Raw genomic sequence first — 56,560 nt, 5'->3', positions numbered from 1 at the left:
AGGAGGTGGCGCGGGCCGTCGGCGAGGACGGGCGCGCCGTCGACGTCCTGGTCCTCAACGCCGGGCGGGACGTGGAGGCGACGCCGATCGTCGACACCACGCCGGAGATGTTCGACTTCGTCAGCGACCTCAACTTCCGCGGGACCTTCCTGGCCGCGCGGAGCCTCGTGCCGGCGATGGCGGACGGCGGGCGCATCGTCCTCGTCTCCTCGATCGCCGGGCACAACGGCGGGCCCGGGCACTCCGTCTACAACGCGACCAAGGCGGCCGTGCGCTCGCTCGCGCGGACGCTGACGGCCGAGCTCGCCGAGCGGCGGATCCGCGCCAACGCGGTGAGCCCGGGCCCGATCGCCACGGCCGGCTTCGACCGGTTCACCGGCGGCTCGGCCGCCGTCGAGCAGGCGGTCGCCGCGCAGATCCCGGTGGGCCGCATCGGCCGCCCGGAGGAGGTCGCCTCGGCGGTGCTCTTCCTCGCGAGCGCGGAGTCGAGCTTCATCGCCGGCGCCGAGCTGGTCGTCGACGGCGGGATGACGCAGGCGTGAGCGGGACGACGACGCGGCCGCCCCCGCGGCACGCACGACGACGGCACGACGGCACGATCGACGCACGACCCCGTATTCAGAGAGAGAAGGTCCGACATGACTGAGCCGATGACGTTCGCGGTGGTGGGGACCGGCTGGCGCTCCGAGTTCTACCTCCGCCTGGCCCGCACGGCCCCCGAGCGGCTGCGGGCGGTCGCCGTGGTGGCGAACTCCGCCGCGGCCGAGGAGCGGATGGCGGCGCGCGGGGACGTCCCCGTCGTCCGGACGCTGGAGGAGGCGCTCGCGCACCGGCCCGACTTCGTGATCGCCGCCGTGTCCTGGCCGTCGATGCCGGGGGTCACGATCCGGCTCGCCGAGCTGGGCGTCCCGGTGCTCGCCGAGACCCCGCCCGCGCCGACCGCCGACGGACTGCGCGAGTTGTGGAGCACCCTCGGCTCCTCGGCCCGGGTGCAGGTGGCGGAGCAGTACATGCTGATGCCGGGGCACGCGGCGCGCCAGGCGGTCGTCCGCAGTGGCGCGATCGGGCAGGCCACGGCCGTCCAGATCGCCTCGACGCACCTGTACCACGCGACCAGCCTGATCCGCGGCTTCCTCGACGCGGGGATGGCCGAGGCGGTCGTCAGCGCCCGCTCCTTCACCGCGCCCCAGGCCGATCCGCTGACCTTCGACGGCTGGCGCGAGGACGCCTCGCCCGAGCCGCGGACGACGACGATCGGCACGCTCGACTTCGGCGACGGCCGGATGGGCCTCTACGACTTCGTCGACAACCAGTGGTGGAACCCGCTGCTCAGTCGGCGGATCGTCATCCGCGGCTCGCTCGGCGAGATCGCGGACGACACGGTCACCCACCTCACCGAGGAGGGCGTGATCGTCTCGCCGATCTCGTACCGCCGCACCGGCATCGACATGAACCTCGAGGGCAACGAGGTGGTCACCGCCTCCTTCGAGGGCCGGATCGTGTGGCGCAACGAGTGGGTCGGCACGCGGCTGTCCGAGGACGACCTCGCCGTCGCCGACCTCCTCGAGGCGACCGGGCGCTGGGCGCGCGACGCCGGCCCCGCGCCCTATCCGCTGGCGGACGCCTGCCAGGACCATCTCCTCGGTCTCGCGATCGAGGAGTCCGTGAGAACCAGCGCCGATGTGCGCGTGAGCAAGGAAGCGTGGGCCTGATGCCTCTCGTCACCATCGAAGTCGCCGACACCGTCCCCGAGGAGACCCGGTTCGCCTACGCGGAGGCCGTCAACGCGGGCCTCGTCGAGGGCCTGGGCATGGATGCTGAGGACCGCTTCCAGGTCATCCATCCGCTGCCCGCGAGCCACCTCGTCGCCGACCCGCACTACCTCGGCGGCGACCGGAGGGACGTGGTCTACGTGCGCGTCCTGATGGTCCGCATGTACGACCGCGAGACCAAGGCGGCCATGTTCGAGGCCGTCGCCCGGCGGCTCGAGGCCGAGGGCGTCCGCCCGGACGACGTGTTCATCGCGATCACCGAGAACACGCTGGACGACTGGTACCCCGGCGCGAGGGGCGAGCGTGGCTGACCTCGGCGCGCGCACCCTCACGACCGACGTCCTCGTCGTCGACGAGCAGGGCCGGCCGGTCGCCGGCGTGCCGGTGACGACGACCCAGCTGCGGCACGCCTTCGGCTTCGGCAGCATCGGCTTCGACTTCCTCGACTGGCTGGGCGGTCCGCCGCTCTCCACCGGCGGCGACGCCTCGGAGTTCTTCGGCGGTCGCGTCGAGTCCGACCCGCAGCAGCTGGCGGACGCCTGGCTCGGGGTCTTCGACACCGTGACGCTCCCCTTCTACTGGCGGGCCTTCGAGCCCGAGCGCGGCCGCCCGGAGACGGAGCGGCTGCGCCGGACCGCGGAGTGGTTCGCCGCCCGCGGGGTCCGGGTGAAGGGCCACCCGCTGGTCTGGCACACGCTCGCGCCCGAGTGGCTGCTGCCGCTCGAGGACACCGAGGTGGAGGAGGTGCTGCGCGCGCGGGTCCGCCGCGAGGTGGCCGACTTCGCCGGTGTCGTCGACGTGTGGGACGCGATCAACGAGACGGTCATCCTGCCGCGCTTCACGGCGGAGCCGAACGCGATCACCCGGCTGGCGCAGCGCCTGGGCCGGGTCGGCATGATCCGGCTGGCGTTCGAGGAGGCCCGCTCGGTCGGCTCGGGCGGGCGGTTCGTGCTCAACGACTTCGATCTGTCGAGCGAGTACGAGCACGTGATCGAGGAGTGCCTCGAGGCGGGGATCGCGATCGACGCGATCGGCCTGCAGACGCACATGCACCAGGGCTACCGCGGCGAGGACCGGATCGCGGAGGTGATCGAGCGGTTCTCCCGCTTCGGGCTGCCGCTGCAGATGACCGAGACGACCCTGCTCTCGGGCGATCTGATGCCGCCGGAGATCGGCGACCTGAACGACTACGTCGTCGACTCGTGGCCGAGCACCGAGGAGGGCGAGGCGCGGCAGGCCGACGAGCTCGTGCGGCACTACCGGAGCGTGCTGGCGCAGCCCGCGGTCGAGTCGCTGACCTACTGGGGGCTGACCGACGACGGCGCGTGGCTCGGGGCGCCCTCGGGGCTGCTCCGCCGCGACGGCAGCCGGAAGCCCGGCTACGACGCGCTGCAGGACCTGATCCGCCGCGAGTGGTGGCACGCGGAGACGACCGCGACGACCGGGGCGGAGGGGTGCGTGCCGCTGCGGGGCTTCGCCGGGCTCTACCGGGTGACGGCCGGCGGCGCGTCGGTCGAGGTCGAGGTGGGGTCGGAGAGCGGCCCGATCACCGTGACGGTGCCGCGATGAGCAGCGAGGCCGAGGAGGAGCGCGTCCAGGCGGCGGCCGGCACGCGGCTCGTCGAGCTGCGCGTCGCGGCGGCGGCGGCCGCGGCTCCGGCCGTGCTCGCGTCGACGCGGGAGGAGCGGGCGGGCTGGCTCCGCCGGATCGCCGACCGGCTCGACGAGGCCCGCGACGAGCTGGTCGAGGTGGCCGAGGGCGAGACGCACCTCGGCGCCGAGCGGCTGCGCGGCGAGGTGGCGCGGACGACCGGCCAGCTGCGGCTCTTCGCCGACGTCCTGGAGGAGGGCTCGTACCTGGAGGCGTCGATCGACGTCGCCGGGACGATCGGCGGCGACGGCTCGCAGGAGATCCGCCGCTTCCTCCGCCCGCTCGGGCCGGTCGCGGTCTTCTCCGCCTCGAACTTCCCGTTCGCGTTCTCGGTGGCCGGCGGTGACACCGCGTCGGCGCTGGCGGCGGGCTGCCCGGTGCTCGTGAAGGCACACCCCGGGCATCCGGAGCTGTCGCGGCGGACCGCGGCCGTGGTCGACCGCGCGCTCGAGGAGGCCGGCGCTCCGCGCGGTGCCTTCGACCTCGTGGAGGGGCGCGCGGCGGGGCTCGTCCTCGTGACGGCGCCGGAGGTGCGCGCGGTGGCGTTCACCGGCTCGCTGCCGGGTGCCACGGCGCTGATGGACGCGATGTCCGAGCGCGCGGAGCCGATCCCGTTCTTCGGCGAGCTCGGGAGCCTGAACCCCGTGGTGATCACGCCGGGTGCGGCCGAGGAGCGCGGCGCGGAGCTCGCGGCCGAGCTGGTCGCGTCCTTCACGCTGGGCGGCGGGCAGTTCTGCACCAAGCCGGGGCTCGTCTTCGCGCCGTCCGCACCGGATCTCGATACGCCCTCTGCGAGGGCTACTCGATCAGCATGGACGGAGCGCGACGGCGCCAGTGCGAGCCGGCAGGCAGAGGAGGGCGGCGACGCCCCGTCATGCTGGTCGAGCAGCGCGCAGCGCGTATCGAGACCCACGCTCCGCCAGGCCGTGGCCGAGCGGGTCGAGGCCCTGACGGGGCCGACCCTGCTCACCGAGCGGATCGCCGACTCCTTCACCGCCGCCGCCGGCCGGCTGGAGTCGGCGGCCGGCGTCCGGACTCTGGCGCGCGGCACCGACGCCGACGGCCCCGCCCCGCGGATCCTGACGACCACGATCGCCGACTTCGTCCGCCACCGCGACGTCCTCCTCGAGGAGTGCTTCGGCCCGCTGACGCTGCTGGTCGAGTACGACGCGCCGGAGGAGGTGCTCGCCGCCCTCGCCCACCTGGACGGATCGCTGACCGCGACCGTGCACAGCGCGGCCGGCGAGGACGTCGGCGCCCTCGTCGGCGTGCTGGCCGAGCGCTCCGGCCGCGTCGTCTTCGGCGGCTGGCCCACCGGCGTCAGCGTCACCTGGGGCCAGCACCACGGCGGGCCGTGGCCGGCCACGACCTCGCAGCACACCTCGGTCGGCGCGACCGCGATCCGGCGCTTCCTCCGGCCGATCGCCTACCAGGGCGCGCCCGCCTCCGCGCTCCCCGTCGACCTCACCGACGCGGGCCTGGCCCGCCTCCCTCACCGCCGCGACGGCAGAACGGTGCTCCGATGACCGACGAGAACCCCGGCCCGCCCACCGGGATGGGCCCCGTGATCCGCACCGGCCGCGCTGTCCGCAGCGCCCAGTGGTACGGCGGCGACGACCGCAACACCTACCTGCACCGGGCCTGGATGCGCCGCGGCACCCCCGACCACGCCTTCGACGGCCGGCCGCAGATCGCGATCGCCAACACCGCCTCCGACCTCTCCCCCTGCAACTCGCACCTGGACGAGGTCGCGCAGAGCGTGAAGAACGGCGTCTACGAGGCGGGCGGGATCCCCTACAACCTGCCGGTGATCTCGCTCGGCGAGACGACCGTCCGCACCACGGCGATGCTCTGGCGGAACATGGTCGCGATGGCGGCGGAGGAGCTGTTCCGCGCCAATCCGGTCGACGGCCTGGTGCTGCTCGGCGGCTGCGACAAGACGATCCCGGCGCTGCTGATGGCCGCCGCGAGCGTCGGCATCCCGGCGATCGTGGTGCCCGGCGGCCCGATGCTCAACGGGACCTTCCGCGGCAGCACGCTCGGCTGCGGCACCGACGTCTGGCGCCTGAGCGAGGAGGTGCGCGCGGGCGAGCTCGACAGCGACTACTTCGTGCAGTCCGAGTCGTCGATGATCCGCAGCCGCGGGCACTGCAACACGATGGGCACCGCGTCCTCGATGGCCTGCGTCGCCGAGGCGCTCGGCATGACGCTGCCCGGCGTCGCGGGCGTCCCCGCCTCGGACAGCCGGCTGCTGCAGTTCGCGCACGCGACCGGCAACCGGATCGTCGCGATGGTGGAGGAGGAGCTCGCGCCGGCCGAGGTGATGACGAAGGCCGCGTTCCACAACGCGATCGTGGCGCTCGCCGCGATCGGCGGCTCGACGAACGCCGTGGTGCACCTGCTGGCGATCGCCGGCCGTCTCGGCGTCGAGCTCGACCTGGACGATTTCGACCGCATCGGCGCCGACGTCCCGCTGCTGGTGAATCTGCAGCCGGCCGGCGCGCACCTGATGGAGGACCTCTTCCGCGCGGGCGGGTTCCTCGCGGTGATGAACGAGGTGCGGCCGCTGCTCGACCCGACGGCGGTGACGGTGCTCGGCCGGCCGTTCGTCGACGAGCTGCCGGGGCACGAGGTCTGGGACCGCGACGTCATCCGCACGGCCGAGGCGCCGCTGCTGCCCGCCGCCGGCATCGCCGTGCTCCGCGGGAACCTCTCGCCGACCGGCGCGATCATCAAGCCGGCCGCGGCGACGGCGGCGCTGCTGCACCACCGCGGTCCGGCCGTCGTCTTCGACTCGGTCGAGGACATGCACGCCCGGATCGACTCGCCCGAGCTGGACGTCACCGCGGACTCGGTCCTGGTGCTGCGCGGCTGCGGCCCGCGCGGCTATCCGGGGATGCCCGAGGTCGCGAACATGCCGCTGCCCAAGCGCCTGCTCGACGCGGGCGTGCGCGACATGGTCCGCATCTGCGACGGGCGGATGAGCGGCACGGCCTACGGCACGATCGTGCTGCACGTCACGCCGGAGTCGGCGGTCGGCGGCACCCTCGGGCTGGTGCAGGACGGCGACCTGATCGAGCTCGACGTCGCGTCGCGGGCGCTGACGCTGCTGGTGTCCGACGAGGACCTGGCGGCGCGCCGGCCGTCCGCCGCGACCGAGGCCGCCTACGCGGCGCCGGTGCGCGGCTGGGAGCGGCTGTACGTCGAGCACGTCGAGCAGGCGGAGCGGGGCGCGGACCTGGACTTCCTGACCGGCGCGACCGGGCCCGGCGTGATGCGGGAGTCGCATTGAGGGCGGGGCGGCTGCTGCGGGGGAGTGCTCGCGCGAGGGTGCGCCGGGACGGGACCGCGCGACCCGGGGCGACACGACGCGGGACGGCACGACGCGGGACGACACGACGCGGGACGGCACGCCGCGGGATCGCGCGACGCGGGACCCCACCATGCGGGACGACACGACAGAGGACGACGATGACCGGCACGACGACGACCGGCACGACAGGAGGAGCGCGATGAGCACGCGGATGCGCGCGGCGGTGCTGCGGGAGTTCGGCGCGCCGCTGGCCGTCGAGGAGATCGACGTCGCCGACCCCGGCCGCGGCGAGCTGCTGGTCGAGATCGAGGCGGCGGGCGTCTGCCACTCCGATCTGCACTACCTGCGCGGCGACCTGCGCTGCCCGCTGCCGGTGGTGCCCGGGCACGAGGGCGCCGGGCGGATCGTCGCCCTCGGCCCGGACCTGCGCGAGGGCTTCGCGGTGGGCGACCGGGTCGCGCTGCTCTGGCGGCCGAACTGCGGTCGCTGCGCGCAGTGCGTCGCGGGCCGTCCGATCATGTGCGAGTTCGGACCCGTGCAGGCCGCGTCCGGCGGGCTGCTCGACGGCACGAGCCGCCTCAGCGCCGGCGGCGAGACCGTGCACCACCTGCTCGGGGTGTCCTGCTTCGCGGAGCGGGTCGTCGTGCCCGAGCGCAGCGTGGCGCGGGTGCCCGACGACGTGCCCGCCGAGATCGCGGCGATCGCCGGCTGCGCGGTCATCACGGGGGTCGGCGCGGTGCTCAACGTGATCGGCGCGTGCCTCGGCGACGCGGTCGTGGTGATCGGGGCCGGCGGGGTCGGCCTGTCCGCGGTGATGGGGGCGCGGGCGGCGGGGGCGACCACCGTCGTCGCGGTCGACGTGGACGCGGACCGGCTCGCGCTGGCGACCCGGCTCGGTGCGACGCACGTGATCGACGGGTCGGCGTCGGGCGGCGGCGGCGACTCCCGCGACACGGTCGAGCAGCTGCTGGCCCTCGTCCCCGGCGGGGTGCCCTGGGTGGTCGAGGCGGTGGGCCGACCCGAGACGCTCGCGTCCGCCGTCGCGATGCTGCGCCCGGGAGGGGCGGCCGTCGCGGTCGGCCTCGCCCGGGTGGGGCAGCGCTTCGACATCGCCGTGAACGACCTGGTGCAGAAGCAGAAGCGCGTGGTCGGCTCGCTCTACGGGTCCTCGATCCCGCAGCTGGATCTGCCGCGGATCTTCGACCTGTACCGCAGCGGCGCCCTGCCGCTCGACGAGCTGATCGGCGAGCGGTTCGCCCTCGACGACATCGGCGCCGCCTTCGAGGCGCTCGAGCACGGGAGCGTCGGACGCTCGATCGTCGTGCCCGGACAGGAGGGCGGGCGATGAGCGGGTACGCCCGGTATCCGAGCCTCGACGGCCGGACCGTGATCGTGACCGGCGGAGCGTCGGGGCTCGGCGCGGAGTTCGTGCGGCAGTTCGCGGCGCAGGGCTCGCGGGTCGGCGTCCTCGACATCGACGCGGAGCAGGGCGGGGCGCTCGCCCGCGAGCTCGGCGGGGCCGTCCGCTTCGCCGCGTGCGACGTGCGCGATGTCGCGGCCCTCGAGGCGGCCATCGAGGGGCTGACCGCCGAGCTCGGCCCCGCGCACGTCCTGGTGAACAACGCGGCGAACGACGCCCGCCACACCGTCGAGGACCTCGATCCGGAGTACTGGGACGACCGCATGGCCGTGAATCTGCGCCACCAGTTCTTCGCCGCGCGCCTCGTGTCGCGGGGGATGCTGAGCGCGGGCGCGGGCTCGATCATCAACCTCGGCTCGATCAGCGCGCACATCGACCTCGTCGAGCTGGTCGGCTACATCACCGCGAAGGCCGCGATCGAGGGCATGACCCGGGCCCTGGCCCGCGAGCTCGGCGCGGGCGGAGTGCGGGTCAACTGCGTCATCCCCGGCTGGATCATGACCGAGCGCCAGCTGCAGCAGGTCGTCACCCCCGAGGCGGAGCAGCAGATCGACCGCAGCCAGTGCCTCCCCGGCCGCCTCGTCCCCGCCGACGTCGCCCGCCTGGTCCTCTGGCTCGCCGCCGACGACTCCGCCATGTGCACCGCCCAGAACTGGATCGTCGACGGCGGCTGGCTCTGACGCGCGCCGGTCGATCGGTCGCGGAGCGGCGTATCGAGACCGGGCGTGTGCACCGGGTGGATCTCGATACGCGCCCTGCGGGCGCTACTCGATCAGCATGCTCTTCATGCTGGTCGAGTAGCGGCGCAGCCGCGTATCGAGACCCGGCGTGTTCAGACGACGGGCGTCGATGCGCCCCGCATCAGACGCCCCGCGGCGTCTTGTCGCGCAGCGACCACACCGTCGCGCTCGCGACGAGGAGCAGGAGGGCCCCGCCGCCGAGGGCGAGCGCACTCAGCGGAACGCCGAGGTCGCCGACGGCCCGCGGCTGGAACCCGCCGTGGAAGACGAGCCACGGCGCAGCGATGCTCGGGACGAGGTTCCGCGGGTCGCCCGGCCCCAGGATCGGCAGCAGGTAGTACCCCAGCGCGAAGACGGTGAGCGAGAACGCGCGCTCCCGTGTCAGCGTCGCGACGAGGAAGCCCAGCGCAGCGAACGCGACCCCGACCAGCACGAAGGCGGCCGCCACTGCGCCGATCGCCGCGGGATCCGTGGACGGCGGCGGCGACGATCCGTCGACGGGGAACGGTCTCAGCTGCGCGGTGACGAGTCCGGCGACGGCCGCCGTCAGCACGAGCGCCGCGCCGGAGGCCAGGACGGCTGCGACGAGGAGCGCCGCTTTCGCCGCGACGAAGGTGCGCGCTCGGCGGACCTGCGGCCATCGCACGATGATCGATCCGCCGCGGAGATCCGTGGTCGCCGCGAAGAGCCCCGTCGCATAGCCGAGGAGCGGGGTCACGAGGAACACCGCGAGGCTCAGCCCCGTGCCGACCGCACCGAGCGGAGTCAGCGCCGCCGAGGCCGCCGTCGCCGCCTCGAAGTCGTAGCGCAGCGGATTGTCGATCTCCGTCCGCCCGTCCTCGTCAGTGGTCACGCTCACGGGCTCCGCCAGTGCCTCCTCGACGGAGTGCCCGGCCGAGCGGTACTCCGCGGCGGTCCTCTCGAACAGCGCCGCCGTCGACCGCGCGTTGCCGACGTCGGTCACCGCGCTCCAGACCGCGAAGACCGCGCCGGCGAGCAGGAGGACGACGAGGAGCCGCGAGGCGACCGCACCGCGCAGCTCCCTCCGGACCTCGCCGCACAGGGACCTCATCGCTCCTCCGCCCGACGCAGGCCTGGGTGGGCCTCGGTGACGTCGACGAGCCTCCCGTCGACGAGCTCGGCGATCCGGGAGGGGAGGCCCTCGAACACGGAGACCTCGTGACCGGTGGCGACCACGATGCGACCGTCTGCGCAGGCGCGCCGCAGCCCGGCCCGCATCTGCTCTCGGCCGACGACGTCGAGGCCGTTCGCGAACTCGTCGAGCAGCAGGACGGGGGCGTCCCCGGCGAGGGCGATCGCGAGCATGACCGTCTTCCGCTGGCCGGTGGACAGCCGTCCGGCTGCCGTGCGGAGGATCGCGGGGCGGGACGAGCTCCTGCACCGGAGGGCGACGGTGCCCCCTCGAGTCGTCGAGCTGATAGTCCACGTTCGCCTTCACCGACCAGCGCGGATGCAGGCTCGAGCGATCGAGCACCCCCGCGACATCGGCCCGCGGCCGCCGCGCTCCGCCGCCGACCTCGACCCTGACGGAGCCGCGGTGCCGCGTCAGCCCCAGCAGGCACCGGAGCAGCGTCGTCTTGCCCGCGCCGTTGGCCCCCCGCAGCAGCAGGAAGTCCCCGGGCACCAGGTGCAGATCGATCGCCCGCAGCACTGCGCGCGGCCCGCCTCCCGTGGCGAGCCCCTCCACGTGCAGCCCCTCGCCCGTCGTCGTCACCCGGTCTCCTCGTCGTCCCGTGCAGCGAGGTCCGTCGCCGGGTCACCGCGCCCGGCGGCCTCCTGCGTATGGGCAGACAGGCTCCTCCGGCTGGTCGAGGACGGCAAGTGCGTGGCGCGCGATGCGCGTGCGGCGGCGGCGAGCGGGTGCGCCGTCGGCTCTGTTCAGGGGCGCGGGGCCGCCGCTACAGTGGCCCGCATGACCAGCTCGCGCGTCCTCGCCCCGGAGCCTCCTGCCGACGGATCCAAGCCGAAGGGGCCCGCGTCCTACTTCGCCAGCATCGAGAAGACCTACGGCCGCCCGATCCAGGAGTGGCTCGACCTCGTGAACGAGCGGCTCGACAGCGAGCCCCACATGCAGGTCGTCTCCCGGCTGAAGTCCGAGCACGGCCTCGGCCACGGGCACGCGAACGCCCTCGTCGCCTACGTCAAGGCTGCCCGCGCCTAGCGGCGGCCCCGCCGGCGTCCGATCGGGCGCAGAACATCAGCCAGGAGCGGCTCTCATCGCCCATCGGCGATGGGACGCACTCCCGGCTGATGTTCTGTCGCCGCGTCCGCGCACAACGTCAGCTGAGAAGGGGATCCCTCCCCTGACAGGGGAGGCCCACCACTCTCAGCTGACGTTGTGCGGCGGCGCCGTCCGCGGCGGCGCGGGCACGACTGCCCTCGGTGAGCTGTGGCGGGTCGCGGGCATCGACGACCGCGCCCTGGATCCGCTGCTCGACGCGCTTTTCGGTCCGACCGTCAGCCGCGGCCGGTACATCGTCTCCCTGGCGGAGGCGGGAACGCCGGTCAGTCCCCAGACCGCTACGCGCGACCTGGCGACGCTCGCGCAGGCGGGTCTCCTCGCGACGAGCGGCGAGAAGCGCGGCCGTGTCTACACCGCGGCCGACCCGCTCCTCCGCCTCCGCCGCGAGGTCGGCCTCGGCCGCGCCTGGCGCGACGTCGACCCGTTCGCGTAGCCCACTCGACGGGGGACGCCCTCGGCACCCTGAGGACGCTGATCTCCCGAAGGAAATGGAGTTCCCGCCACTGACTCGCCCGAGAAGGCTGCTCGACCCCCGCGAGAACGAGCCCTCTCGGGCGACTGAGCGGGGCGCGGGGTGCGCGTGCGGCGGGGGCGCGGGGCCAATGACCACGGGCAGGCGAACGCCCTCGTGGCCTATGTCGAGGCCGCGCGCGCTCAGCGGCGACCCTGTCGCCGCGTCCGCGCACGACGTCAGCTGAGAAGGGGGTCCCTCCCCTGACAGGGGAGGCCCACCACTCTCAGCTGACGTTGTGCGGCGGCGCCGTCCGCGTGAGGAATCAGAAGGAGATGTACTTCCCGTTGTCGAAGAGCAGGAAGCTCTGAGCGCTCTCGGGAACGACGTAGGTCGTGATTCCGGTGAAGGTCGATCCGGGGTAGAGAGTCGGTCCGTCGGTCATCGACGACATGCCCTCACCGAGAGTGACGTATTCGCTGTCGTAGCGATTGCCCTCCGGCGTCGCGAGAGAGAGATCGAATGCGGCGAGAGAGGGCTCCACTCCGTCGGGATCGATGCCCGTCATCGTCAATTCGGCGACGACGTACTTGAAGCCCGCGGGCGCTTCAGAATTGAACATGTTCCATTCCGCGACCAGTCCGCCGGCATTCGCATCGACGATCCTCGCCGTGAGGCTGTACTTGTCGCCGCCGAAGAGACCCTCGGCGGTGTAGGGCTGAGCGAGGGGTGCCTGCGCTGTGCCATCGGCTGCGGGTGCAGCCGCTTCGGCGGGCGCGGCCTCGGCGGCGGGCGCCTCCTCCGCGGGTGCTGCCGACGGCTCGGCCGGCGCTGCCGAGGCCTCCGGCGCCTCGGTGGCCGGAGCGGCCGGGGCCGCCGGAGCGGGCTCGGCGGCACTCGTCTCAGCCGACCGATCGCCGGTCGACCCCACCGAGACGGCGGTCGACACGATGCCGGTGAGGAGGGCGATCGAGCCGAGTGCGAGGCCGGTGACGGCGAGTCCCTTCGGCTGCTTGCGCACGAGGGCGAAGATCGCGAGTCCTACGGCCGCGATCGCGAGGATCAGTCCGAGGCCGGGCACCAGACCGGTGAGGAAGGCGAGGATGCCGAGGATCAGCGCGAAGATCGCGAGGAGGGCCGGGCCGGTGGCACGCGGACGCGCTGCGGGGGTCGCGGTCCGAGCCGTCGCGGTATTCGTCGGCGCCTGGACGTAGGCGGGCGGGGCCGGCGGCGCGTCCTCGCGCCAGCGCGTTCCGTCCCAGTAGCGCTGCTCGTTGTTCGCGTGGGGTGCTGGGTACCAGCCGGCGGGGGCTTGTTCGGGCATCATCGACTCTTTCGGTCGGCCGAGCAGCGGAATCGACGTCGAGTGGGTCCGCTGCCGGTCTCATAGGGGGCTCACGGAGTATTGCAGAGAGAAAGCGCGATCGGAGTTGCTGCCCGAATCCGATCGTCCGGGTCTTATCGGCGGAGAGTCGCTGAATGAGGGAGAGCAGTCGCCGATCGCTAGGCAATACCACTCGCTTTCCGAGATCTCTCGACTACTCCTCCGGCAGCAGTCCGTTCTCGATCGCCCCACGGGGTGAACCGGAGTGCCCCCGGTTCCCGCTCGGCGTCGTCCCGACCGACCGGACCGGACTCGACGAGACGACTCCTGACTGACAATCGAGCACGGCCTCGGCCACGGCCACGCGTACGCCCTCGTGGCCTACGTCGAGGCCGCCCGCGCCTAGAGGCGGCCCCGCCGAGGCCCGATCGGCCGCAGAACATCAGCCCGGAGCGGCTCTCATCGCCCGTCGGCGATGAGACGCGCTCCGGGCTGATGTTCTGTCGCCGCGTCCGCGCACAACGTCAGCTGAGAAGGGGATCCCTCCCCTGACAGGGGAGGCCCACCACTCTCAGCTGACGTTGTGCGGCGGCGCCGTCCGCGGCGGGGGGCGGACGCGCTCAGGCGGACTCGCGCTGGACGAGGGTCGTCGCGAGGATCGGCTGGCGGTCGACCTCGCGGCCGGCGACCACGGCGACGACCGTCTCGGCGGCGACGCGGCCCATGTCCTCGAGGGGCTGGCGGATGGTGGTCAGCGTGGGGTCGGAGGTCGTCGCGACGACCACGTCGTCGAAGCCGACGACCGAGATGTCGGCGGGGACGCGCCGGCCCGAGGCCTGCAGCACGCGGATCGCGCCGTTGGCCATCAGGTCGGAGGAGGCGAAGACGCCGTCGAGGTCCGGGTGGCGCTGCAGCAGGCGGGCCATCGCGGCCGAGCCGCTCTCGAGGGTGAACTCGCCGTGCACGATCGGGCTGTGGTCGAGGCCGAGCTCGGACAGCTCGTCGCGCCAGCCGCGGATGCGGTCGCGGGCCGGCTCCATGTCGTGCGGGCCGGCGATGATGCCGAGTCGGCGGCGACCGGAGTCGGCGAGCGCCCGGGCCGCGAGCCGCCCGCCGCCGTAGTTGTCGGAGTCGATCACGATGGCGTCCTCGGCCAGGGCGACCCGGGGGCGGCCGACCCACGCGATCGGGACGGGGGAGTCGGCGAGCGCCTGCGCCAGGTGGGTGATCTCGTGCTGCAGGATCACGATCGCCCCGTCGACCGCGCGCGAGCGGAGGAACTTGGGGATGCGGTCGCCGTCGTCGTGGTCGGCCGGCAGCAGCACCGGCTGCACCTCGGCGGCGTAGAGCCCCTTCGCCGCGCCCTTCAGCACGGAGGTGAAGAACGTGCCGGTGAGGCTGTCGAGCTCGTTGAAGGCGACGATCAGCGCGATCGCTCCCGAGCGGCCGCCGCGCAGCATCCGGGCGGCGCTGTTGGCCTCGTAGCCGAGCTGCTTCGCGGCGTGCTCGACGGCGGCCGACATGCGGACGTCGACGTTCTTGCCTCCGGCGAGAACCCGGGCGGCGGTGGCGCGGGACACCCCCGCGGCCTGTGCGACGTCCACGAGCGTGGGTCGGGTCATGGCTGCTTCCTTCTGGACGAGGAGGGGAGCGGGCCGGGGCGCCGGGTGCTCGATCTCCAGATTCCCACGGGGACGCCTCCCCCTGGGCCGAAGTGGTCCGATTTGCGAAAGTTTCCCTTGAATACTAGGGGAGATCGATATCTCACGCGGAGATAACGAACGTCGAATCGCGCTTGCAACCCGGGGTCGGGCCAGCTACCTTGGCGTCCAAGAGATCGTTCTCTTGCTCCTGGTCTCCTCCTGCGAGACCCCCCGCGAATCCCCGACGAAGAGGAACAATCGTGAACAGAAGACTGACGGCCGTCGCCGCAGCAGCCGCCGCCGTGGCCCTCGCCCTCACCGGATGCTCGTCCGGAAGCGGAGGCGGCGCGTCCGACGACCCGAACGCCGAGGCGACGTTCTGGTCCTTCACCGGCATCAACGCCAAGGACAGCGTCGACGAGTACCTGGCGAAGATGCCCGACGCGAAGATCAAGCTCTCCGAGGTGGGCAGCACCACCGAGACCGCCACCGCCCTCACCGCGGCCCTGGCCGGCGGCAAGGTGCCCGATCTGGTCATGATCCAGAACGACGACCTGCCCCAGTTCGTCGCCAACAGCTCGAACTTCCTCGACCTGCGCACGCTCGGCGGCGACGACGTGGCCTCCGCCTACCTCCCGTGGGCCGCCTCCGCCGCGACCGCCGAGGACGGCTCCGTCGTGGGCGTCCCGACCGACGTCGGCGGACTGGGCTTCGCCTACCGCGCCGACCTCTTCGAGGCCGCCGGCCTGCCGACCGACCCGGCCGAGGTCGCCGAGATGTGGAAGGACTGGCCGTCCTTCATCGCCATGGGCGAGAAGTACACCGAGGCGACCGGCAAGCCGTTCGTCGACAACATCGAGACCAGCGTCTTCTTCTCGACCGTCAACCAGGTCTCCGAGAAGTACTACTCGCCCGACGGCGAGCTCGTCTACGACACCAACCCGCAGGTGAAGGACGCGTTCCAGGTCGCCGTGGACACCAAGGACGCCGGCATCAGCGCCGGCATCGCCGCCTGGTCCTCGGGCTGGGCCCCCGGCCGCGCGAACGGCGCCTTCGCCGTGACCATCGCGCCGTCGTGGATCCTCGCCGGCATCAAGACCGACGCCCCCGACACCGCCGGCAACTGGCGCGTCACGAGCGTCCCCGGCGTCGGCGGCAACTGGGGCGGCAGCGTCATCGCCATCCCGGCCCGCGCCGAGCACCCCGAGGCCGCCTGGCAGTACATCGAGACGATGATGTCCGCCGAGGGCCAGACCGACCACTTCGCGGCCTCGGGCACCCTGCCCGCCGCCACCGAGGCGGTCGCGAGCGAGGAGGTCCGCAACTACACCGACCCGTTCTTCGGCGACTCGAAGATCGGCGAGGTCATGGCCACCTCGGTCGAGCAGTTCCCCTCCTTCTACAACGGTCCCGACACGACGCCGATCAACGGCGCCCTGCTGAACACCCTCGTCGAGCTGGAGGCGGGCAACGTCACCTCCGACAAGGCGTGGACGACCGCCCTCGACACGGCCGAGCAGGCCATCGGCGGCTGATCGCCCCACCCACCCGAGCGGCCCGGCGCCTCGCGCGCCGGGCCGCCCCTTCGACGGAGGTAACCCACGTGTCAACGGCGACAGCCATACGTCCCCCCAAGCAGCGCAAGCAGCCCAGCGCTCCGGTCCAGAAGGCCGTGCGGATCCGCAACTCCCTCTCGGAGCGGATCGCCCCCTACGCGTACGTCGCGCCCTTCTTCCTCATCTTCATCGTCTTCGGGCTCTTCCCGCTGCTCTTCACGTTCTACGTCTCGCTCTTCGACTGGAACCCGATCGGCGAGCAGACCTTCGTCGGCCTCGCGAACTTCGAGCAGCTCTTCGCGGACAGCCGGTTCTGGAACGCCCTGGTCAACACCTTCGGCATCTTCATCATCTCGACGGTGCCGCAGCTGCTCTTCGCGCTCTTCCTGGCGCACCTGCTCAACCACGCGCGACTGCGCTGGGCGAACTTCTGGCGCATGGCGCTGCTGGTGCCCTACATCACCTCCGTCGCGGCGACCGCGATCGTCTTCGCGCAGATCTTCGACAAGAACTTCGGCCTGATCAACTGGTTCCTCGGCATCTTCGGACTGCCCTCGATCAACTTCCTCGCCACCAACTACGGCTCGTGGATCGTCATCTCGACGATGGTCTTCTGGCGCTGGTTCGGCTACAACACGCTGCTCTACCTGGCGGGGCTCCAGTCGCTCCCGCGCGAGATGTTCGAGGCCGCCTCGGTCGACGGCGCCTCCAGCTGGCAGCAGTTCCGCCACCTCACCATCCCGGCGCTGCGCCCGATCATCGTCTTCACCGTGATCATGTCGACCATCGGCGGTCTGCAGATCTTCACGGAGGCGCTCCTGGTGGCTCCCGAATCGGGCCTCACCTGCGGCGCCGGCCGGCAGTGCCAGACGCTCGCGCTGTTCCTCTACGAGCAGGGCTTCGGCCAGTTCAAGTTCGGCTACGGATCCGCCATCGGCGTCGTGCTGTTCGTGATCGTCGTGGTCGTCTCGCTGATCAACTTCTACCTGTCCACCCGCACCCGGAAGGCGGCCGTCTGATGTCCGACGTCCTCGATCAGGCCCTCCCGCAGGCCCGCGCGGTCGCGGCGGGGGACACCCCGAAGGTGCAGCCCAAGCGCCGCGGCAAGGGCGGCGGGGTCGGCTGGCCGACCTACGTCTTCCTCGCGGTCGCCGTGCTCGTCTCGGTCTTCCCGCTCTACTACATGTTCGTCGTCGCGTCGGTCGGAGCGACCGCCGTCACGTCGATCCCGCCGCGCCTGTACCCGGGCACGAACTTCCTCGCCATCGCGGAGAAGGTGTTCGACACGGTGCCCTTCATCGCGTCGCTGCTGAACTCGCTGATCGTGTCGCTGAGCATCGCGGTCCTCTCCGCGATCCTCTGCGCCATGGCCGGCTTCGCCTTCGCGAAGCTGCAGTTCCCCGGCCGCAACCTGCTGTTCCTGATCGTGCTGCTCACCATGACGGTGCCGGCGCAGCTGAGCATCATCCCGCAGTACCTGATCGTCTCGGCGCTCGACTGGGTCGACACCCTCCAGGCGATCATCGTGCCGGGACTGGCCAGCGCCTTCGGCATCTTCTGGATGCGCCAGCACATGTCCACGACGGTCAGCGACGAGCTGATCCAGGCGGCCCGCATCGACGGCGCGAACTCCTGGCAGCTGTTCTGGCGCATCGCCTTCCCGGTGGTCCGCCCGGCGGCGTTCGTGCTCGGACTGATCACGTTCACGGCGGTCTGGAACGACTTCATGTGGCCGTTCATCGTGCTGAAGTCGCCGGAGCTGTTCACGGTGCAGATCGCGCTGAAGCAGCTGCAGGCCAACCGCTCGATCGACGTGGCGCTGGCGATGGGCGGCTCGTTCATGGCGACGCTGCCGCTGCTGATCGCGTTCTTCTTCGTCGGCCGCCGGATGGTGTCCGGGATCATGGACGGAGCGTTCAAGGGCTGATGCACGACGCCTCCACCGCTCTCGTCCCCACCGACCGCACCGACCAGCACGGGGACGGGAGCGGTGGTCGCGACTGGCGCGACCGCTCCCTCTCCGCGCTCGAGCGGGCCCGCCTCCTCACCGCCGAGCTCACGCTCGAGGAGAAGGCGGCCCAGCTCGGCTCGGTCTGGCTCACCGACTCCGCCGACGACTTCGCCCCGAAGCTCGAGGGCGGACCCGACTCCGCGGCCGACCCGTTCGCGGGCGGCCTCGGCCAGCTCACCCGCGTCTTCGGCACCGAGCCCGTCTCGGTCCCGGAGGGGGTGCGCCGGCTGCGCGAGCTGCAGGAGCGGGTCGTCTCCTCGCAGCGCCTGGGCATCCCGGCGATCGCGCACGAGGAGTGCCTGACCGGGCTCGCCGCGTACGGCGCGACCGCCTTCCCGACGCCGCTCGCCTGGGCGGCCACCTTCGACGAGGACCTCGTCGGCGAGATGGCGGAGGCGATCGGCTCCGACATGCGCGCGCTCGGGATCCACCAGGGGCTCGCGCCGGTCGTCGACGTGGTGAAGGACTACCGCTGGGGCCGCGTCGAGGAGACCCTCGGCGAGGACCCGTACCTCGTCTCGCAGCTCGGCGCCGCCTACGTCGCCGGGCTCGAGTCGACCGGGGTGATCGCGACGCTCAAGCACTTCGCCGGCTACGCGGCCTCCCGCGGCGCCCGCAACCACGCGCCGGTCAGCATGGGCCCGCGCGAGCTCGCCGACACCGTGCTGCCGCCGTTCGAGGCCGCCCTGCGGCACGGCGGAGCCCGCAGCGTGATGACCTCGTACACCGACATCGACGGCGTGCCCAGCAGTGCGAGCGCGCACCTGCTGACGACGATCCTGCGCGAGCGCTGGGGCTTCGAGGGCACGGTCGTGGCGGACTACTGGGCCGTGCCGTTCCTCCAGGCGATGCACCACGTCGCGGTCGACACGGCCGACGCGGGGCGCCTGGCGATCCGCGCCGGCGTCGACGTCGAGCTGCCGCAGACCGCCGCGTACGGCGAGCTGCCCCGCCTGATCCGGGAGGGAGTGGTCGACGAGCGCGACCTCGACCGCTCGGTGGAGCGGCACCTGCGGCACAAGTTCGAGGCCGGGCTGCTCGACGGCGGACCCCTCGTGCCGGACGGCGCCGAGTCGGTCGATCTCGACAGCGCGCGCAACCGGGCGATCTCGCTCCGGATCGCGGAGGAGTCGGTGGTGCTGCTGCGCGACGACGACGTGCGCGGGCTGCTCGGCGCGGCCTCCACGATCGCGGTCGTGGGGCCGGCGGCGGACCGGTTCCGCAGCCTGGTCGGCTGCTACGCCTTCCCCAACCACGTGCTCTCCAAGCACCCGGGGCACGAGCTGGGGATCGAGATCCCGACCGCGCTGACCGCGCTGCGCGCCGAGTTCGGCGACGAGCGCGTGCGGTTCGCGGCCGGCGGGTCGATCACCTCCGCCGACACCTCCTCGATCGCCGAGGCCGTCGAGGTGGCGGGATCGAGCGATGCGGCCGTGGTCGTCGTCGGCGACGTGGCCGGGCTGTTCGGCGACGGCACCTCCGGCGAGGGCTGCGACGCGGCCGATCTCCGCCTGCCGGGCGCCCAGGACGAGCTCGTCCAGGCGGTGCTCGCCACCGGCGTGCCGACCGTGCTGGTCGTGCTCTCGGGGCGGCCCTACGCGCTCGGCGAGTACGGCGCGGCCCGGGGAGTCGTCCAGGCGTTCTTCCCCGGAGCGGACGGGGCGGCCGCGGTCGCCGGCGTGCTCTCCGGGCGGGTCTCGCCGACCGGGCGGCTGCCCGTGCAGATCCCGCGGCACCCGTCGGCGTCGACCACGTACCTGCAGCCGTCGCTCGGGCTCTCGAACCCGGGGATCACCGCGCTCGACGCCACTCCGCTGCACCCGTTCGGCTTCGGGCTGACGCGGGGCGACATCGCCCACGAGGCGCTGACGGCGCCGGCGGTGCTCGCGACGGACGGGTCGCTCGACGCCGCGGTGACGATCCGCAACAGCGGCGAGGACACGGTCGAGGTGGTGCAGCTGTACGCCGGCTACCCGACGTCGCCGGTGGTGCGGCCGACCGTGCAGCTGATCGGCTACGCGCGCGTGCCGATCGCCGCGGGGGAGTCGCTGACGGTGCACTTCCACGTCGAGGCCGCGCGGCTCGCGTCGACCGGCGTCGACGGCGCGCTCAGCGTGGATCCGGGGCCGCTGCGCCTGATCGCGGGCCCGTCGGCGGCCGACGCCGCGCAGACGGCCGACGTCGCGCTCACGGGCGAGCGCCGCGTGCTCGCGGAGCGAGCCCTGCGCACCCCGTGGTCGGTGACGCCGGCCGAGTAGCGGGCCTCCTCCATGCTGGTCGAGTAGCCGCGCAGCGGCGTATCGAGACCCACGTGCCGACGACGGCGGATCTCGATACGCGCCCTGCGGGCGCTACTCGATCAGCATGGTGCGGCCCGCGCCCGGCGGCCGCTGTTGGATCAGCATGATGCTGCCCGCGCCCTGCGGGCCGCTGCTCCATCAGCGCCCCGCGCGCCGCCCCTCCGCAAGGGGCCTGCGTCCCGCCCGCCGCGCGCCTAGCGTGAGCAGCACCACCCCGCCGCGAGGACGCGCGCGGGGCCGGACTTCCCGAGGAGAGACATGCCTGCACTGACCGACACCTTCACCCTGTCCAACGGCGTCACCATCCCGAGGATCGGCTTCGGCACCTGGCAGATCGAGGACGGCGCCGACGCGTACGACGCGGTGACCACGGCCCTCGAGGCCGGCTACCGCCACATCGACACCGCCCGCGGCTACGGCAACGAGGCGAGCGTCGGCCGCGCCCTGCGCGACAGCGGCATCCCGCGCGACGAGGTCTTCATCACCACGAAGCTGCCCGCCGAGGTCAAGGACCACGCCGGCGCGAAGGACAGCTTCGAGACGACGATGGCGGCGCTCGAGCTCGAGCACGTCGACCTGTACCTGATCCACGCGCCGTGGCCGTGGTCGGACATGGGCTCGGACCACCGCGACGGCAACATCGCGGCGTGGAAGGCGATGGAGGAGATCTACGACTCCGGCCGCGCCCGCGCCATCGGCGTCTCCAACTTCGACGTGGCCGACCTGGAGTCGCTGATCTCCGCCACCGATGTGAAGCCGCACGCGAACCAGATCCGCTGGTTCGTCGGCAACACCCAGGATGAGACCACCGACTACTGCCGCGCCAACGGCATCCTCGTCGAGGGCTACTCGCCGCTCGCGACCGGCGGCCTGCTCGGCAACTCCGACCTCGCCGACATCGCGCAGGCGAACGGCGTCTCGGTGGCGCAGCTCTGCATCCGCTACCTCCTCGAGAAGGACGTTCTGCCCCTGCCGAAGTCGACCACCCCCGAGCGCATCCGCGAGAACGCCCAGGTCGACTTCACCCTCTCGGCCGACGACGTCGCCCGCCTCGACGCCCTCGTCGACACGGAGTCCTGACCCGCCCCCCCCCCGAGAACGCAGAAGTTGCGGTAGTCGCGCTCGACCACCGCGACTTCCGCGTTCTCGCGGAGGCCTGCGACACGGGAGAGCCGCGGGGCAGCGCCCTTCATGCTGGTCGAGTAGCCGCGGAGCGGCGTATCGAGACCCACGTGTCGACGGCGGTGGATCTCGATACGCGCCCTTTGTGCGCTACTCGATCAGCATGATCGGGCGGGCGACTCGGAGGAGCCGCGCCCCATGCTGGTCGAGCAGTCGCGGAGCGTCTCGTCGAGCGCCGCAGAGCGGGCCGCATCACTTCCGCTTCTTGGGTGCGCTGATCTCCTTGTCATCGAGAAGCCGGTCGGCGTTCCAGCGGAGTCGCTCGAGGAGACCCGGGGAGCACCCGGACGGTGCCGGCACCGCGTCGAGGGCCTCGCGTAGTCGCCCGATCGTCTCGCGCACGAGGAGGTCGGCCTGCCTCTCGCCGATCACCCGCCAGGAGGTGATCTCGGCGAGGATCCGCTCCATCGAGATCCTGCGATGATCGAACTGCCCGTCGACGGCGAGTGCGAGGTCCCAGGAGATGAGGCCGTCCTGGAAGAGGTTCGGCAGCGCGTCGTAGATCGGCGCGAGTCTCGATCCCTCTGGGAGATGGAGGATGGCGACGTTCTTCGCGTGTGCGTCGTTGTCGCCGATCGCCACTGTGTAGGCGAGTCTTCGGATCCAGTCGCGGACCGCGGCCGCCCCCTCCGGGATCGACCCGAGCAGCTCGGCGATCCGCGCGGCGGAGGCGCGACGAGGGTCGTTCGGCCACGCGGGGTCCTGGAACTTGACGGCCGAGTCCCGCCAGTCGAGTCCGAGGGCCTGCGCGAGATCCTCCTGGTGGTGGAGGAGGACCTCGCCATCGTGGATCTCGCGATCGAAGCGCTCGATCGCGAGGTACGTCGTCATCGCGGCGGTGTGGAGGGAGCTCTCGAACGTCGCGAGCCCCAGGTGCTGAGCGAGGAGGTGACTGTAGTGCTCGTCGTGGATGCGGTGCGGGCGGGAGGGGATCTGAGGTTTCAGGATGTGCGTCGAGTGCGCGCGGCCGTGGGGGGCGGCCCAGGCCCCCTCGATCCTCGCGACGAGCACCTTCGGCTGGAATCCGGGCAGTGTCGACCGGCTGTCGGCGGGGATCCCCTGGTCGCTGTCCTTCAGAGCCTGCGTGAGCCTGGCCGACAAGGACGCGTCGTCCAGTCGCTCGTAGGACGGGCTCTGGAGCGGATTCTCGTCCGGTCGGCGGAGGGTGACGGCGCCGGCGACGGATCCGCCGAACTCCGTGAGGAGCGCGAAGAGGTCGTCCTTGTCGATCCGGCGCTTCGCAGCCATCCGCTCCCGGTGGCTCCCCTCGGGGACGTAGCCGCCGAGGAAGTCGGAGACGCGGAGGGAGGCCGGCGTTCGACCGCGGATCGTCGCGAAGGACTCGGTGAGGACGACCTCCTCGTCGTAGTCACGAGCGATCCGCAGGTCGACGCGGCGGCCGCCGTCCGCGGGTGATACCGAGCCGACTCGGCGGTCGTGGAGGAAGAGGTCAAGCTCGGGCATCGTCGTCACGGTATTCGAGGGACACAGTGATGCCGAGCTCGTGCAGGATGCGGAAGAGCCGTTTGGCGTAGAGCGTCGGCTCCCCGGTCTCCAGGTTCACGACGTACTCGCGCGAGAGGCCGATCCGCTCCGCGAGCTCGGTCTGGGTCAGCCCCGACTCCTCGCGCACGGCGCGGACGACCGAGGCGAGATCGCTCGCTTTGCGCGCCTTGATGGTCGGCACTGCTCCTCCTGAGGGCTCGGAGTCCGACCCGTGTCGCGACTCTCCTGTGGGCAATTCCTCACGCTACCGGCTTGTGAGGAAAAGTACACAGGAGCGTGTTGTGAGAATATTCACACACCCGGGTCCTGTGGGAGAGTCCTTCGGCGGTGGATCTCGATATGCGCCCTGCAGGCGCTACTCGATCAGCATGATCGCGCGTGAGACTCGGAGGAGCCGCGCCCCATGCTGGTCGAGTAGCCGCGGAGCGGCGTATCGAGATCCACGTGTCGACGACGGTGGATCTCGATACGCGCCCTGCGGGCGCTACTCGATCAGCATGATGGACGGGGCGTCAGGCGAAGCGGAGCAGGTGGGCGCCGTGGGGCTCGAGGGCGAGCGCGACCGCGCCGTCGACGACGGGGAGGGGCTCGCCGGTCCAGACGTCGACGGGGGTGCCGGAGCAGCCGAGGTCGGCGAGGTGCGCGGAGTAGTCGCGCGGGGCGTCGCCGAGCCAGAAGACGCCGCGCCACTGCACGTCGCCCTGCCACGCGCTCCAGACGACGAGGTCGCCGTCGCGGACGATCTCGCGGCTGCCGTCGCTGCCGAGCAGGGCCAGCACGTCGTCGTTCGTCAGCAGCGCCAGCGTCTCGGGCGGGGTGTCGGGCAGGTGCCCGCCCATCATCAGCGGCGACCGCAGCAGGCACCAGAGCGTCACGAGCGTCCGCTGCTCGGCGGGGGTGAAGCGCGAGAGGCGGTCCTCGCCCACGTGCGCCCGCACGCCGATCCGTCCGAGCGGCAGCATGTCGGCGTCGGCCCACGCGCCCGGCCGCTGGTGCGGCGCCCAGCGCGCGGCGCGCTGGAACTGCTCCTGCAGGTGCCCCCAGTCGTCCCAGAAGTCGTCCGAGATCCGCCACATCTGCGCGGTGTCGCGGAGCAGGTCGAGGTTCTCCAGCGACAGCTGCTTCCCCGGCGAGAGGCTCAGCACCATCGGCCGGCCGGTCGCGTCGATCGCGCGGGAGAGCGCGGCGATCTCGTCGGCCTGGATCGGCGGGTAGAGCACGTCGTCGAGCTTGACGAAGTCGACGCCCCAGGAGGCCAGCTGCGCCATCACCGAGTCGCAGTACTGCTGCGCGCCCGGCACCGCCATGTCGACGCCGTAGTTGTCCGGGTTCCACGGGCAGACGTTCCCGCGGTCGGCGATGTCGGCGCAGGTCGCGTCGGAGCCGAGGATCGGCAGCCCGAGCTCGGCGGCCCGGCGGGGAACGCCTCGCATGAGGTGCACGCCGAAGCGCAGCCCCAGGGCGTGCACGTGCGCGGCGAGCGCGGTGAAGCCGCCGGTCGCGGCGGAGGGGAAGCGGCCGACCGCGGGCTGCGGCCGCCCCCAGTCGTCCAGGACCGGCTCCGACACCTCCTGGTAGTCGCTCGTGCCCGGATCGGGCTCGTACCACTGGATGTCGACGACGACCGTGTCCCAGCCGTGCGGCAGCAGGTGCTCGGCGAGGTACTCGGCGTTCGCGAGCACCTCCTCCTCGGTGACGGAGGCGCCGAAGCAGTCCCAGCTGTTCCAGCCCATCGGCGGGCGGCGGGCCGCCTCGGTGCGCGTCGCGGCAGTGCTCATGGCGGTCACGCGTCCGACCCTTCCACGCCCGATCCGGACGCGCCCGACACGGTCTCGACGGCCCCTCCCGCGGCAGACCCTCCCGCGACAGACCCTTCCACGCCGGCCTCCGCCAGCTCCAGCGACACCGTCGCGAAGGAGTGCGGCGGCAGCGTCACCCGCAGCCCGGTCGCCGTCGTCTCGAGCCCCTCGAGCGCGACCGGGCTGACCGCGTCGGCGTCGCCCGGCCGGTTGTGCGCCTGCGGCGAGTCGGCGGTGAGGAGCCGCCCCGTCGCTCCGGTCACGGCACCGCCGCGGAAGGACAGCTCGATCTCCAGCGGCTCGTCGAGGTCGACGTTGGTCATCGAGACCAGCACGCGGCCGTCCTTCACCGAGGCGGAAGCGGAGGCGAGCGCGATCTCGCGCCCGTCGACCGCGTGGGTCGGTCCGGCGACCGTGGTCGGCAGCGCCGTCGCGTCCTGGTGCCCCTTGTTCATCTCGAACACGTGGTACGTCGGCGTCCGCACCATCTCGCCGCCGTCGGGGTCGGTCAGCAGCATCGCCTGCAGCACGTTGACGGTCTGCGCGATGTTCGCCATCGAGAGGCGGTCGGCGAAGGCGTGGAAGACGTCGAAGTGCAGCCCCGCGACCATCGCGTCGCGGATGGTGTTCTGCTGGAAGAGGAAGCCCGGGTGCGTGCCCGGCTCGACGTCCCACCAGGTGCCCCACTCGTCCAGCACCATCCCGTACTTCTTCTCGGGGTCGTGCACGTCCATCACGGCGGCGTGCGAGCGCAGCAGCTCCTCGATGCCCTGTGCGGCGACGATCGTGCTCCAGTAGGCGTCCGCGTCGAACTCGGTCGCGCTGCCCTTCGCCTGCCAGCTGCCGCCGATCGTGTAGTAGTGCACCGAGATCGACTCCCACGGCACGGAGGAGAAGGGGTGCCCCTCGATCTCGGGGATCACCTCCATCAACGTCTGCGTCCAGTGCGTGTCCGCGCCGTCCGCTCCGGCGGCGATCCGGTGCAGCGGCACGTCGTTGCCGCTCTGCACGAAGGTGCCGAACTGGCGGGCGAGGTCGGCGTAGGCGCCGGCGCGCATGTTGCCGCCGCAGCCCCAGGTCTCGTTGCCCAGGCCCCAGTAGCGGACGGTCCACGGCTCCTCGCGGCCGTGCGAGCGGCGCAGGTCCGCCATCGGCGACTTCCCGGACCCGGTGAGGTACTCGACCCAGTCGGCCATCTCCTGCACGGTGCCCGAGCCGATGTTGCCCGAGACGTAGGCGTCGGCGCCGAGCAGCTCGCAGAGCGCCATGAACTCGTGGGTGCCGAAGGAGTTGTCCTCGGCGACCCCGCCCCACTGGGTGTTGATCAGGCCCGGGCGCTCCTCGCGCGGGCCGATGCCGTTGGTCCAGTGGTAGCGGTCGGCGAAGCAGCCGCCCGGCCAGCGTAGGTTGGGGATGTCGAGCGCGCGCAGGGCCTCGACGACGTCGAGGCGGATCCCGCCGGCGTTCGGGACGGGCGAGTCCTCGCCGACCCAGAAGCCGTCGTAGATGCAGCGGCCGAGGTGCTCGGCGAAGTGGCCGTAGACGTGCTTGCTGATGGTGGCGCCGGGACGGTCGAGGTCGACGGTGACGGTGGTGTTCACGGGGTGCTCCAGGGTGGTGGCGGACGGGTCGGCGGCGGCGGTTCCGGCGGCGGCGGTGTCGAGGACTGCGGTACTCAGGGCGGCAGTGCCCTCGGCGGCGGTGCTCACGCGGTCTCGCGGACGAGCCGCAGGACGATCGCGCGGTCGGCGTGGAAGGTCGGCAGGTCCAGGCCCGCCTCGCCCAGCAGGCTCCCCGAGTAGGCGGGGGCCGGGGCGCCGGAGTCCAGCGGCACCGTCGACTCCAGCCAGTGCGGGCTCTGCCAGGGCGGTCCGAGCGAGCCGGGGCGCGCGGTCTCGATCCGGTAGCGCGCCCGCGGATCCAGGCCCGGGAGGCGGACGCGGCGGCGCGAGTCCGCGGTCAGCGCGGGCGTGACCAGCGTGTAGAGCGCCTCCGAGCCGTCCGGCGCGACGACGCCGCGCAGCGACGGAGCATCCGGATCGGAGTCGTCGCCCCCGACGACCCGGCCGGTCGCGATCAGCTCGCGGTGCTCGCGGTACGCCGCGATCCAGCCGGCGAGCACGGGCTCCTCCTCCGCGTCCAGCTCGCGGAGGTCCCACTCGATCCCGAAGTGGCCGAGGAAGGCGATCGCGCAGCGGGTGTGCAGGTCGCTGGTGCGCCCGGTGACGGAGTTGACCGGCGAGGCGACGTGCGAGCCGAGCATCTCCGGCGGCACGAGCAGTCCGGTCCAGCGCAGCATCCGCGAGCGGTCCAGCGGGTCCTGGTTGTCGGAGGTGTGCACGCGGTCGGTGCGCTCGAGGATCCCCAGGTCGACCCGGCCGCCGCCCGAGGCGCAGCTCTCGATCTCGAGCTCCGGGTGCCGCGCGCGCAGCTCGTCGATCAGCCGGTAGAGCGCGAGCGTCTGCTCGTGCACCGCGGCGGTCCCGGTGGCGGGGTGGCCCGCGTCGATCAGGTCGCGGTTGTGGTCCCACTTCAGGTACGCGACGCCGAGATCGGCGACCAGGCCGTCGAGCACGCCGAGGATGTGCGCGAACGCGTCGGGGTTGGTCAGGTCGAGCACCTGCTGGAAGCGGAACCGGGGCGGCAGCTCCTCGCGGGCCCGCAGGATCCAGTCGGGGTGCGCGCGGGCGAGGTCTGAGTCCTCGTTGATCATCTCGGGCTCGACCCAGAGGCCGAACTCCATGCCCAGGCCGCGGACGTGCTCGGCGAGGGGGAGGAGGCCGTCGGGCCAGGAGACGGGGTCGGGCGTCCAGTCGCCGAGGCCCGCGCGGTCGTCGCTCCGGCCGAGGAACCAGCCGTCGTCGAGCACGTACCGCTCGACCCCGAGGGCGGCGGCGCGGTCGGCCAGCTCGGCGAGGACGGCGAGGTCCTGGTCGAAGTAGACCGCCTCCCAGACGTTGAGCGTCACCGGGCGCGGTCGGCGCGAGGAGCGGGAGACCCCGCGGAGGTGGGCGTGGAAGCGGGCGGCCGCGGCGTCGAGGCCGTGGCCGAAGCTTCCGGAGATCCAGGGGGAGGAGTAGCTCTCGCCGCTCGCGAGGCGCACCTCGCCGGGCAGGAGCAGCTCGCCGCCGCGGAAGGCGAGCCAGCCGTCGCCGCGCTCCACCGCGTGCTCGTGGTTGCCGCCGATGCCAACGTGGCAGAGCCAGACCCGGCCGTCGGCGGAGTCGAAGCCGGGGGTGCCGACCGCGACGACCGTCGTCGCGTCCAGGCCGGTGCGGCCGCGGCGCGAGGAGCGCGAGTGGGTGCCGGTGACGACGGGGTGGCGCTGGGGGATCTTCTCGGTGCCCCAGCGGCCGGAGAAGTCCAGGATCTCGCGGGCCTCGGTCGGGATGCGGAGGGCGGGGTCGACGCCGATCACCTCGAGGTGCCCGGCGCCGTCGTTGCGGACGGAGACGCGGGTCCTGAGCAGTCCGGCGGGTGAGAGAACGATCTCCAGGACGACGCCGATCCGGGCCTGCGCGTCGTGCGCCTCGACGGTCACGGCGGCGCTGCCGGGCTGCGCGACGGCGCCCTCCGCGAGGGCCTCGCCGTCCACCGAGACGGTGTCCACGGTCAGTCTCGGCGACCAGCCGGCACCCTCCCGGTGCACCCGGAGACCCGGCAGACCGGCCCAGCCGAAGGTGTGCTCGGGCAGGATCCCGGGCTCGTAGGGGACGTCGGAGGAGCCCTCGATCCCCGTCCGCACGGGAGTTCTTGCGAAAGCTGCGAGATCGTCGTCGCTCGCGTCGAGTCGCGGCCCCCAGTGCAGCAGCACGGGCAGGTCGCCTCCCGACTGAGTGAGGAGGGCGGACACGTCATCGGCGACGAGATGGATCACTCTCGGGGATTGCATGTCCCCATTCCTATCGTCGATCCTGGTCTGAGTACAGCGAGAGATCGATCTCGACCCTCGGTCGGATCGACCGCCGCGCCGATCGACCCGCGCGGATCGACCCGCGCGGATCGACCGCCGCTCGCACCGCTCATCCCCACCACCCACCGCCTCGACGAGGAGCACCCATGCCGCTGACCCACCCGGCCCCGCACGAGACCCGCCTGGAGCGCGGGGTGCTCGACGCGCGGCGGCGGCTCAACCGCGACTACCTCCTCTCGCTCACCGACGAGGGGCTGCTGCAGAACTTCCTGATCGAGGCCGGGATCGGCGACCAGGGCTGGCACCTGCACCCGTCGCAGGACTCGCGCGAGGCCCGCGGCCTCGACCGGCACTGGGGCTGGGAGACGCCGGGCTCGCAGCTGCGCGGGCACTTCCTCGGCCACTGGCTCTCCGCCGCGGCCCGCGAGGTCGCGGTCACCGGCGACCCGCTGCTGCGCGTCCGGATCGACTCCGTGCTCGACGGGCTCGAGCGCTGCCAGGAGGAGAACGGCGGCGGCTGGATCTGGGCGATCCCGCGCGGCTACCTCGACCGCCTCGCGACCGGCCGCCCGATCTGGGCGCCGCAGTACGCGATGCACAAGCTGCTGATGGGCCTGGTCGACCTGCACCGCGACCTCGGCGACGAGCGGGCGCTGCGGATGGCGCGGGCCGCCACGGTCCCGCTGCTGGAGTGGGTCCGCGGCTTCGACGACGCCGCGTTCCAGGAGATCCTCGAGGTCGAGACCGGCGGGATGCTCGAGGTCTGGGCCGACCTCCTCGCGATCACCGGCGACCCCGTCTACGCCGAGCTGCTCCGCCGCTACGACCGCCGCTCCCTCTTCGAGGGCCTGCTCGAGGGCCGCGACGTGCTGACCAACATGCACGCCAACACCACGATCCCCGAGGTGCTCGGCGCGGCCCGCGCCTACGAGGTCACCGGCGACGAGCGCTGGCGGAGGATCGTCGAGGCCTACTGGGAGCAGGCCGTCACCCTCCGCGGCATGTTCTGCACGGGCGGTCAGACCTCGGGCGAGATCTGGACGCCGCCGTTCGCGTTCGCCGCCCGCCGCGGCGAGAAGACGCAGGAGCACTGCGTCGTCTACAACATGATCCGGCTGGCCGACGTGCTGCTGCGCTGGACCGGCGACCTCGCCTTCGCCGACTACATCGAGCGGAACGTCTGGAACGGCCTCCTCGCCCAGCAGAACCCGCGGACCGGGATGGTCGCCTACTTCCTCCCGCTCGAGGGCGGCGCCCGCAAGGACTGGGGCAGCCCGACCGAGGACTTCTGGTGCTGCCACGGCACGCTGGTGCAGGCGCACACCCGCCACTCCGGGCTCGTCTTCTACCGCGGCGGTGACGCCGAGCTGACGATCGCGCAGCACGTCGATGCGAGCCTGCGCCTGCCGACCGCCGCCGGCGACGCGGCGGTGCGGGTCGAGGTGCTCGACACCGCCGGCTACGTCGGCCCGGACGCCAACGCGGGCGCCGCGGGCGACCTGCACCGCCCCACCGCCTCGCGGATCCGGGTCGAGATCGTCTCGGCGGAGGGGGTCGCGCTGCACGTGCGGCTGCGGGTGCCGGAGTGGACCGTCGGCGAGCCGGGGGTCGCGGGCGACTCCGAGCGCGTCCGGGCGGGCGACGGCGCGCTCCTGATCGAGCACCCCGGCGGCCGCACGAGCATCGACCTCGCGTTCGGCACCGAGATCCGCGCCGTGCCGATCCCGGACGAGCCGGGCACGGTCGCCTTCGTCGAGGGCCCGATCGTCCTGGCCGGCCTCGTCGACCGCGAGATCGAGCTGCGCGGACGCCTCGAGGACGCCCCCGCCCTGCTCGCCCCCGACAACGAGCGGCAGTGGACCCAGTGGCTGCGCGGCTACCGCACGATCGGCCAGCCCGCCGCCGTCCGCTTCCGGCCTCTGCACGAGGTCGTCGACGAACCCTTCTCGCTCTACTTCCCGGTCTCGGCCGGGAGCTGATGGACAGGATCCCCTCCGTGACCTGCGCTCCGCGCTCATGACCGCCTCCACCGCCACTCGCGCTGTCCGGGCGATGCCCCGCGGCCGCCTCCTGCTGCCGATCTTCGCGATGCTCGTCGGCTTCGGGCCGCTCACCATCGACCTGGTGCTGCCGTTCCTGCCGACGCTGCAGGACGATCTCGGCGTCTCGGTGGCGACCGCCCAGCTGGTCGTCACCGGCGCCACCTTCGGCTTCGCGGCCGGCCAGCTCGTCTCCGGACCGCTCAGCGACGCGGTCGGCCGCAAGTGGCCGCTCGGCGTCTCGGCGGCGCTGCACATCGCGGCGAGCCTCGTCGCGGCGATGACCTCCGACACCGCCGTGCTGCTCTCGGCCCGCTTCGTCCAGGGCGCCGCCTGCACCGCCGCGGGCGTCGTCGTCACGGCCATCGTCCGCGACCTCTACAGCGGCAAGCGGCTCGTCACGATGCTCGCGAACCTCGCCGTGATCGTCTCGGTCTTCCCGATCCTGGTGCCCTCCGTCGGCGCGCAGCTGACCAAGGTGATCGACTGGCGCGGCTCCTTCCTCGCGGTCGCCGCCTGGGGAGCGCTCGCGACCGTGATCGCGCTGCTCGTGCTGCCCGAGACGCTGCCCCGCGAGCGGCGGCACCAGGGCGGGCTCGGTCCGTCGCTGCGCAACTCCTTCGGGATGCTCCGCCGGCCGCGCGTGCTGGCGCTCGCCGCCGCCTCGGCCGCGGGCTGGTCCGTCGGCTTCGCGTATCTCGCGACCGCTCCCTTCCTCTACACGAACGTCTACGCGGTCGGGCCGGACCTGTACGGGCTGCTGTTCCTGATCACCTCGCTCGTGACGATCGCGGTCGGGCAGACGACGGGCCGGGTGATCGTGCCGCGGTTCGGACCCCGGTTCGCGATGTTCGCCTCGGCGATCGTCACTGCGCTCGGCGCCGTCGTGGTCGCGGTGCTCGCGCTCACCGGCACGCAGCCGCTGCTCGTCGTCGTCGGCGCGCTGACCTTCGCGCTGGCCGGCCGCTCGCTCGGCTTCGCCCCGGTGCAGTACCTCTCGCTGCAGGGCCCGTCGAGCGAGGCGGGCAGCGTCACGGCGATCCTCGGCACGGTCAGCTTCACGGCGGCCGGACTGGTGATGCCGGTGATGGGCGCGTGGGCCGAGATCTCGCTGATCCCGTTCGCGATCCTGCTGCTCGTCGCGGCGCTGGTCGAGGGCGGCGTCGCGCTGCTGTTCCGGCCGGGCTCGCGGCGCTTCGATCCGGGGGCGCAGCGGCTCGAGGACGAGCCGGCGCCGGCGGACGCGGCCGACATCCGCACGCACGACGAGAAGCACTGACATGACCCTCCGGGAAGGAACCACCGTGGAACTGCGCTCCGGCGACCACACCCTCCGCGTCGAGGCGGGCGGCCTCGAGGTGCTCGCGGGCGAGCGCGTCCTCTACGCGAACGACCGGCCGCTGCGCGTCACGGTCAAGACCGTCGCCGCGATCAGCGAGTACTCCGGCGCTCCCTACGACGACGTCTCGCTGTCGGAGGGGGCGATCACCGCGAGCGGGACGATCACCGTCCGCTCCGGGTCGGCCTTCGCGATCACCGACGTCTGGCGCGTCGCGGGCGACGGCTTCTCCGTGCACCGCGACGTCGAGGTGCTCGCGGCCGGCGGCGACCTCGGCTTCTCCACCGCCGTCTCGCTCGGCCTGATCGGGTCCGACGACCTCCGCGACTACGAGTGCTTCGCGCCGGGCGCCTGGTACCGCGACAACGACTTCGGCCCCGCCGACGCGATGGGCCGCGACCCCGGCAGCGAGTACTTCTGGCGCACCGAGACGCACTACGCGCTGCCGCTGTTCGCCGCGCAGAGCCTCGCGACCGGTGAGACCGTGGCGCTCTCGCGCTGGGCCGCCGACGCGACGCTGCCGCGCCTGGACGTGGTCCGCTCGGAGAACTTCACCGACCCGGAGTGCACCGTCGGCTCGATCGGCCTGAGCCGCCCGCAGGGCACGACGCTCAACTACCTCTACTACGGCTTCGGCGTGCGGACCCCGCTCGACGTGCCGCCCGCGGGCCTGTCGATCGACTACGTCTACCCGGGCGCCGACGGCGAGCGCCCGATCGACAACCCCTACTCCGGCCTCGACTACGACGCCGCCCCGAAGGCCCTGCAGCGGGTGAACCACCCGGTCGAGGTCGGCTTCCGCCAGCGCTACGCCGTCGCCGTCGACCTCGGCCGGTACGACGACTTCGCGACGATGATGCGCGCCACCTGGCGCAGCACCTACGCCCGGCTGCGCGACGACCTGTTCGAGGTCGACAACGAGCGGCACTTCCACCACGGCATGGCGATCCTCCGCCGGCTCACCCGCCGCTACGGCGACTCCTGGGGCCTGCCGTTCGCCTGCCAGCTGCCGGACCTCGACGTCTCGAGCGTCTCCTTCCAGTTCGGCTTCGTCGGGCAGCAGCCCGGCATCGGCTACCAGCTGCTGCGCTACGGCGACCGCGAGGGCGTGCCGGAGGCGTTCGAGCAGGGCGTCGGCATCGTCGACTTCTGGGTGCGGACCGCGCTGCCGGAGTCGGGCCCGCCGCGGATGTGCTTCAACCCCTCGCTCGGCGGCTTCGAGCCGTACCCGCACTACCTGCGGATGCTCGCCGACGGCGTCGAGGCGATCCTCGACGCGTACCTGCACCTGCGCGACCTCGGCGACGAGCGCCCGCTCTGGCTCGAGTTCTGCCGGCGCACCGCCGACTGGCTGCTCGAGGTGCAGGACGCCGACGGCAGCTTCCACCGCGCCTACAACGCGGACGGCTCGGTGCGGATGGACTCGCGCTCGAACACCCCGAGCGTCATCCGCTTCCTCGTGCAGCTGCACCTCGTGTCGGGGGAGGGGCGCTACCGCGAGTCCGCCGTGCGCGCCGGCGAGTGGTCGTTCGCGACCATCCACCGGACCCTGGAGTACCGTGGCGGCACCTGCGACAACGCCGACATCCAGGACAAGGAGGCGGGCATCTACGGGCTGTTCGGCTTCCTCGCGCTCTACGACCTGACGGAGGAGCCGCGCTGGCTGGAGGGCGCCGTCCGCGCCGCCGACTACACGGAGACCTGGACCTACGCGTGGTCCTTCCCGGTCCGCGCGCCCTGGGCGCATCCGTTCAACCGGTACTCGATCAGCGGACAGAGCATCATCACCCTCGGCGGCGGCGCCGACGTCTACATGGCGGCCTGCTCGTACAGCTACTACCGGCTGCACCTGATCACCGGCGACGAGCACTACCTGGACTTCGCCGAGTTCCTGCACCGCAACACCCGCCAGTCGACCGACGTCGACGGCAGCGTCGGCTACGCGATGCCCGGCCTCGGCCACGAGAGCGGCGACTTCGCGACCCAGACCCTGCGCAGCCACCACCACTGGCTGCCCTGGTGCACCTTCGTCGAGGTCGACCCGACCTCCCGCCTGCGCGACACCTTCGGCGTCTACGAGATCGCCGATGCGCAGCGCCTGCCGCCGGCCGAGCGGGCGGCCCGCAACCGCGTCTACGACCACTACGGGCGGCGGGACGGCTGACGGCGTCCGGGGTGCGGCGGTACCTCCGGCTCGCGGAACCGCCTCCGGCTCGCAGGATCCGGCCGTTTCCGCGAGCCGAGGCGTGTTCCGCGTGCCGGACGTTCGCGGCTGACCTCCGGCAGATCTTCGGCTCGCCGTTCCGCGTCCGGCTCGCTGGTTCCGCCTGTTTCGGCGTGCCGAGGTGTGTTCCGCGTGCCGAAGTTCACCCCGGCTGACTTCCGGCTGACCACCGGCACTCCTTCTGCGCACCTCCGGCAGCCCCGAGACACGTCGGGCTCGCAGAACCGCCTCCGGCTCGAAGAACCACCTCCGGCAGCCCCGAGACACGTCGGGCTCGCAGAACCGCCTCCGGCTCGAAGAACCACCTCCGGCAGCACCTCCGGCGGACCTTCGGCTCGCGCGTCAGACTCACAGCACCGATGTCGAAGCGTCGTCCGACATCCGCTGGTTGCTCCGGGGGACCCCGCGACGACGCTGGACCCGATGTCGACTATTCACCCCGCGGCCGGCGGGCCTCGTCGTCGCTATCGTCCGCAGCGATGGCGTCGATCAGGTGCTGAGCATCCGGGAGCGCACGCTGTTCCTCAGGCGGAAGGGACTCGTAGGTGTAGGTGGCGACGGCCATCGGGGAGTCGACTCGCCCTAGGGCGTAGCGGACGATCCGGTCGCTCTTGTCGCCGCAGATGAGGATCCCGACCGTCGGTCGATGCAGCGCGGCGTCGCGGAGCTGGTCGTCGACGAGCGCGATGTAGAGCCCGAGTTGCCCGGTGAAGGACGGCTCGAATGCGCCCTTCTTCAGTTCGATTACGACATACCGGAGCTGACGGACGTGGAAGAAGAGCAGGTCGATAAAGAAGTCCGACCCGTCGACCTCGAAGTGCATCTGTCGACCGACGAAGGCGAAGCCGGCACCGAGCTCTGCGAGAGTCTGCGTGATCCGATCCGTGAGGGCCTGCTCGAAGTCCCGCTCAGCGGCACCAGCAGTCAGGTCGAGGAAGTCGAAGACGTAGGGGTCTCTCGAGATCTTGCTTCGCCAGCTCGGAGTCTCCGGCGGGGAGCCGGTGGAGGAAGTTGGACGGAGCCGCCCCGGTGCGGTTCTTGATCTGGTTCAGCAGCACGTCTCGGGACCGCCCGAGCTCGACCGCGGATGCCGCGTACCAGCCCCGCTTCTCCTGCTCATCGAGCTTGTCGATGAGGATCCGGATGTGGCCCCACGGCAAATGTGCCACAGGCTGTGGCACATTTCGCAAGTTCGCCCACCCCGCCGCGAAGGACCGCATGTACAGCAGGTTCCGGCGCGACAGCCCGGTCATCGTCGGGAACTCAGCACGCAGGTCGTCGGCGAGACGACCCACCACGCCGCTCACCCACGCGCGCTCGTCCTGTTGACGGCCCGCAACCGCATCTACGACCGCTGCGGGCAGCCGGGCGCCTGAGCGCGGGCGGCGTCCGGCGGCACCTCCGGTTCGCGGATTCACCTCCGGCTCGCGTTACCACCTCCGGCTCGCGGAATCCGGCTGTTTCAACGTGCCGGGGCGTGTTCCGCGTGCCGGAAGTTCCCACGGTGGACTTCTGGCTCGATGATTCACGTCCGGCTCGCTGGTTTCGGCGGTCCCAGCGTGCCGAAGCACGGTCCGCGTGCCGGAGTCACGCCGGCGGACCTCCGGTCCGTGATTCCCGGCAGCGCCGGCCCCCACGTCCTCGCACTCACCGCCGCGACCGTCGAGGCAGCGGAAGAGCTGGCCGCGGTGTCGCCCGGCTGCCGGATGCAGACCCCGATGCTCGGCGTGCTCGATGAGGCGGCGAACGTCTGCCGCTGGCGGACCTCCCCGACCTCTACAGCCACTACGGCTCCTGCGGCATCCCGATCATGTCGGTGTTCCAGTCCTGGTCGGAGGGCATCGGCGTGTTCGGAAAGGAGAGCATGTTGAAGCTCTGGTCGGCCGCGAATGGAAGCTCTACGCGGGAGAAATCTCCGAGCCGGAGTTCCTGGGCATGGTGTCCGATCTGATCGGCACCTACGACCGCGAGACGACCTCCGCGAGCCTTAACAAGGGCGTGCGCTCGACCACCATGGCGTTGAAGCGGGAGAAGATCGTCGACGTCGCGGAGCTGGCCACGCTCCCTATCCCGCGGAAGGGCCGCAAGACCGGCCGGGCGATCTTGATGTCCTCCGGCTCCCGCGCGGCGGTGCTGCGCACCGCGCCGTGGTTCGACGGACCCAAGCAGCTCGTGGAGGGGATCAACGCCTCGATCGCGAAGAACCAGCCGGGCACGCCGGCACCAACTGAGCCGGCGCCGGCCGTTGACCGGCCGCTCGCACCTGTGGAGGGATCATGACCGAGGACATCTACGGCGGCGTCGACAGATCGGCCCTGGAGTCGGCAGAGGAGGAGCCGACGACGTTCTACGGCTCCGCAGATGAATTCGTGCGCAAGCAACTCATCGGCAGCTACCGGCGTCGCATCATCCGACACGGCTCCGGCGGGGGCCTGCGCTGGAAAGCAGCTTGGTGGGAGAGCAAGGAAGCTCAGCAGCGCATCGAGGCTCTGTGGCGGGCATGGGAGGCGGCACGTGCCGACTCAAAGGCGGGGATGAGCACATGATGGATCAACCACTGCGACCCGCACATGACCGCATTTCTCTCGCAGGACGGACCGTTCGCAGACTCCACCGATGAGAACCGGCTCGGTGAACAACTGCCCTATGAGCCGCCCATCGAGGGGCTGCTCGAGCCCGACCTGCAACCGCCGCTGTACACCGAGCGGTTGGCTGTTGACACAGACGAAGCAGCAGCCATGGACCGATGAGCCGAAGCGCTGCGGAGGTAACCGTCGGGACGCAAATCCCGCGCAGTCCGATCACCGCAACATTGGCGGTCACGAGCGGTCTACGAGCTACTCACCGCAGCGAGTTGGTCTGCTGGAGTGGCGATGAACCACCCCAGCAGACCACGGTGCAGGAATGGGACGGTGTCAGCGAAGCGCGGCGCCGCCGAGGCCGCGAATGACCTTGTCGCGCTGGTCCGAACGATCGACCATGCCGGAGTTCGTCACGTCCCCGTTCTTGTTGACATTCGCGAAGATGTGATCATGCGCGAATCCGTCACCGGCCTTGTTGGTGCCGAGGCCGTTCGAGTAGATGTCGTAGCGCCCGTTTGCGGTTCCGTCGACGTGCTTTTCGTTGGACATGACTGCCTCCGTCTCTGGCTCGAGCCGATCCCGAGCCTGAAAGAAATCTACCCGGCGATCTGCTGCCATTGCTGGCAGGCAGCTACCGCCTGCCGGTAGAATCCTGCCATGCCACTGCAAGAACCTGAGCAAATCTTCGCTGAGCAGTTCGCTCATTACGCGAAATTGCGTGAAGTCTCTGATGCTGAGCTTCAACAACTCGTCCCAACCCTCGCGGCAACGCCGGCGATCGTCTCGAACTGGCGAAGAGGCCGAACAGCTACACCCCTCGCCGCAATCCCAATTATCAGCAAAGCTCTGGGCATGGGAGGGGAAGCTGCAGGAGCAGATGACCCAACCTTTATCCTTCGAGAAATGGGTTTGCTAGGTACGTCTCGCGCGGCCGAGGCAGCAAGAATGGGTTACAACATCCAACGACTCGAAATGCGTCTCCGTGCGCTGAAAAACGAGCTTGGCCAGCTCGACAGGTCAAGCGGCGTCGCGAGCATCACACGTATCGCACGAAATTCGGCCCAATGGTCGGTAGCAATGTGGCCGGTCACGGCTGGCCCAACGTCATGCCGCATGCATGTGGAAGACCAGGTCGACCTGAGGCGCGTGGACGGAGGAGCGACGAGCTTTAGTGCAATTTTCGACGATCCACTTTGGCACGACGTACTCCGTCGTACACATGCGGTCCCTGGACAGCTCAACTCGCGCTGGTCGGGATCAGACTCCAGCGTCTCCCATTGGACGATCAGTCACGCAAGAACCCCTACCCTTCCTAGCTTGCGTGCGCCTTATCCCTCAGTTCCCTCCGTGTGTATATATGGCATCAACATCGATTCAGGCGCAAACGAGGTAGCCAAACTCGTCTCGGTCGCGCTCGGGTACGGTCTGACACTCACGAGGGACGAGGCCATGGAGCAAATGGGAATTCCTGCGTGGCTGGGCGCAACAGAGTGGGAGCCTCGCGCGCGAGCTCATCAAAATCATTTAGATGACCCCCCGCCTGCAGTCGTGTGGGCGCATCATGCTCCTCCACTAGACGGCGTGAACACCGACGTCTTCGGCACAACAGATGCGAACGTCCCCATATTCTGGTTGCGGGAAAGCGATAGTCTATTCCGCAAGTATTGCTTGAGGTGGCCCCAAGCATCTATGGAAAGCCTTCTACAATTTCGAACCGAACTCGACCAGCTTGCCACGCTGAATCCGAACATTACCGTTATCGACGTCGAATCGACCCCAAGCGCCGACGCTGACTGGAAACGATGCTTGGAGGCCGCGGCTAAGGTGCTCCAACATCCTCTCCTACTGCTCGCGATGCAGCAATCCCGGGCAGCGTGGCCATCCTACCAGGAGCAAGACAAAGATATTGCGCTTCCATTTCTCCAATGGCTGGCGCTCAGACTGTAGATTCGTACCCCCGAAAACGAGAGGGAAATAGTAAGATGATTGACAGTCATAAATACAATCATAGCTCACTCGATCAAAGTCGGATAAATCAATATGCCGCGCGGGTGGCCAAGGAGTGCAAAAAGGAAACCATTGCCCCCATTCTCAAACGAGAAATGCGAACAGAGATGGTTACGGCAGAACGGCGAGTCGGACTGTTTCGTAGGCGAGAGATGTATCAGACCACGCAAAACATTCCAGTTGACATCGAAATTATTGGCGAACACTGGTTATTGTTTCAAACAAATCACCACATTGAAGAAAGGGAAACGAAATCCAGGTATTCTGAATATCACGAGATGACGACATGGGTACTAGATCGCCGGGGGCGACTTCTCCGTGTGTGGAAGTGGGAGGAGTACAAGAAATGGGGCGAGAGCCTTCAGGACAGTCGATTTAGTCAAGACATCGAAATACGTCAGATGAATGACGACGATATGTTGAGGCTTGACTATTCGAGTCCGCAGCGGGAGGTTGGTGGCTCAAACTCTAAGTTGCATTGGTGGGGTACACGCGAAGCCGGAAAGCTTATCCGGCATGCAAAAGGAGTCGGCATCTCGATTGCGCTCAAACAGTTGCTCGATTGAGTACGATCGTTTTGGCAGGAAGGGTCGGGAGAGTCGGGTTCCCATCTGCTGGCAGCGTCACCGTTTGAGGGAAGGCTCATCCGGTGACAGGACGAAGCGCTCGCTGCCCTCGCCAGACCCGCGAATTGAGCGTCGTCCACACCGTGAACCCAGCGCCGCGGTCCTGTTCGCTTGCAGCGGCCGGTAGCTCCCGGCAGGTCATGAGCGTCGACGTCTCCGGACGAGACCGAGGTGCCAGAGAACATGCTTGACATACCAGCGCAATCTCGCGACAATTTCAGAAATTCGAGAGATGAGAGCAAATCATGGTTAGTGAATCCGACAAGCGACAGCTTCGTGAGCGCAAGGAGACGCTCGAGAAAGTCATTCCGAGCACCAAAGAATTGATGAGCAAAGACCCCTACCGCCGGACACGTCTCCAACCGACCCTCGACTCGATGGAACAGGAACTCAAGGCGATTAACACGGCGCTCCGTGCACTCTAATGTGACGATCAGCGTCGCGTCGCGGGAGCATTACGAAAAGAGCCTAAGCAAACTGGGCGTATTGCTTGAGCGGGCAGTGGATGACGAATCGTTCAACCAGGAGGATCAGGCCGAACTCGTGGGACGAGTAAATGGTCTCATCGAATGGAAAGAAGTAATTGAGGAGTACGAACCGACAATCGTCTTCGACGGCGTCGTACTGCCGTACGTGGCCTGGGCCGCCTCCGACCTCGTACCCTGTTTAGACCGCCGCAGCGAACGATGGGCACTCGCGCGGGAAATTTTCTCCCATGCGGAGTATCTCTTCTACAAGTATTCGGAGCATGCCTCGCCGGCGATGGATTTGGCACCCTTGCAGGCTGACGTCGAGCTTCTCAGAAATATGATTGACCGTGAAGCTCGCGCGTTGAAAGCGCAAGTAGACGAACGGACGGCGCAGGAAAGATTGAGAAGCTCACTCGAGGACTATGCGCGAGTAGCGACAGCCATCGAAACGAGGAGCTTGGCTTTTATCGTCGTCAGCTCGGAACACGATCCGCTCTATGGGACCACATTCTACAACGATAAGCGCGAGGCGGTCGCGCGTGGCTACAGAGACGAATTTGGCAACATCACATACTACGACTCTAGGAACGAATTGATTGGGTACTACTTCGTATCGAGTCAAAGATTTACGTTCAAGGGTCGTTATACGGTTCAGCCGCCGAAGCTGCCTAGTCCTAAATACTTCGCAGCGACAAGATGGTATTCGTGACTAATTGCGAGCGCTCACGCTGGATCTCCTGAGGGCTTCGCACTACTCTAGCGTGAGCATTTTTGCAGTAGATTCCAAAAGCAGTTCGGTAGCTGACTGCGCAACACGTCGATCCATCATGTACAACTCCTCCCATGAATATCTCCTGAAGCGGAGGGGAAAACGAGGGGGTGATGGACCCACGGTTCTTGAATCGGAGGAGTTTCGATCTCCGCGAGGCTTCTCCACACGATAATGGCCGGTTCGGGGTAGGCTGGAAATGGCGCAATATTTCGGGCAGCGTACAAGACTCCGTCTTGTGAAAGGGCAGGAGATCCGGACATGACACGCCGGATAACCCAACCTTGCTGGTCGGTGAGTTCGTATGTGCCGTCGGTCCAGCGGATCCACGTCTGCACGCGGTAGCCCTGGAGCCGTGTGCGTCGATGTCGCGCTCCCACTCTTCGGCTCCGGAAAGCTCGGCGCTGGTGACATCGCCGGCCGGTGCGGCCCGTTGGTCGGCGAGCAGTACGCGCTCCGCGTTCAGGCTCCGCATGGTCTTCAACCTGCATCGTGAAGCGCTCGTCGCCGTGGCTGTGGCTCTGGTGATGCTCAGGAGACGCATTCGAAGCCAGCTTCTTCACCAGCTTTGGCCTCTGCCGATCCTGCGCTGTGGGAGGACCTAGGTTCAACCGTTGAAGGGATTGCGGAGGCGATCGCCGAACTCGCGGGCGAACACGCTGGCCGAACGCAATGGCGATGAACCATCCCCGTCAGAACTGAGATTGTCTCGATGCTTAGCGGAAAGGGGCATCGGGTCGGCGGTTACAGGTCCTGTGTCGCGCGTTCGCTAGGGTCGTTTGCATGGCCAGAGCAGGAGATTTCAAGGCGGACATCGTTCGCGCCCTCGAGGTGGAGGCCGGCGCTCACTGCGCAAGCCCGTCCTGCCGACGCCCTACTTCGGGCCCGAGCGCGGGCCGCGCCTCCGGCAAGGCGCAGGTCGGGGTCGCTGCGCACATCGTCGCGGCGCAAACGGGGGGCCCGCGGGACATCCCTGGATGGACGCCGACGCAAAGGTCCGCCGAAAGTAATGGCGTCTGGCTATGCGCTGTCCACGCGAAAGCCATTGATGACGATCCCTCACGTTTCGACGCTCTGCTCCTGCGTCTCTGGAAAAAGCAGGCTCGCCACGCAAGCCAGGCGCGAATCGATAACTCACAACCGCTATTGCAGCAGCAACACATAATCCGGCATCAACGGATACTGAGAATTAATCTCAACCCGGATGAAAATGTACGCCAGTTCGCTTCGGACTTTCTAGCCGATACGGGGGTTGGGGTCGTTTGGGGAACCGACGTTCGCGATGACCTGCAAATGGTGCTGTATGAACTTGCCATTAATGCGGCGGAACACGGCCACGCAACTGAACTCCGTCTGGCTTCGCGCGGACACATGATCTCTCTCCGCGACGACGGAACTCTTTTCGGTCGGCGTCAACTTCAGGCGGCCGAGAAATCGCGCGGCGGCGCGGCAACTGTTACTGCCTTTGAGCGGCACCACGGAGATCGCTTCTCACTCGCGCACACATCGGCCAAGGGTCGGGGTAGGTGGTCAATCACGGACGTGACACACCCTGCATCGCGGCGCCCACCCTGCGCGATCGAGAGCACCGATCTGAAGGGGCAGGGCGGGGTGAGGGACGTCATCAACCGCACCGTCGACTGCGAGGAGGTGCACGTCTTCTTCCGCGAGCATTGGCCCCTCAGTGACGGATTCCGTCTTGTAGAGCCGTTGAACGAACTGGCTCGGCTAGGCCAGAAGGCATTGGTTCTACATTCCGTCCCGGGCGGACGGATCGCGGAAGAGTTCCTTTCAACGCACCTCCCAAACGCTCGGATCGCCCGCTGAGTCCGGGTTCGCGGTCCTAATCCACCTCCGGGCACGGCCGGTCACAAGATTGCTGCCCGATGGCGAGGATCGGCCAACTAGCTCCACTGGTGCTGCTCGGCAGCTCACACGATCCGGTTCGAGTGGTCGTCACCAGGACTGCGTAGGGAAAGTGGCATCTCACCGCGTTCCCGACAGTCGTCCCGTCAAACAACGACGGTTGCGCGGTCAGCCGGTCGGACGAGGACGTCGGCCGCGCCTCGAGCGGCGGCCGCCGTGCTGCGGGTGTCATTGGCGTGGTCGAGCCGATCGGCTTCTGCGATGAGCTGTTGCGCCTGCGTGACCTCGGCGCCGGCACGGGCGCGCTCCGGGGTTACCGTGTCCTTCCACTCCTCGACCAGCGCAGCTCGCGCAGCGGCCTCGATGGCGGGGGCGGGGGTGCTGACCTGGCCGGCGTCGTTCCAGTCGATCGATGTCTGCACCCGGTAGTCCTGGAACCCGGCGGGGTCGGTGTCGCGCTTCCACTCCTCGGCCGCGGACAGCTCGACGATGGCGACGTCGCCGGCCAGCGCGGCGCGGTAGTCGGTGAGCAGGGCGCGCTCCGCGTTCACGTCCGGCTCGGCACGGTCGCCTAGCTGCATGGTGAGGCGGTCGTTGTTCTGGCGGTGGTAGTGCTCGGGCGCGGAGCCCGCGGCCCATTCCTTCGCCAGGTCCAACTCCGACTTCCTCTGGCCCGCGGCATCGCTGAGCACGGCGGTGTCGACGCCGTAGCGCTCGAGCACCTCGCGCTGCACGACGGCAGCGGCTCGTTCGGCGATCGGGTCGTGACCCTTCTACGCCTGCGCCGTCTCTGCGATCTTCGCGATGTCCTGGACGGTCGCGCGCTCCCACCAGTCGGGCCTATCGACGACCTGCAAGCTCGCTCGCCCAGCGCTTCGCTCGGCGTCGAACCGGGCCGACAGCTCGCGCGCCTGCGCCGGAGCGCATGAGCGGCGTGCCGGAGGCCTTGGCCGGCTCGTCACGATTTCCGGCGGTCCTCCGACCCGAGGTTCCACGTCCGGCTCGCCGGATCCGTCGGTTTCCGCTTGCCGAGGCATATCCCGCGTGCCAGGAGTCACCCCGGCGGAACCTCCGGCTCGCGGAGTCAGGTCCGGCTCGCCGGATCCACCCGTTGCCGCGTGCCAGGCGGGTTCCGCATGCCAGAGGTCACCCCAGCAGCCTCAGCCGCGCCACTCCACGTCCACGCGCACCGCGTCGGCGCCGAGCGCCAGCCCGCCCGACACCTCGCGCCCGTCGACGCGCAGCACCGCGTCGCGCAGCGTCCGCAGCCGCGTCCCGCCCGTCGGCGCCAGCCACTCCGCGCCCGGCACCCGCCGCACCCACAGCGACGCCCGCCCCGGCGACCACTCCAGCCGGTCCACGACCACGCCGCCGCGCGCCCGCAGCCCCGTCACCGCACCCCGCGCCCACACGGCGGGCAGCGCCGGCAGCACCGTCAGCGACTCGTCGTCGGACCCGAGCAGCATCGCCGCCACCAGTCCCGGCAGCCCGCCGCTCGCGTCGAGGTTGAAGATCCGCCCTGCGTCGTGCCGGGTCGTCAGCGTCGGCGACCAGTGCTCGACCGCGAGCCATTCCGCGCAGGTCAGCGCCGCCTCCGCGTCGCCCAGGGCCGCCGCCGCGACCCCCACCTGCACCAGCCCGAACGCCATCTCCATCCGCCCGGGTGGAGCGGTCGGCGCCTCGGCCCGCCACGCGATCTTCGCCGCCACCGTCGCCGCCGCGGCGGCCCGCAGCCGCGCCGCGGGGGCGCCGGAGCCCTCGAACGCCGCGTCGCCCGCGTACCAGAGCGGGTACAGCTGCGACGCGTGCCGGTGCGCGATCTCCTCCGCGAACCGCGGGTCGATCCACTCCGCCAGCGTGCCGTCCTCGGCGACCCGGTACTCCGGCAGCTCCGCCACCACCCGCGCCCAGCGCTCGTCGAGCGAGTCGTCGCCGCGGGCCCGGCCGAGCAGCGCCGTCGCCCGTGCGGCGTCCCGCAGCACGGCGACGTCGATCGTCGCGTCGACCGCGATCGGCGAGCGCGCGCCGCCCGGCGTGTTCTCGGGGGAGTAGGACGGCACGATCCGGCGCACCCCGTCGACCACGGTCGTCCCGGTCTCGGCGAAGCGCAGCACGCCCTCGGCCAGCTCCCACAGCCGGTCGTCGACGATGCCGCGGTCGCCCGTGGCCGCGACGGCGTCGGCGGCCAGGCGCAGCACCCAGCCGCCGCAGCCGGTCCAGAACAGGTGCGGGTAGCTCGCCGCGAAGTGGTCGGCGCGGCCGTGGGTCGACATCCGCGACGGCAGGAGCATCCCCTCCGCCCCGTAGACGAGGCGCGCGTTCTCGCGGTAGTCGTCGAGGTGCGGCAGCACCAGCTCCAGGATCGACAGCGCCAGCTCGGGCGTTCCGGTCGGGATCATCCCCGCCATCGCGCCGTTCTGCACGTTGCCGTTCAGCGTGTAGTCGGCCGACCAGGCCGGTCGCCAGGTGCCCTGCCAGACGCCCTGCAGCGTCGGCGGCAGCTCGCCGGTCGACGCGACGATGTTCGCGCGGCCGCTGAGGTACGCCAGCTCGACGACGCGGCGGCGCGCACCCTCGTCGCCGGCGCGCGCCTCGTCCCAGAGGTCCTCGGTGAGCACCGCGGAGGAGGCGCCGGCGAGATCGAGGGAGGAGGCGCCGACCAGCCGGCCGTGCCCGTGGCGCTGGGCCTCGCGCAGCTCCGCCCATGTGGCGGCGTCGCCCGCAGGCTCCTCGTCCGCACGCACGCCGCCCGCACGCTCCCGGCCCGCCGGCTCCTCACCCGCCAGCGCCAGATCGACGCGGAGGAACGCGCCCGCCCCCGCCGCGACCGGCACCGTCGAGCGGGTCACCGCACCCTCCACGTCCCACGGCGCCCCGGTCGCCGCGGTGACCGTCGCGCGGATCCGCTCGCCCCCGGTCTCGGCGCTCCCGGTCCCGGCGACGGCCAGCAGCCGCCCGATCGCGCCGCCCTCGACCGTCGCCTCGACCACCGCCGACGCGTCCGGCACCCCCGTGTCGAACGAGGTCGCGTCCCCGGCGCCCAGCCCGAGCTCGACCGTGCTCTCGCCGTCGCGCTCCGACTCCACGCGCAGCCGGACGCTCTCGCCGCCGTGCGGAGCGATCAGCCGCACCGCGTGCCGGCCGCCGTCGAGGTCGGTCCACTCGACCGCGACCTCGCCCAGCAGCGGGTCGAGCAGGCGCCGGCTCGACGCGACCCCGCCGGCCGTGCGGATCGAGAGCGTCGCGCAGAGCCCGAGCGGATCGGTCCAGATCAGCCCACCGTCGTAGCCGCTCGCCCGCGCTGCGCGCTCGAGCAGGTCGCTCGCCGCGTCGGCGTCCCCGGCCAGCAGGGCGCTCCGCAGCTCGTCCTGCACCGGGGCGAGGTCCGGGGCGGCGGGCCGCGCGTTGACGGGGAGGAAGTAGCGCTCGTGCGCCAGCGAGACGGTGAGCGCGTCGGCCGGGCCGTGCACCACGGCGCCGACGCGGCCGCTGCCGACGATCAGGCCCTCCTCCCAGGTCGGGGCGGCGGTGGCGGTGACGAGGGTGGCGTTGCGCGTCAGTGCGCCGTCGATCGGGGCGATGATCGGTTCCTTTCGGGCTCGCGGGAGTGCCTGATATGTTGCCAAGACCCTCAAATTACCTCTCCCGGTGCGACGGCGCGCGGGAGTCGAGAGTTAGGAATCCGCGATGACGCGACCGATCACCCTCTTCACCGGCCAGTGGGCGGACCTCCCCTTCGAGGAGGTGGCCCGCCTCGCCGGAGAGTGGGGCTACGACGGCCTCGAGATCGCCTGCTGGGGCGACCACATCGACGTCGCCCGCTGGGACGACGCGGAGTACGTGCAGAGCCGCAAGGACGTCCTCGAGCGCAACGGCCTCCAGGTCTTCGCCATCTCGAACCACCTCACCGGCCAGGCCGTCTGCGACGATCCGATCGACGAGCGCCACCGCGACATCCTCAGCGACCGCGTCTGGGGCGACGGCGATCCCGAGGGCGTCCGCCAGCGCGCCGCGCAGGATCTCAAGGACACCGCCCGCTTCGCCGCCGCGCTCGGCGTGAAGCAGGTCAACGGCTTCTCCGGCTCGTCGATCTGGAAGGCCGTGGCGATGTTCCCGCCGGCCTCCGACGAGTGGATCGCCGCCGGCTACCAGGACTTCGCCGACCGCTTCACCCCGATCCTCGACGTCTTCGAGGAGGTCGGCGTCCGCTACGGCCTCGAGGTGCACCCGAGCGAGATCGCCTACGACTACTGGACCGCGAAGCGCACCCTCGAGGCGATCGGCCACCGGAAGTCCTTCGGCTTCAACTTCGACCCGTCGCACTTCGTCTGGCAGCAGCTGGACAGCGTCGCGTTCATCCTCGACTTCGCCGAGCACATCTTCCACGTGCACGTGAAGGAGTCGATCGCCAACCTCGACGGCCGCAACGGCGTCCTCGGCTCGCACCTGCCGTGGGCCAACCCCCGCCGCGGCTGGACCTTCGTCTCGACCGGCCACGGCGCCGTCCCGTGGGAGCCCGTCTTCCGCGCCCTGAACGCCATCGGCTACACCGGCCCCACCAGCGTCGAGTGGGAGGACGCCGGCATGGACCGCCTCGACGGCGCCCCCGAGTCCCTCGCCTTCGTCCGCAAGCTCAACGCGATCACGCCCCCCTCCGACGCCTTCGACGCGGCCTTCTCCACCTCCCGCTGAGCCGGCGAGGCGGCGACTGAGCGGCTAGCGCCGCGCTCCCCGCCCATGCTGATCGAGTAGCCCGCGCCGCGGGCGTATCGAGATCCCCGCCGCGCTGTCGAGGCCGGGGCTCGACACGCCCCTCCGCGGCTACTCGACCAGCACGTGCCGCACAACATCAGCTGAGAGCAGGGTCCGTCCCCCCACAGGGGATGCCACCCCCTCTCAGCTGATGTTGTGCGCCGCCGACCCGGGCACCCCGCTCTGCATGCCGATCGAGTAGCCCGCGCAGCGGCCGTATCGAGATCTCCGCCGCGCCGTCGAGGCCGGGTCTCGATACGCCGCTCCGCGGCTGCTCGACCAGCATGTGCTCGCCCAACATCAGCTGAGAGCAGGGTCCGTCCCCCCACAGGAGATGCCACCCCGTCTCAGCTGATGTTGTGCGCAGCCGACACGGGCACCCCGCTCTTCATGCTGATCGAGTAGCCCGCGCAGCGGGCGTATCGAGATCCCCGACGCGCTGACAACGGTGGGTCTCGATACGCCCCTGCGGGGCCACTCGACCGGCATGTGCTCGCACAACATCAGCTGAGAGCAGGGTCCATCGCCCCACAGGCGATGCCACCCCGTCTCAGCTGATGTTGTGCACCGCGACCCGCCCACCATCAGCGCGGAAGACGCGCCCGCGGACGCACGAACGGCCGGCCCCCCGCGGGGAGCCGACCGTCCGGTCGTGCACTCGCGCCTACAGTCCCTGGGACAGGCGGTAGTACGCCGCGTTCGAGCGGATGTCCGCCTCGAAGCCGCGGAGGGTGGTCGACTCGTCGATGACGAGGAGCTCGACGCCGGCGATGCGGGCGAAGTCCTCCCACGCCTCCAGGCCGATCTGCGTCGTCATCACCGTGTGGTGCGCGGCGCCCGCCGTGATCCAGGCGGCGGCGCTGGTGCCGAAGTCCGGGGCCGGCTGCCAGACGGCGCGGCCGACCGGCAGGTGCGGCAGCGTCTGCGGCGGCTCGACGGTGGTCACCTTGTTCGCGACCAGGCGGAAGCGCTCGCGCACGTCGCTCAGCGCGACGACGACCGCGTCGCCCGCGTCGGCGGTGAAGACCAGGCGCACCGGGTCCTCGCGGCCGCCGATGCCCAGCGGGTGGATCTCGAGCGACGCGCGCTTGGACGACAGCGACGGCGACACCTCGAGCATGTGCGCGCCGAGGATGAGCTCCTCGCCGGGGGTCATGTCGTAGGTGTAGTCCTCCATCAGGCTGGTGCCGCCGGGCAGGCCGGCGCCCATCACCGCGGCGATGCGGATGAGGACGGCGGTCTTCCAGTCGCCCTCGCCGCCGAAGCCGTAGCCGTCGGCCATCAGGCGCTGCACCGCGAGGCCCGGGAGCTGACGCAGCCCGCCGAGGTCCTCGAAGCTGTCGGTGAACGCCTCGAAGCCGCCCTCCTCGAGGAACGAGCGCAGGCCGATCTCCACCGCCGCGCCGTAGCGCAGCGACTCGTGGCGCTCGCCGCCGGGGAGCAGCTCGGGCACCACGTCGTAGTCCTCGACGTACTCCGCGACCAGCGCGTCGATGTCCGCGTCCGTCGCCGCGTCCACGCGCTCGACGAGCTCGTTGACGCCCCAGGTGTTGACGCTGACGCCGAGGCGGATCTCGGCCTCGGTCTTGTCGCCCTCGGTGACGGCGACGTTGCGCATGTTGTCGCCGAAGCGGGCGACCTTCATGCTCTGCGACGCCGACCAGCCGGCCGCGGCGCGCGACCAGATGCCGATCGACTCGGTGACGCGGGCGTCGCTCGCGTGGCCGACGACCGTCTTCCGCGGCACGCTCATCCGGCTGAGGATGTAGCCGTGCTCGCGGTCGCCGTGCGCGGCCTGGTTGAGGTTCATGAAGTCGAAGTCGATGTCCTGCCACGGCAGGGCCACGTTCGCCTGGGTGTGGAAGTGCAGCAGCGGCTTGGCCAGCGCGTCGAAGCCGTGGATCCACATCTTCGAGGGGCTGAAGGTGTGCATCCAGGTGATGACGCCCACGACGGAGTCGTCGGAGTTCGCCTCGATCATCGTGCGGCGGATCGCGTCGGAGCTCTTCAGCACCGGCTTCCACTCGATCGTCACCGGGATGTCGCTCGACTCGTTCAGCTGCGCGACGACGGCCTGCGACTGCTCGGCGACCTGGCGGAGGGTGTCCTCGCCGTACAGGTCCTGGCTGCCGGTGAGGAACCAGACGGTGCGGGTCGCGAGGTCGGGGACGATGCTCTTGTAGCGCGGGGTCTGGGTCATGCGAGTGCTCCGGTCGGGTTCTGTCCGTAGACGTTCTGGTAGCGGTCGAACAGGGCGTCGATCGACTCCTGCGGGATGGGGACGAGCTCGCCGCCCTGGCGCGCGATGTGCACGGTGCGGGCGACGTCCTCCGTCATCACCGCGGCCTTGACGGCGTCCTTCGCGTCCTTGCCGATGGTGAAGACGCCGTGGTTCTGCATCAGGACGGCGCGCGAGCGGTGCCCGGTGAGCGTCGAGACGACGCCGCGGCCGATCGAGTCGTCGCCGATGATCGCGAAGGGGCCGAGCGGGATCTCGCCGCCGAACTCGTCCGCCATCGCCGTGATGACGCAGGGGATCGCCTCGGCGCGGGCGGCCCAGGCGGTGGCGTAGGTGGAGTGCGTGTGCACCTGGCCGCCGACCTCGGGCATCTCGCGGTACACGTAGGCGTGCGCCGCGGTGTCGCTGGAGGGGCTGCGCTCGCTGCCGAGGCTGCCCGGGACGACGGTGCCGTCGAGGTCGCAGAGGATCATGTTCTCGGGCGCGAGGTCGTCGTAGGAGACGCCGCTCGGCTTGATCACGAAGAGGTCGGCGCCGGGCACGCGGCCGGAGATGTTGCCGCCGGTCCAGATGACCAGGCCGTAGCGGACGAGCTCGGAGTGCAGGCGGGCGACGTCCTCGCGGACGCGGGCGATCGCCGCCTCGATCTCGGGGCCGAACGCGGCGGGCGCGGTGCCGGCGGGTGCGGCGGTCGGGCTGTCGGAACTCATGCGGTGTCTCCTTGCGTGGTGAGGGTGTCGACGGCCGTCTGCTCGACGGCGAGGCCGGCGCGGTAGCGCTCGAGGTAGGCGGTGAAGCCGGCGACGTCGGCGCTGTCCGGCGCCACCGTCTCGAAGGCGGCGCCGCCGAAGACCTGCTCGGTCAGGTAGGAGTCGAGCGCCGTGCCCTCCTGGAGGCGGAACGCGGCGAGCACCGCCATGCCCCAGGGCCCGCCCTCGGAGGCGGTCGCGGCGACCGACACGGGGGCGTCGAGCGCGCCGGCCAGGAAGCGCTGGGCGACTCCGGCCGTGCGGAACATGCCGCCGTGCGCGAACATCTCGTCGATCACGACGCCCTCGCCGGCCAGCACGCGCATGCCGAGCGCGAGCGTGCCGAACACGCCGTAGAGCTGCGCGCGCATGAAGTTCGCGAGCGTCAGGCGGGAGTCGGGGGTGCGCACGACGAGCGGACGGCCCTCGACGAGCCCGGCGATCGGCTCGCCCGCGAGGTGGTTGTAGGCGAGCAGCCCGCCCGCGTCGGCCTCGCCGGCCAGTGCCTCCGCGAAGAGGGTGCCGTAGACGGCGTCGCTGTCGGAGGGGCCGCCCGAGGCCGCGGCGAACCGCGAGAACAGGCCGACCCAGGTGGCGAGCTCGCTCGCGCCGTTGTTGCAGTGCACCATCGCGACGAGGTCGCCGGCCGGAGTGGCGACGAGGTCGAGCTCGTGGTGCACGCTCTCGAGCGGGCGCTCCAGGACGACCATCGCGAAGATGCTCGTGCCGGCGCTGACGTTGCCGGTGCGCGGGGCGACGGAGTTGGTGGCGACCATGCCGGTGCCGGCGTCGCCCTCGGGCGGGCAGAACGGGACTCCGGGGCGCAGGGCGCCGGTCGGGTCGAGCAGGAGCGCGCCCTCGGCGGTGAGCTCGCCGGCCGCGGCGCCCGCGGGGAGGACGGTCGGCAGCAGCTCGCGCAGCGGCGGGAGGGTGCCGGCGACGCGGGCGTCGTAGCGCTCGAGGACGGTCTCGTCGTAGTCGCGGGTCGCCGGGTCGGTGGGGACCATGCCGGAGGCGTCGCCGACTCCGAGGACCTTCTCGCCGGTGAGGCGCCAGTGCACGTAGCCGGCGAGAGTGGTGAGGAAGTCGATCCGTTCGACGTGCGGCTCGGAGTCGAGGACCGCCTGGTGCAGGTGCGCGAGCGACCAGCGCAGCGGGATGTTCGCTCCGAACAGCTCGGTCAGCTCGGCCGACGCGGGGCCGGTGCTGGTGTTGCGCCAGGTGCGGAACGGGACGAGCAGCTCGCCCGCCTCGTCGAAGGCGAGGTAGCCGTGCATCATCGCGGAGACGCCGAGCGCCCCGACGGTGGTGAGGCGCGCGCCGTGGCGCTTCTCGGCGTCGGCGACGAGGTCGGCGTAGGCGGCCTGGAGCCCCTCGTGCACGGCGTCGAGCGAGTACGTCCAGCGGCGGTCGACCAGCTGGTTCTCCCACTCGTGGCTGCCGACGGCGAGGACCACGGTGGGGTCCGCCGCGTCGACGAGGCACGCCTTGATGCGGGTGGAGCCGAGCTCGATCCCGAGGGCGGTCGCGCCGCTCGTGATCGCCTCGGCGGGGGGCCGTCGCTGGTCCATTGCACTCCTCGCTGAGGGCGATGTGACCGTTCACAAAGCCACGGGCCAGCGTAGGCGACCACGCGCGCGAACGGCAAGCCGCGCCTGCGCTGCGCCCGCGGTCGGGCGGTGCCCGCGCCCTGCGGATCCAGCAGCCCCGCGCCCTGCGGTTCCAGCAGCCCCGCGCCCTGCGGTTCCAGCAGCGCCCGCTCTATGTCGATCGAGTAGCGCCCGCAGGGCGCGTATCGAGATCCACCGTCTGCAAACGTCAGGTCTCGATACGCCGCTCCGCGCCTACTCGACCAGCAAGTGGCGGCCGCCCTGCCGAGACCGGATCCCGCCCCATGTCGATCGAGGAGCGCTGCCCCATGCTGGTCGAGTAGCCCCGCAGGGGCGTATCGAGACCCACCCCCGCAGCCCCCCGCCTCAGACCGCCCGCGTCGAGTCCCGCTCCACCAGCACCGGCGGCACCGGCCGGTCCACCGCCGCCGGCTCGCCGCGCAGCTCCGCCAGCACCACCCCGATCGTGCGCCGTCCGACCTCCGCGAAGTCCTGCCGGATCGTCGTCAGCGGCGGTCGGTAGTGCGCCGCCTCCGGCACGTCGTCGAACCCGACGACGCTGAGATCCTCCGGCACCCGAACGTCGCGATCCGCGCAGGCGTGCAGCAGCCCGAGCGCCATCTGGTCGTTGCCCGCCACCACCGCGGTGAGGCCGTCGACCTCGTCCAGCAGCCGCAGCCCCGCCCGGTAGCCCGACTCCGCCGTCCAGTCGCCGCTGACCACCGCGGCCGGCTCCAGCCCCGCCTCGCTCATCCGGGCGGTGAACCCGTCGAGCCGGGCGTGCGCCTCGACCCAGTGCTGCGGTCCTGCGAGGTGGGCGATGCGGGTGTGCCCGAGCGCGAGGAGGTGCTCGGCGGCGAGCCGGGCGCCCGCGGCCTGATCGACGAGGAGCCGCGGATCCGCGCCGCGCCCCGCCGCGCCGAGGGTGACGAACGGCACCCCGATCGCGAGGCTCTCGATCGCCTCGAGCGCGCGCTCCTGCGGCGCCAGCACGACGATCGCCTCGACCGCCTCGCGCTGGAGGTGCTCGAGTCCGGCCGCCAGCGACTCCGCATCCGGCGCCGCGTTGACCACCGGCACGCGGTAGCCGGCGTCGCGCGCCGCCTGCTCGATCGCCGCCATCGCGGTCGCCGTGCCGTAGAAGCTGTGGCTCTCCGCCGCGAGGATGCCGATCAGCCCCGAGCGGCCCGCCGCGAGTGCCCGGGCCGCGGCGCTGCGCCGGAAGCCGAGGTCGTCGATGGCCGCGAGCACCTTGTCCCGGGTGCGGGGCCGGACCTGCGGACTGTCGTTGAGCACGCGCGAGACGGTCTGGTACGAGACTCCGGCGCTGACCGCGACGTCGCGGATCGTCGGCTGTCTCGGCATGGGGTCACCGTAGCGGTCGGTGCGCGGGGCCGCGTCGTCCGGCCCCTGTCCGCCCCCGCGCCGCAGAACATCAGTCGAGAGCCTCCGTCATCGCCCATCAGCGATGAGAACCCGTCCTGGCCGATGTTCTGCTCGGTCACCGCTCCGTCCCCGTCGCCCAGGTGCTCTCGCTACGGTGAAGCTGAGGATCCACTCACGTAGTCAGGAGCAGGACGTGGAGAACCAGCAGATCGCGGCGCTCGTCGCCCTCGTCCTCGGCATCGCCGTCGTGGGCTCCGTCATCGCGACCGTCCTGCGGATGCGCGCCGGCGCCCCGGGCGCGCGCCCCGACCCGCGCGCAGCCCCCGCCGCCGCGGCGGGCGACGGCGGATCGACCGGCTCACCCACCCGCGACCCAAGCGACGACGACCGCGGCCACTCGCCCGACGACGGCGTCACGCGCGACGGCCCCACACCCGGCGGCAGCACGCCCGACCGCAGTCCGGACAGCGGCGCCAGCTCGGATGGCGGAGGCGGTGGTGGCGGCGGCTCGGATGGCGGAGGCGGCGGCAGCTCGGATGGCGGAGGCGGTGGTGGCGGCGACTGAGTCGCAGCACCACCCACCGACTCGAACCACCTCCGGCTCGTGACCTCGCGTCCGGCTCGCAGGATCCGCCGGTTCCCGCGTGCCGAACCTCGTTCCACGTGCCGAATCTCGCGCCCCCGCACCTCCGGCTCGTGAATCCACCTCCGGCTCGCGGAATCGGCCGGTTTCCGCGTGCCGAACCTCGTTCCACGTGCCGAACTTCGCGCGCCCGCACCTCCGGCTCGTGAATTCGCGTTGGGCTCGTGGAATCGGCCGGTTTCCGCGTGCCGAGGCTCGTTCTGCGTGCCGAACCTCGCTACCCCGCACCTCCGGCTCGTGAATTCGCCTTCGGCTCGTGGAATCGGCCGGTTCCCGCGTGCCGAGGCTCGTTTCGCGTGCCGAACCTCGCGCGCCCGCATCTCCGGCTCGTGGATTCACGTCCGGCTCATGGAATCGGCCGGTTTCCGCGTGCCGAGGCTCGTTTCGCGTGCCGAACCTCGCGACCCCGCATCTTCGGCTCGTGAATTCGCGTTGGGCTCGCGGAATCGGCCGGTTTCCGCGTGCCGAACCTTGTTTCACGTGCCGAACCTCGCGACCCCGCACCTCCGGCTCGTGACTTCACCTCCGGCACGCGGAACCGGGCCGCGTCAGTGCTGGTGCAGCACCGCCCAGGCCAGCAGCGAATCCAGCCGCCGCACGTCCGCGTCCCGCCCGAGCTTGACCTTGATGTGCCCGGCCCGCGTCCACAGCTCGATCTCTGAGCTGAGGTCGAAGCGCCCCGCGTTCTCGCTCGACCACATGTTGATCGAGCTGTACGGCAGCGAGTAGATCTCCACCTTCTTGCCGGTCAGCCCCTGCGCGTCGCGCACGATCAGCCGCTTCGTGGTGAACGTCGCGGAGTCGCGGAGCGTTCGGAACGACGCGACCGCCTTCTCGCCCTCCACCAGGAGGGAGTCGACGTCGGCGGGGACCGGGATCTCCTGCGCGAGGGTCCAGGTGAGCAGCGGTGCAGTGTCCATCGCCCCACCCTGCCCGACCGGCGCCGCTCCCGCCTCCGCCTGCCGCCGGAGTTTTCAGCCTCCGCGCACCCCCGCGGGCGATCCTGGAGCATGCCCCTCGCCGTCCCCGACGCCCTCGTCCCGCTCGCTCTGCGGCTGGTCCGCGCCAACCGCACGTTCGTCACGGCGGACGGCGCTCGCCGGAGGATCCGCGAGAACGCGCTCCGCCCGCATCGCTACGGCCCGCCCTCGCGGCTGCGCCCCGGCGTCCGGGTCGACGTCGAGCAGGTCGGCGGCTGGCCGGTCTACACGATCCGCCCGCGGCGCATCCGCGGCGGTGTCGTCTACGTCCACGGCGGCGGCTGGGTCAACGAGATCGCGCCGCAGCACTGGTGGCTCGCGGCGCGGATCGCGGACGAGGCCTCGGTCGCGGTGACCCTGCCGATCTACCCGCTCGTCCCGTTCGGGACCGCGCTCGAGGCGCGCGACGGCGTCCGCGCGCTGATGCACCGGAGTCTCGACCGGCACGGCGCGACGGCCCTCGCCGGCGACTCGGCCGGCGGCCAGATCGCGCTGTCCACGGCGCTCGCCCTCCGCGATGAGGGCGTCGTCCTGCCGCTGACCACGCTCATCTCGCCCGCGCTCGATCTCTCCTGGAGCAACCCGCGCATCCCGGAGGTGCAGCCGAGCGACCCGTGGCTGGGCACTCCCGGCGGCCGCGTCCTGGCGGAGAAGTGGCGCGGAGACCTCGATCTGCTCGACCCGATCGTCAGCCCGCTCTTCGGCGAGCTCGCCGGCCTCGGACCGCTGAGCGTCTTCACCGGCACCCGCGACGTCCTGAACCCCGACGCGCACGTCCTCGCCGAGCGGGCCGCCGCGGCCGGCGTGCCGTTCGAGCTGCACGAGGCCGTCGGCCAGCTGCACGTCTACCCGCTCGTGCCGACCCGCGCGGGCCGCGAGGCGCAGCACGACCTCGTGGCCGCCCTCGCCGCCGCGATCTGACCGGGCGGCGACCCGACCCCGTCCCGACCTCGGGCACGTCGTTCCGAGTCCGGCTCGTGGATCCGGCCCGTTTCGACGTGCCGAAGTCGATTCCGCGTGCCGGAGCTGGCGGTGGTCGATGTTCGGCTCGTGGTTCCGCGTCGGGCTCGTGAAATCGGGCCGTTTCAGCGTGCCGGAGCTGATTCCGCGTGCCGGAGGTGGCGGTGGTCGATGTTCGGCTCGTGGTTCCGTGTCGGGCTCGTGAAATCGGGCCGTTTCGGCGTGCCGGAGCTGATTTCACGTGCTGGAGGTGGCGGTGGTCGGTGTTCGGCTCGTGGTTCCGTGTCGGGCTCGTGGATTCGGTCTGTTTCCGCGTGCCGGAGCTGATTCCGCGTGCCGGAGGCCGTGGTGGTCGAGGTTCGGCTCGTGAATCCGTGTCGGGCTCGTGGAATCAGGCTGTTCCGACGTGCCGGAGTCGATTCCGCGTGCCGGAGGTGGCGGCGGCCGAGGTTCGGCTCGTGGTTCCGCGTCCGGCT

At 71.0% G+C, this 56,560-nt stretch carries 49 protein-coding genes and 1 pseudogene (1 of these 50 only partly in view); 30 read left to right on the top strand and 20 right to left on the bottom strand.

Annotated features, from left to right (window positions below; translation table 11 throughout):
• From HQQ82_RS09420 to HQQ82_RS09385, 8 genes are all read left to right on the top strand, one after another.
• On the top strand, positions 1 to 542 hold the 3' portion of the coding sequence (locus tag HQQ82_RS09420) for an SDR family oxidoreductase (protein ID WP_173232754.1). The gene continues 205 nt to the left of window position 1, outside the view; only the last 542 of its 747 coding nucleotides appear in the window; the start codon falls outside the window, past its left edge; the stop codon is at positions 540 to 542.
• Between the two features lie 96 nt (positions 543 to 638).
• Positions 639 to 1,712 carry a Gfo/Idh/MocA family oxidoreductase gene (locus HQQ82_RS09415; protein ID WP_173232753.1) on the top strand — a complete coding sequence of 358 codons (1,074 nt, stop codon included), beginning with the start codon at positions 639 to 641 and terminating at the stop codon, positions 1,710 to 1,712.
• Positions 1,712 to 2,083, top strand: coding sequence for a tautomerase family protein (locus HQQ82_RS09410; RefSeq protein ID WP_127887613.1), 372 nt, complete (start codon positions 1,712 to 1,714; stop codon positions 2,081 to 2,083). The genes HQQ82_RS09415 and HQQ82_RS09410 overlap by 1 nt, the downstream gene beginning before the upstream one ends.
• Positions 2,076 to 3,341: an endo-1,4-beta-xylanase gene (locus HQQ82_RS09405; protein WP_173232752.1), complete on the top strand. Its 1,266-nt coding sequence runs from the start codon at positions 2,076 to 2,078 to the stop codon at positions 3,339 to 3,341. The genes HQQ82_RS09410 and HQQ82_RS09405 overlap by 8 nt, the downstream gene beginning before the upstream one ends.
• Complete coding sequence (locus tag HQQ82_RS09400; protein ID WP_173232751.1) at positions 3,338 to 4,948, top strand: aldehyde dehydrogenase (NADP(+)); 1,611 nt, start codon at positions 3,338 to 3,340, stop codon at positions 4,946 to 4,948. The genes HQQ82_RS09405 and HQQ82_RS09400 overlap by 4 nt, the downstream gene beginning before the upstream one ends.
• The gene (locus tag HQQ82_RS09395) at positions 4,945 to 6,714 is read left to right on the top strand and encodes an IlvD/Edd family dehydratase (RefSeq protein ID WP_173232750.1); all 1,770 of its coding nucleotides are present in this window, start codon (positions 4,945 to 4,947) and stop codon (positions 6,712 to 6,714) included. Before HQQ82_RS09400 ends, HQQ82_RS09395 begins: the two co-directional genes overlap by 4 nt.
• Positions 6,715 to 6,934: 220 nt before the next feature.
• Positions 6,935 to 8,083 carry a zinc-binding dehydrogenase gene (locus tag HQQ82_RS09390; RefSeq protein ID WP_216848431.1) on the top strand — a complete coding sequence of 383 codons (1,149 nt, stop codon included), beginning with the start codon at positions 6,935 to 6,937 and terminating at the stop codon, positions 8,081 to 8,083.
• Complete coding sequence (locus tag HQQ82_RS09385; protein WP_173232749.1) at positions 8,080 to 8,835, top strand: SDR family NAD(P)-dependent oxidoreductase; 756 nt, start codon at positions 8,080 to 8,082, stop codon at positions 8,833 to 8,835. Before HQQ82_RS09390 ends, HQQ82_RS09385 begins: the two co-directional genes overlap by 4 nt.
• A gap of 181 nt (positions 8,836 to 9,016) precedes the next feature.
• Here HQQ82_RS09385 and HQQ82_RS20325 read toward each other — a convergent pair whose 3' ends face one another.
• The 3 genes and pseudogenes from HQQ82_RS20325 to HQQ82_RS20585 all read right to left on the bottom strand — a co-directional run.
• Positions 9,017 to 9,967 (bottom strand): hypothetical protein, encoded by a 951-nt coding sequence (locus HQQ82_RS20325; RefSeq protein WP_301952433.1) that lies wholly within the window; start codon positions 9,965 to 9,967, stop codon positions 9,017 to 9,019.
• A complete protein-coding gene (locus HQQ82_RS20320; protein ID WP_301952432.1) occupies positions 9,964 to 10,221 on the bottom strand; it encodes a hypothetical protein in 258 nt (85 codons plus the stop codon). The genes HQQ82_RS20325 and HQQ82_RS20320 overlap by 4 nt, the downstream gene beginning before the upstream one ends.
• 112 nt (positions 10,222 to 10,333) lie before the next feature.
• Positions 10,334 to 10,567 (bottom strand): annotated as a pseudogene (locus HQQ82_RS20585) (ATP-binding cassette domain-containing protein); the annotation flags it as partial.
• A 261-nt stretch (positions 10,568 to 10,828) separates the two neighbouring features.
• Between HQQ82_RS20585 and HQQ82_RS09375 the strand changes: the two are divergent.
• On the top strand, positions 10,829 to 11,077 hold the full coding sequence (locus tag HQQ82_RS09375; protein ID WP_173232747.1) for a DUF4287 domain-containing protein: 249 nt from the start codon (positions 10,829 to 10,831) through the stop codon (positions 11,075 to 11,077).
• A gap of 175 nt (positions 11,078 to 11,252) precedes the next feature.
• Positions 11,253 to 11,591 (top strand): hypothetical protein, encoded by a 339-nt coding sequence (locus HQQ82_RS09370; RefSeq protein WP_173232746.1) that lies wholly within the window; start codon positions 11,253 to 11,255, stop codon positions 11,589 to 11,591.
• Positions 11,592 to 11,934: 343 nt separating this feature from the next.
• Here HQQ82_RS09370 and HQQ82_RS09365 read toward each other — a convergent pair whose 3' ends face one another.
• Positions 11,935 to 12,933: a DUF2510 domain-containing protein gene (locus tag HQQ82_RS09365; protein WP_173232745.1), complete on the bottom strand. Its 999-nt coding sequence runs from the start codon at positions 12,931 to 12,933 to the stop codon at positions 11,935 to 11,937.
• A 331-nt stretch (positions 12,934 to 13,264) separates the two neighbouring features.
• Between HQQ82_RS09365 and HQQ82_RS20580 the strand changes: the two genes are divergently transcribed.
• Positions 13,265 to 13,339: a hypothetical protein gene (locus HQQ82_RS20580; RefSeq protein ID WP_367947916.1), complete on the top strand. Its 75-nt coding sequence runs from the start codon at positions 13,265 to 13,267 to the stop codon at positions 13,337 to 13,339.
• Between the two features lie 214 nt (positions 13,340 to 13,553).
• Here the strand turns inward: HQQ82_RS20580 and HQQ82_RS09360 are convergent, their stop codons facing one another.
• Positions 13,554 to 14,555, bottom strand: a complete 1,002-nt coding sequence (locus tag HQQ82_RS09360; RefSeq protein WP_173232744.1) for a LacI family DNA-binding transcriptional regulator — start codon at positions 14,553 to 14,555, stop codon at positions 13,554 to 13,556.
• A gap of 281 nt (positions 14,556 to 14,836) precedes the next feature.
• Here HQQ82_RS09360 and HQQ82_RS09355 point away from each other — a divergent pair, with 281 nt between their 5' ends.
• From HQQ82_RS09355 to HQQ82_RS09335, 5 genes are all read left to right on the top strand, one after another.
• The gene (locus tag HQQ82_RS09355) at positions 14,837 to 16,111 is read left to right on the top strand and encodes an extracellular solute-binding protein (RefSeq protein WP_173232742.1); all 1,275 of its coding nucleotides are present in this window, start codon (positions 14,837 to 14,839) and stop codon (positions 16,109 to 16,111) included.
• 68 nt (positions 16,112 to 16,179) lie between these two features.
• On the top strand, positions 16,180 to 17,151 hold the full coding sequence (locus HQQ82_RS09350) for a carbohydrate ABC transporter permease (protein ID WP_367947895.1): 972 nt from the start codon (positions 16,180 to 16,182) through the stop codon (positions 17,149 to 17,151).
• Complete coding sequence (locus HQQ82_RS09345) at positions 17,151 to 18,059, top strand: carbohydrate ABC transporter permease (protein WP_173232741.1); 909 nt, start codon at positions 17,151 to 17,153, stop codon at positions 18,057 to 18,059. Before HQQ82_RS09350 ends, HQQ82_RS09345 begins: the two co-directional genes overlap by 1 nt.
• The gene (locus HQQ82_RS09340) at positions 18,059 to 20,401 is read left to right on the top strand and encodes a glycoside hydrolase family 3 N-terminal domain-containing protein (RefSeq protein ID WP_173232740.1); all 2,343 of its coding nucleotides are present in this window, start codon (positions 18,059 to 18,061) and stop codon (positions 20,399 to 20,401) included. The genes HQQ82_RS09345 and HQQ82_RS09340 overlap by 1 nt, the downstream gene beginning before the upstream one ends.
• A gap of 300 nt (positions 20,402 to 20,701) precedes the next feature.
• The gene (locus HQQ82_RS09335) at positions 20,702 to 21,523 is read left to right on the top strand and encodes an aldo/keto reductase (RefSeq protein WP_173232739.1); all 822 of its coding nucleotides are present in this window, start codon (positions 20,702 to 20,704) and stop codon (positions 21,521 to 21,523) included.
• A 294-nt stretch (positions 21,524 to 21,817) separates the two neighbouring features.
• Here the strand turns inward: HQQ82_RS09335 and HQQ82_RS09330 are convergent, their stop codons facing one another.
• The 5 genes from HQQ82_RS09330 to HQQ82_RS09310 form a co-directional block, all read right to left on the bottom strand.
• On the bottom strand, positions 21,818 to 23,089 hold the full coding sequence (locus HQQ82_RS09330; RefSeq protein ID WP_160090935.1) for a type II toxin-antitoxin system HipA family toxin: 1,272 nt from the start codon (positions 23,087 to 23,089) through the stop codon (positions 21,818 to 21,820).
• Positions 23,076 to 23,312: a helix-turn-helix domain-containing protein gene (locus tag HQQ82_RS09325; protein WP_160090934.1), complete on the bottom strand. Its 237-nt coding sequence runs from the start codon at positions 23,310 to 23,312 to the stop codon at positions 23,076 to 23,078. Before HQQ82_RS09325 ends, HQQ82_RS09330 begins: the two co-directional genes overlap by 14 nt.
• Before the next feature lie 331 nt (positions 23,313 to 23,643).
• Positions 23,644 to 24,909 carry an alpha-galactosidase gene (locus tag HQQ82_RS09320; protein WP_254071401.1) on the bottom strand — a complete coding sequence of 422 codons (1,266 nt, stop codon included), beginning with the start codon at positions 24,907 to 24,909 and terminating at the stop codon, positions 23,644 to 23,646.
• Between the two features lie 5 nt (positions 24,910 to 24,914).
• A complete protein-coding gene (locus tag HQQ82_RS09315; RefSeq protein WP_173232993.1) occupies positions 24,915 to 26,531 on the bottom strand; it encodes an alpha-L-arabinofuranosidase C-terminal domain-containing protein in 1,617 nt (538 codons plus the stop codon).
• A 104-nt stretch (positions 26,532 to 26,635) separates the two neighbouring features.
• Positions 26,636 to 28,822 (bottom strand): alpha-galactosidase, encoded by a 2,187-nt coding sequence (locus tag HQQ82_RS09310; RefSeq protein ID WP_173232738.1) that lies wholly within the window; start codon positions 28,820 to 28,822, stop codon positions 26,636 to 26,638.
• 167 nt (positions 28,823 to 28,989) lie between these two features.
• Here HQQ82_RS09310 and HQQ82_RS09305 point away from each other — a divergent pair, with 167 nt between their 5' ends.
• From HQQ82_RS09305 to HQQ82_RS09295, 3 genes are read left to right on the top strand one after another with little or no spacing between them, the layout of a single operon-like run.
• Positions 28,990 to 30,822, top strand: coding sequence for a beta-L-arabinofuranosidase domain-containing protein (locus HQQ82_RS09305; protein ID WP_173232737.1), 1,833 nt, complete (start codon positions 28,990 to 28,992; stop codon positions 30,820 to 30,822).
• Positions 30,823 to 30,859: 37 nt separating this feature from the next.
• Positions 30,860 to 32,161, top strand: a complete 1,302-nt coding sequence (locus tag HQQ82_RS09300) for a multidrug effflux MFS transporter (RefSeq protein WP_173232736.1) — start codon at positions 30,860 to 30,862, stop codon at positions 32,159 to 32,161.
• A gap of 25 nt (positions 32,162 to 32,186) precedes the next feature.
• Complete coding sequence (locus HQQ82_RS09295) at positions 32,187 to 34,385, top strand: hypothetical protein (RefSeq protein WP_173232735.1); 2,199 nt, start codon at positions 32,187 to 32,189, stop codon at positions 34,383 to 34,385.
• Positions 34,386 to 34,875: 490 nt separating this feature from the next.
• Here the strand turns inward: HQQ82_RS09295 and HQQ82_RS20575 are convergent, their stop codons facing one another.
• Both HQQ82_RS20575 and HQQ82_RS20570 read right to left on the bottom strand, forming a co-directional pair.
• Positions 34,876 to 35,373, bottom strand: coding sequence for a PDDEXK nuclease domain-containing protein (locus tag HQQ82_RS20575; protein ID WP_367947915.1), 498 nt, complete (start codon positions 35,371 to 35,373; stop codon positions 34,876 to 34,878).
• A complete protein-coding gene (locus tag HQQ82_RS20570; RefSeq protein WP_367947894.1) occupies positions 35,354 to 35,752 on the bottom strand; it encodes a DUF1016 N-terminal domain-containing protein in 399 nt (132 codons plus the stop codon). Before HQQ82_RS20570 ends, HQQ82_RS20575 begins: the two co-directional genes overlap by 20 nt.
• Before the next feature lie 443 nt (positions 35,753 to 36,195).
• Between HQQ82_RS20570 and HQQ82_RS20565 the strand changes: the two genes are divergently transcribed.
• From HQQ82_RS20565 to HQQ82_RS19530, 4 genes are read left to right on the top strand one after another with little or no spacing between them, the layout of a single operon-like run.
• On the top strand, positions 36,196 to 36,396 hold the full coding sequence (locus tag HQQ82_RS20565) for a TraM recognition domain-containing protein (RefSeq protein ID WP_173232992.1): 201 nt from the start codon (positions 36,196 to 36,198) through the stop codon (positions 36,394 to 36,396).
• On the top strand, positions 36,381 to 36,725 hold the full coding sequence (locus tag HQQ82_RS09280; RefSeq protein WP_173232734.1) for a hypothetical protein: 345 nt from the start codon (positions 36,381 to 36,383) through the stop codon (positions 36,723 to 36,725). The genes HQQ82_RS20565 and HQQ82_RS09280 overlap by 16 nt, the downstream gene beginning before the upstream one ends.
• Positions 36,722 to 36,991 carry a DUF4913 domain-containing protein gene (locus HQQ82_RS19535; protein WP_216848430.1) on the top strand — a complete coding sequence of 90 codons (270 nt, stop codon included), beginning with the start codon at positions 36,722 to 36,724 and terminating at the stop codon, positions 36,989 to 36,991. The genes HQQ82_RS09280 and HQQ82_RS19535 overlap by 4 nt, the downstream gene beginning before the upstream one ends.
• Before the next feature lie 24 nt (positions 36,992 to 37,015).
• Entirely contained in the window at positions 37,016 to 37,195 is a 180-nt protein-coding gene (locus HQQ82_RS19530; protein WP_216848429.1) for a hypothetical protein, read from the top strand.
• Between the two features lie 165 nt (positions 37,196 to 37,360).
• Here HQQ82_RS19530 and HQQ82_RS09270 read toward each other — a convergent pair whose 3' ends face one another.
• The gene (locus tag HQQ82_RS09270) at positions 37,361 to 37,576 is read right to left on the bottom strand and encodes a hypothetical protein (protein ID WP_173232733.1); all 216 of its coding nucleotides are present in this window, start codon (positions 37,574 to 37,576) and stop codon (positions 37,361 to 37,363) included.
• A gap of 108 nt (positions 37,577 to 37,684) precedes the next feature.
• Here HQQ82_RS09270 and HQQ82_RS09265 point away from each other — a divergent pair, with 108 nt between their 5' ends.
• The 4 genes from HQQ82_RS09265 (at position 37,685) to HQQ82_RS09250 (ending at position 42,726) form a co-directional block, all read left to right on the top strand.
• The gene (locus HQQ82_RS09265) at positions 37,685 to 38,974 is read left to right on the top strand and encodes a hypothetical protein (protein ID WP_173232732.1); all 1,290 of its coding nucleotides are present in this window, start codon (positions 37,685 to 37,687) and stop codon (positions 38,972 to 38,974) included.
• 35 nt (positions 38,975 to 39,009) lie between these two features.
• Complete coding sequence (locus tag HQQ82_RS09260; RefSeq protein WP_173232731.1) at positions 39,010 to 39,600, top strand: hypothetical protein; 591 nt, start codon at positions 39,010 to 39,012, stop codon at positions 39,598 to 39,600.
• A gap of 486 nt (positions 39,601 to 40,086) precedes the next feature.
• A complete protein-coding gene (locus tag HQQ82_RS09255; protein WP_173232730.1) occupies positions 40,087 to 40,839 on the top strand; it encodes a hypothetical protein in 753 nt (250 codons plus the stop codon).
• Positions 40,840 to 41,682: 843 nt separating this feature from the next.
• Positions 41,683 to 42,726: a hypothetical protein gene (locus HQQ82_RS09250; RefSeq protein WP_173232729.1), complete on the top strand. Its 1,044-nt coding sequence runs from the start codon at positions 41,683 to 41,685 to the stop codon at positions 42,724 to 42,726.
• A gap of 185 nt (positions 42,727 to 42,911) precedes the next feature.
• On the opposite strand, the gene HQQ82_RS09245 is transcribed toward HQQ82_RS09250, so the two are convergent.
• Positions 42,912 to 43,487 (bottom strand): hypothetical protein, encoded by a 576-nt coding sequence (locus tag HQQ82_RS09245; protein ID WP_173232728.1) that lies wholly within the window; start codon positions 43,485 to 43,487, stop codon positions 42,912 to 42,914.
• 438 nt (positions 43,488 to 43,925) lie between these two features.
• Positions 43,926 to 46,391: a glycoside hydrolase family 95-like protein gene (locus HQQ82_RS20315; RefSeq protein WP_173232727.1), complete on the bottom strand. Its 2,466-nt coding sequence runs from the start codon at positions 46,389 to 46,391 to the stop codon at positions 43,926 to 43,928.
• 61 nt (positions 46,392 to 46,452) lie between these two features.
• On the opposite strand from HQQ82_RS20315, the gene HQQ82_RS09235 reads away from it, so the two are divergent.
• Positions 46,453 to 47,457, top strand: a complete 1,005-nt coding sequence (locus HQQ82_RS09235; protein WP_173232726.1) for a sugar phosphate isomerase/epimerase — start codon at positions 46,453 to 46,455, stop codon at positions 47,455 to 47,457.
• A gap of 724 nt (positions 47,458 to 48,181) precedes the next feature.
• Here the strand turns inward: HQQ82_RS09235 and araA are convergent.
• The 4 genes from araA to HQQ82_RS09215 all read right to left on the bottom strand — a co-directional run bounded on the left by araA (position 48,182) and on the right by HQQ82_RS09215 (position 53,480).
• Positions 48,182 to 49,717: an L-arabinose isomerase gene (gene araA, locus HQQ82_RS09230; protein WP_173232725.1), complete on the bottom strand. Its 1,536-nt coding sequence runs from the start codon at positions 49,715 to 49,717 to the stop codon at positions 48,182 to 48,184.
• Positions 49,714 to 50,466: an L-ribulose-5-phosphate 4-epimerase gene (locus HQQ82_RS09225; RefSeq protein WP_173232724.1), complete on the bottom strand. Its 753-nt coding sequence runs from the start codon at positions 50,464 to 50,466 to the stop codon at positions 49,714 to 49,716. Before HQQ82_RS09225 ends, araA begins: the two co-directional genes overlap by 4 nt.
• The gene (locus tag HQQ82_RS09220; RefSeq protein ID WP_173232723.1) at positions 50,463 to 52,076 is read right to left on the bottom strand and encodes a xylulokinase; all 1,614 of its coding nucleotides are present in this window, start codon (positions 52,074 to 52,076) and stop codon (positions 50,463 to 50,465) included. The genes HQQ82_RS09225 and HQQ82_RS09220 overlap by 4 nt, the downstream gene beginning before the upstream one ends.
• Before the next feature lie 405 nt (positions 52,077 to 52,481).
• Positions 52,482 to 53,480, bottom strand: a complete 999-nt coding sequence (locus HQQ82_RS09215; RefSeq protein WP_173232722.1) for a substrate-binding domain-containing protein — start codon at positions 53,478 to 53,480, stop codon at positions 52,482 to 52,484.
• Positions 53,481 to 53,694: 214 nt separating this feature from the next.
• Between HQQ82_RS09215 and HQQ82_RS09210 the strand changes: the two genes are divergently transcribed.
• A complete protein-coding gene (locus HQQ82_RS09210; RefSeq protein ID WP_173232379.1) occupies positions 53,695 to 54,066 on the top strand; it encodes a hypothetical protein in 372 nt (123 codons plus the stop codon).
• A gap of 626 nt (positions 54,067 to 54,692) precedes the next feature.
• Here the strand turns inward: HQQ82_RS09210 and HQQ82_RS09205 are convergent.
• Positions 54,693 to 55,064 carry a PH domain-containing protein gene (locus tag HQQ82_RS09205; protein WP_173232721.1) on the bottom strand — a complete coding sequence of 124 codons (372 nt, stop codon included), beginning with the start codon at positions 55,062 to 55,064 and terminating at the stop codon, positions 54,693 to 54,695.
• A 90-nt stretch (positions 55,065 to 55,154) separates the two neighbouring features.
• Here HQQ82_RS09205 and HQQ82_RS09200 point away from each other — a divergent pair, with 90 nt between their 5' ends.
• A complete protein-coding gene (locus HQQ82_RS09200; protein ID WP_173232720.1) occupies positions 55,155 to 56,045 on the top strand; it encodes an alpha/beta hydrolase fold domain-containing protein in 891 nt (296 codons plus the stop codon).
• Positions 56,046 to 56,560: the final 515 nt, after the last annotated feature.

The organism is Rathayibacter sp. VKM Ac-2856, from assembly GCF_013205055.1.
In the GTDB taxonomy this organism is placed as follows: Bacteria; Actinomycetota; Actinomycetes; order Actinomycetales; family Microbacteriaceae; genus Rathayibacter.
The sequence above is the reverse complement of the archived record's forward strand: the minus strand, read 5'-3'. Positions and strand labels throughout refer to the sequence as shown.

Coding starts and splice junctions, on each gene's coding strand:
- HQQ82_RS09415 (WP_173232753.1), top strand. CDS start 639: ATGACTGAGCCGATGACGTTCGCGGTGGTGGGGACCGGCTGGCGCTCC.
- HQQ82_RS09410 (WP_127887613.1), top strand. CDS start 1,712: ATGCCTCTCGTCACCATCGAAGTCGCCGACACCGTCCCCGAGGAGACC.
- HQQ82_RS09400 (WP_173232751.1), top strand. CDS start 3,338: ATGAGCAGCGAGGCCGAGGAGGAGCGCGTCCAGGCGGCGGCCGGCACG.
- HQQ82_RS09395 (WP_173232750.1), top strand. CDS start 4,945: ATGACCGACGAGAACCCCGGCCCGCCCACCGGGATGGGCCCCGTGATC.
- HQQ82_RS09390 (WP_216848431.1), top strand. CDS start 6,935: ATGAGCACGCGGATGCGCGCGGCGGTGCTGCGGGAGTTCGGCGCGCCG.
- HQQ82_RS09385 (WP_173232749.1), top strand. CDS start 8,080: ATGAGCGGGTACGCCCGGTATCCGAGCCTCGACGGCCGGACCGTGATC.
- HQQ82_RS20325 (WP_301952433.1), bottom strand. CDS start 9,967: ATGAGGTCCCTGTGCGGCGAGGTCCGGAGGGAGCTGCGCGGTGCGGTC.
- HQQ82_RS20320 (WP_301952432.1), bottom strand. CDS start 10,221: ATGCTCGCGATCGCCCTCGCCGGGGACGCCCCCGTCCTGCTGCTCGAC.
- HQQ82_RS09375 (WP_173232747.1), top strand. CDS start 10,829: ATGACCAGCTCGCGCGTCCTCGCCCCGGAGCCTCCTGCCGACGGATCC.
- HQQ82_RS09365 (WP_173232745.1), bottom strand. CDS start 12,933: ATGCCCGAACAAGCCCCCGCCGGCTGGTACCCAGCACCCCACGCGAAC.
- HQQ82_RS09360 (WP_173232744.1), bottom strand. CDS start 14,555: ATGACCCGACCCACGCTCGTGGACGTCGCACAGGCCGCGGGGGTGTCC.
- HQQ82_RS09345 (WP_173232741.1), top strand. CDS start 17,151: ATGTCCGACGTCCTCGATCAGGCCCTCCCGCAGGCCCGCGCGGTCGCG.
- HQQ82_RS09340 (WP_173232740.1), top strand. CDS start 18,059: ATGCACGACGCCTCCACCGCTCTCGTCCCCACCGACCGCACCGACCAG.
- HQQ82_RS09335 (WP_173232739.1), top strand. CDS start 20,702: ATGCCTGCACTGACCGACACCTTCACCCTGTCCAACGGCGTCACCATC.
- HQQ82_RS09330 (WP_160090935.1), bottom strand. CDS start 23,089: ATGCCCGAGCTTGACCTCTTCCTCCACGACCGCCGAGTCGGCTCGGTA.
- HQQ82_RS09320 (WP_254071401.1), bottom strand. CDS start 24,909: ATGAGCACTGCCGCGACGCGCACCGAGGCGGCCCGCCGCCCGCCGATG.
- HQQ82_RS09310 (WP_173232738.1), bottom strand. CDS start 28,822: ATGCAATCCCCGAGAGTGATCCATCTCGTCGCCGATGACGTGTCCGCC.
- HQQ82_RS09305 (WP_173232737.1), top strand. CDS start 28,990: ATGCCGCTGACCCACCCGGCCCCGCACGAGACCCGCCTGGAGCGCGGG.
- HQQ82_RS09300 (WP_173232736.1), top strand. CDS start 30,860: ATGACCGCCTCCACCGCCACTCGCGCTGTCCGGGCGATGCCCCGCGGC.
- HQQ82_RS09280 (WP_173232734.1), top strand. CDS start 36,381: ATGGTGTCCGATCTGATCGGCACCTACGACCGCGAGACGACCTCCGCG.
- HQQ82_RS19535 (WP_216848430.1), top strand. CDS start 36,722: ATGACCGAGGACATCTACGGCGGCGTCGACAGATCGGCCCTGGAGTCG.
- HQQ82_RS19530 (WP_216848429.1), top strand. CDS start 37,016: ATGACCGCATTTCTCTCGCAGGACGGACCGTTCGCAGACTCCACCGAT.
- HQQ82_RS09270 (WP_173232733.1), bottom strand. CDS start 37,576: ATGTCCAACGAAAAGCACGTCGACGGAACCGCAAACGGGCGCTACGAC.
- HQQ82_RS09265 (WP_173232732.1), top strand. CDS start 37,685: ATGCCACTGCAAGAACCTGAGCAAATCTTCGCTGAGCAGTTCGCTCAT.
- HQQ82_RS09260 (WP_173232731.1), top strand. CDS start 39,010: ATGATTGACAGTCATAAATACAATCATAGCTCACTCGATCAAAGTCGG.
- HQQ82_RS09250 (WP_173232729.1), top strand. CDS start 41,683: ATGGCCAGAGCAGGAGATTTCAAGGCGGACATCGTTCGCGCCCTCGAG.
- HQQ82_RS09235 (WP_173232726.1), top strand. CDS start 46,453: ATGACGCGACCGATCACCCTCTTCACCGGCCAGTGGGCGGACCTCCCC.
- araA (WP_173232725.1), bottom strand. CDS start 49,717: ATGACCCAGACCCCGCGCTACAAGAGCATCGTCCCCGACCTCGCGACC.
- HQQ82_RS09225 (WP_173232724.1), bottom strand. CDS start 50,466: ATGAGTTCCGACAGCCCGACCGCCGCACCCGCCGGCACCGCGCCCGCC.
- HQQ82_RS09220 (WP_173232723.1), bottom strand. CDS start 52,076: ATGGACCAGCGACGGCCCCCCGCCGAGGCGATCACGAGCGGCGCGACC.
- HQQ82_RS09215 (WP_173232722.1), bottom strand. CDS start 53,480: ATGCCGAGACAGCCGACGATCCGCGACGTCGCGGTCAGCGCCGGAGTC.
- HQQ82_RS09205 (WP_173232721.1), bottom strand. CDS start 55,064: ATGGACACTGCACCGCTGCTCACCTGGACCCTCGCGCAGGAGATCCCG.
- HQQ82_RS09200 (WP_173232720.1), top strand. CDS start 55,155: ATGCCCCTCGCCGTCCCCGACGCCCTCGTCCCGCTCGCTCTGCGGCTG.